Raw genomic sequence first — 54603 nt, 5'->3', positions numbered from 1 at the left:
AATAAATCTGAACAAAAAAACGACCAAGTAAAAGTTACCTTTTCTCTTGATCGCTTCTCGTAATACGTTTTATTGAATTACTTTTTCAGTGTCCTCGAGTAAATCGGGCAGGCTTTTTTGTTATAAAATATTTACTTATTATTTCAAATATTCGCCAGTTCATTGCTATGAAGAACAAAGCAATTCCCGATATGCTAATCGAATTGATGATTATTTACGGGAAGTAACTGTAACTATTTAGCGACTATCACATCAAAAGAGGGATCAATAATTTGCTATCTTCAACAAAAAACAAAACCACATGGGATTATTCAGCGCCGACGAACCTAAACGTTACGAAATTGATGGCAAACAACTTGCTTGTATATTTTGCAAAGGTGAAACATTTCATACCCGGACAGAGCAGCTACACTCGCCCGGCCGAACTTTTTTAAACCTTGAGTGGACAGATAGTACTGCTAGTTGTTTTGTGTGTAGCAGTTGTGGTTTTATGCATTGGTTTATGCGGTAAGCGTTGCTATAAACGTGCCATTGCTTGGTACGAAGCAACCGCACGTTGCTTGGTTTAGACTTTTCTCTGTGCGATTGCCACGCTACCCTCGGATGAAAAAAGGTTAGAGTAAATAGCTCACGCCTTTTTCAGGTATCGTAACCGGGTATCCATCAGCTGTTAAAGCATCGCTTAATGGCTGCATGCTGCTTTCTTCCCCATGCACAAGGTACACACCTTTAAGGGTTGCCTTATTTTGTGTTTTAATGGTGTTTACAAGGTCATCGTGGTCGCCATGGGCGCTCAGTACGTCTGTTTGCTTAATGGTGGCGTAAACGGCCAGATCGCGATCTTTAATATGAACTATTGAATCCCCGCGGAGCAAGCGGTTCCCAAGCGTTCCTTTGGCACAGTAGCCAATGAAAAGGATCGTGCAATAATAATTCTGGATGTTATAAAACAGGTGATCCTGAATCCGTCCGCCCTCTAACATGCCTGCTGATGATATGATAATACAAGGCTCGTAGTAGTTTGAAATTTGGCGGCTATCCTGCAGGGTCTCTACATACGTCAGGTTGTCAAACTCAAATTCATCGCCTAGCGAGTTATAAAAGTCTTGTGCCTCTTTATTTAACAGGTTATGATATTTACGGAAAACTCTTGTCGCCCTGCTGGCCATAGGGCTATCAACAAAAACCTTTACGGGTGGCAATAAGCCGCTGCTAAATATTTTATTTAACGTAAATACCAGCGATTGTGTGCGTCCAATACTAAAAGCGGGGATAATCAAACGCCCTTGTTCTTTCACGCAGCACTTATCAATTACATCAACCAATGTTTCTTCAACAGATTTGCCTTTGCTATGTGTACGTCCACCATAGGTTGATTCTGTTACCACAAAATCTACCGGTGGTAACGGTTGCGGGTCATCAAGTACCGGGTAGTTTTTACGGCCAATATCGCCGGTAAAAGCTATTGATTTTTCGGTACCGTTATCATTGATCTTAAATACGGCTGCCGCAGCCCCCAATAAATGCCCAACGGGGATAAAAGTAACCTCCACATCGCCGCTAATACGAAACGGTTTATTAAAGGCTATGGTTATAAAGCGCTCCATGGCATCCATAACATGCTTTTGCAGATAAAGCGGCTGCACGTTAGTGTTATACTTCCCTTTGCCATGCTTGCGGCTTTTGCCGGCTTTGTTCATAAAAATATTTACCGAGTCGAGCAGCAAAAGCTCCGTGAGGTCGGCAGTAGGCGGCGTACACAATATTTGCCCGTTAAAACCCAAACGTACCAGGGTGGGTATGTTGCCCGAATGATCAATATGCGCGTGGGTAAGTACCACTACATCAATATCGCGCGGATCAAACGGAAAGTTTTCGTTGGATTGTACGCTACGGTCTTTTTCGTAATCAAGGCCGCAGTCTATCAGTATTCTATATTGCCCAATTTCAAGCAGGTGCATGCTGCCCGTAACTTGCCGCGCTGCCCCATGTATCGTTAATTTCATCAAGATCTTTCTTTACGGCGTAACTGCAAACTTAGCAGAACTAAAATGATCAACACCAGTACGCCAAGGCTGATCTTAAAATTCATCGAGGATTTGTCGCTTTGTACCTGGAGTTCTTCCTGTTGTTGTTTTACTTTTTCAAGTTGTTTTTGAAGCCGGGCGATGGTATACATAGATTCCAGCGACTCGCCCTCGGCTTGTTTAGACCTATCTGCGGCTTGCTTTTGTTGAAACACGCGATAGTCTAACAGTATTTTTAGTTGTGCATAGATGTCATTGTCTGCTTTAACAATGTCCATCAATATTTCATTACTACGCTTAATGTCTTTCTTGGTTTGCAGGCCAAATATGCCGGTGCGCTCGGTAAGGCTTTGATCGTAGCGGCTAAACTTTTGGCTCCGCACATCCAGCATGCTGTTTATACGCTCGCGCTGGCGTTCATAGGTGGCCGAGTCGATATCTTTTTCTGCAAAAACATTGGCGCTCAACAAAACCAGTATAATGGGTAAAAATATTAGTTTCCTCATCGTTGGTAATCAAAATCTATAATTACGCTATCGCCTAAATTCAATCCCAATAGTCCGCTTGCGTTGCCCTTGTTTATAGCTATCTCCAAATGGTCGCTAATGCCAAATAAGCAGAGTTTTTCGCCCTCAGGCACCTCGCTATAGTGCCAGCTTAAGTGATTAATAGTTTCATTACGTTTAAAATACAACGTAAACTGGCGGCCCTGTTGTACCTTATTAAAAAACTCTTTAGTAATATTCGTAATTACGTTTTGAAACGAATCGATATAAATTACGGATCCTTTTATAACGTTCCTTTCTATCACCGGTTGCAAAGTCATGCGTTGCTCAATACCGGCCACCGGGATGCCAATTTCGGCAAGCTCACCGCCGTTGGCCAGGTGACAGGCCGCTTTAACAAAGATATCCGCAAGCGGAAAATGCAGAAATTTAAGGTCCTGCATAATGTTGATCTCCACTATCTCATCAGGTTCCTGGTCAAACATCAACGAAAAGATGCCATTGTCTGATCCTACAAAGTAATGATTTTGGTAACGCAGTGCCAGGTATCGGGTGTTGTCGCTATATACTGTATCAATGCCAATAAGGTGCACCGTATCGTCAGGGAAATAATAAAAACTATTTTTTAAAATGAAGGCGGCTTGCTGTACATTGTAGGCTTGAACGCAGTTGGTAACATCAACAATGTTAACCGATGGCAGCAACTTTAATATACTGCCTTTAAGCGCCGCAAGGTATATATCCTTGTCGCCCAAATCAGTAGTTAAAGTTATTATTGCCATTATTTTTTTAAATATTTATTGCTAATCTTGTACAAGCGTAATATGCTGCAAATATTCAATTTTTAATTCATAAAAATCGACCACAAAATAATCAATTTACCATTGAACGAGCTTAAAATATCAATTGAGAATATAAACCCGGCAGTTTTATGGGGCCCAAATAATGATCATTTTGAGATCATTAAAAAACAGTATCCTAAGCTTAAGATCGTTGCGCGCGGGAGTGAGGTTAAAGTGTTGGGTGATGAGCGCGAGCTGGTAATTTTTGAAGAAAAATTTAACTACCTGGTACAACACGTAGAGAAGTACGAAAGCATCAGCCTTTCTGACCTGGAAAGAATATTGGGCTCAAAGATAGACACCTCTGCCTCTGCCGACCCTGCTGCTGATAAATTTGCCAGCGGCGAGGTGATTGTATTTGGCCCTAACGGTGTTATGGTTAAGGCCCGCACGGCCAACCAGCGCAAAATGGTTGATGCCATTAACCAAAGTGATATTTTGTTTGCTATTGGCCCCGCAGGTACCGGTAAAACGTATACGGCGGTTGCTTTGGCGGTACGCGCACTTAAAAACAAAGAGATCAAACGTATTATACTTACCCGCCCTGCGGTTGAGGCTGGTGAGAACCTTGGTTTTTTACCAGGTGATTTGAAAGAAAAGATTGACCCATACTTGCGCCCCCTATATGACGCTTTGGATGATATGATCCCGGCGGAAAAATTGAAACTTTACCTGGAAAACCGCACCATAGAGATTGCCCCATTGGCCTTTATGCGCGGCCGTACTTTAGATAACTGTTTTGTGATATTGGACGAAGCCCAAAATGCTACCGATATGCAGCTAAAGATGTTTTTAACCCGTATGGGTCCATCTGCAAAGTTTATTGTCACCGGCGATGTTACCCAGATAGATTTACCTAAAAAACAACAATCAGGCCTGCACAACGCGTTGCGCATATTAACTGATATTAAAGGAATTGACATTGTTTACCTAAGCGGCGAAGACGTGGTACGCCACAAATTAGTACGTAAGATACTAGCCGCTTACGGGGATATACAATAATAGATAGGAGATGTTAGATGTGAGATAGGAGACAGGGATTGTAAAATCCGGATCTCATATCTCGCATCTCAAATCTACACCCACAGATGAACGCAATAAAAGAAACTCAATTTAACTTCCCAAAACAAACCAGCTTTTATAAGGGTAAGGTTAGGGATGTATATACTATAGATAACAAATATCTGGTAATGGTGGTTAGCGACCGGATCTCTGCATTTGATGTGGTTCTGCCGGAGCCTATTCCTTACAAAGGACAGGTTTTGAACCAGATTGCCGCTAAGTTTTTAGCTGCTACCGCCGATATTGTGCCTAACTGGGTTGTTAATGTACCCGATCCCAGCGTGACCATAGGCCGCATTTGCGAGCCGTTTAAAGTAGAGATGGTTATTCGCGGCTATTTGGCGGGCCATGCCGCACGAGAATATGCTGCCGGCAAACGCACGGTTTGTGGTGTTAGCCTGCCCGAAGGTTTAAAAGAGAACGATAAACTGCCCGAGCCTATCATTACCCCAACTACTAAAGCTGCGGTAGGGCATGACGAGGATATCTCCAGAGAAGATATTTTGGCTAAAGGCATTGTATCACCAGAGGACTACGAACAATTAGAAAAATATACCCGCGCGCTGTTTGCACGCGGTACCGAAATAGCAGCCACACAGGGACTGATTTTGGTAGACACAAAGTACGAGTTTGGTAAAGTGGGCGAAGAGATTTTCCTGATAGACGAGATCCATACACCAGATTCTTCGCGCTATTTTTATACTGAGGGTTACGCAGAAAGGCAAGCCAGCGGCGAGCCGCAAAAACAACTGTCAAAGGAGTTTGTGCGTCGGTGGTTAATAGAGAATGGTTTTCAGGGTAAAGACGGCCAGTTAGTGCCCGAGATGACGCCGGATAAGGTTGAATCAATATCAGAACGCTATATTGAGCTATACGAACAGATAACCGGCGAAGCTTTTGTAAAGCCTGAAGGCACTGATGTTTTGCGTAGGGTAGAGGATGCTATTAATAAAGCGCTTGTCGCTTTATAATTTTAATTTGTAAATAATATTTATATTAGCACTTAAATTATTTAAAAAGACAAGATGAAGTTTACTGTTGATAAACACGAGAAATATATTTTGCTGAAGCTCAATGAATCAAAACTGAACTCGTTGATCACTCCGCAATTAAAATCTGAGTTGATATTAATCAACACAGAAGGCCAGAGAAATATCATCCTTGATCTGTCTCAGGTAAAATTTGCAGATTCGTCTGGCTTGAGCAGCCTGTTGGTTGGCCATCGTTTATGCAAAAGTGCTGAAGGTTCTTTTATCCTTACGGGATTGAATGACGCGGTATCCCGTTTAATTACTATCTCACAGCTAGAAACTGTTCTAACTATCGTCCCTACAGCAGAAGAAGGTATCGACGTTATTTTTATGGAAGAGATAGAAAAAGAATTAAAAAAAGAAGCAAGATAGCACTTACATTGTTTACCTGATATGAGATTTGAGGTAACGATACTTGGAAGTAGTTCTGCAACACCCATTTACAATAGAAACCCTACATCGCAGGTGCTCAACATCAATGAGCGCCTGTATTTGGTTGACTGCGGCGAAGGCACGCAGCAACAAATGCTCCGCTTTGATGTAAGGGCCAGCCGCATAGATCATATTTTTATCAGTCATCTGCATGGCGACCATTACCTGGGGCTGGTAGGGCTGCTATCGTCTTTGCACTTAAACGGCCGTAAAAAAACGCTCAAGCTTTTTGGGCCGCCGCAATTGCTTGAGATCATTGATCTGCAGTTTAAATACTCGGAAACCGTTTTACAATACCAGATAGACTTTATACCGACTAACCCTTTAGCCGCCGAAACCATTTTGGTTAACGAGGATGTAAGTGTAGAGACTATTCCGCTTAATCATCGCATATCATGTACGGGCTTTTTGTTCAGAGAAAAGAAACGATTGCGCAAACTTTATAAAGAAAAACTGGAACGCCTGGCGGTACCGGTTGAACACTTTACCGCCCTAAAAAAAGGTGCCGATTACGTTGACCTGAAAGGCAGGGTTTATAAGAACGACGAGTTAACTTCCGACTCAGACAATCCGCGCAGCTTTGCTTATTGCTCAGACACCATGTTTGATGAAAGGTATTTTGAACAAATAAAAGGCGCTGATATGCTTTACCACGAAGCTACCTTTTTACACGCCATGCTTGATCGCGCTAACGACACGCATCACACCACCGCTTTGCAGGCAGCACAAATTGCCAATATTACCGGCGCAAAAAAACTACTGATAGGCCATTTCTCGGCCCGTTATAAAACCCTTGACGAGTTGCTGGAGGAAGCACAAAGCGAGTTTCCTAATACTGCTTTGGCTATTGAGGGAAAGACGTTTTTTATATAGCCCCTTGGATGTATTCAACATAATGTTATTGCGAGCGATAGCGTGTCAAACGCACGGAGAACAGGCCCAAACTTTGAATACGTGCGATTGCTCGTCCTCGCAACAACAAAAATGCCTACTTCCCTATTTCTGTATCAATTAACGCATACAGTTCATTACCCGCAGATGGGCGTTTAAAGTTATTGGTGATCTTTCCGGCTTTAGTAATAAACAAGTAGTGGGGGATTCCCGTTATGCCAAATGCATTTTTGTAGTTGCCGTATTGTTCTTTACTTAAAAAGAAATGGTTAGCCTTAAAATTTAGATTGTTTAATACAGCTTTATAAGCGTTTTCTTCAGACGCACCACATAAAAACACAAAGGTTACTTTGTCTTTATATTTTTCCATTACCTGTGGGTAATACGGAAATTCGGCCCGGCAGGGCCCACACCAGGTAGCCCACAGATCAACATACAGGTTTTGCCCCGGGAATTTTTTGGTCAGCATTTTTACGACATCAGCTTCTGTTGATTTAGTATAGGTAATGTTTTTATTCAATTTATTCTCAGTCAACACTTCGGCTATGATGTAATCCTGCATTTGCGGACTGATGCCTTCAAAGATCTTCGGCTTAACCTGGTTAAAAAAGCTAGTCAAATGATATTCGGTAATTAAATTACCGTTCTTAATATCTGCTATTACCGGTGGTAAGTTTTTAGTGTAGTAATTGTTGGCCAAAACGCAGTAAATAGAATCAGACGATGCTATAGCTTTTGGGTTAACTTTAAATTGTTCCTGAATGCCATGAGCTTTCACGCTATCGGCCCCCAGGGCTGCCCCGGAAAATATTTTGTCAAGCAGGGCTATATCATCCGTTGTTAAAACCATGTTAGGGTTGCCGATAACAGCAGTACGCCTAAACTGGTTTTCTACGCTTAGCGGTATATCAACATAACTAACCATACTAAAAAAGCGGCTGTTTTGTGCAGTGCTTTTAGGGTAATTTATTTTTGAATAATCTATTTCAACGCGTTTTTCCTGGCTAAGCGCCAGAAGGTTTAGAATATGTTCGCTGGCTATTAAATTGGTAAGCCATTCTGTAGTGATCGAATCGGCCGCGCCAAGTTGCGTTTTTACAATGCCCGGTATTTGCGCTAATTTGATATTCAATAAACCAACGTCTCCGGCAACGATAGTCGGGTCGGGCTTAAGTAGGCCAAGGCCGCTGGCTTTCATGTAAGTACCGAAAAAACTGCTGTATCGGTTAGCATTAGGTCCCGAAAACGCGTCCTTAAAATCTGTACGATAATGTATGTTGGGGTAATGCTGCGAGGCTTGGTCTATCTTATAGTACCGTACAACCATGTGTAGTGTTTCGTTAGGCGCAACAAGCGTCAAAACATAATCGCCCACGCCCGATTGTATGATCACATCCTGTGGGTTTAGCAAGTGTAAAGATAGTTTAAACTTGCCCTGTTTGTCGTACTTGCAGGTTACCCGTTTGGTTTCACCAAACGGATCAACATACTCAACCGAGATGCTGTTGTCTAAATAAACAGTTTTATCAAGGGTGGCGAAGTTTTCTACATAGCCGTCAATAATGATGTTGTCTTTAATTTTGGCAAACGTATTGCTGCCCACCAGGAGCAATAGTAATATCACCTTGTAAACGTTAGAGATAGCTATAGATGTTCGCTTGGTTTGCATAATAAGTTGTAATAAGTGTAGATTGTCTTAGCATCTAAGATATAGAAATATTAATGATTGCTACAACTGAATTGGTAAAGCGGCGTAATAACTCGGTAATCGCAGTAAAATCATCGGTAAACAAAAAAGGCTTCCAACCGGAAGCCTTTAAATATCCTAATGATAAACTTACTTTTAATCATCTTTTTTACCCCCGCCAAATACAGAGAAGTGGACATAACGTTTTGGGTTTTCTTTCAAATCTAAAAACAATAAATTTAGGTTTGCAGACGATGCTTCAAGGTTTTTGTACAATTTATCATCGTTCATTAATAAACCTAAAGACCCTTTATTGTTATTAAGGTTGTTCATTACAGCTTGTAAATCGGCCACTGCTTTATTAGCGTTATCTAAAGTTTGTTTGATATTACCATTAGCTAAATCGCCGCTAAACCGCTGGAAATTTGCAGTAACGTTATTTAAACCGGCTGTAGTAGTTCTTAAATTGGCCGATACGGCTTCTGAATTGCTTAAAATGCCATTGATGTGGCCGCTCTGTGCAGCAACTAAATTATCTACTTTTTTGGTTGTGCCCTCTAAGGTTTGTAAAGAATTAGCTATGCTGTTAAAGCTACGGTCTACATTGCGCTGAAAACCCGGGTTTAATATCCTATTGACAGCCGCTAACGACGAATCTAACCTGTTCATTAAATTTTCGGCTTTAGTTTGTATGGGCTGTAAGCTTTCAGCCAGGCTGCCTTGTACGTCGGCACGCAGGGTGTCTTTATTCTCGGCCAATTGTTTGCTGTCGCCCAATAAAAACACGATAGCCTTGCTGCCCAAAAGGTCAGTACTAACCAATTTGGCTAAGGTGTTTGTGGGTACCTCATATTCGTTTTTAATTTTTAACTCAACGGTAGTGCGTCCATCGGCGCCAAGCTCCATTTTAGAGATATGGCCAATTTGGAAACCGTTAACCAAAACCGGTTTTGATACGGTCAGTCCGTCAACACTGCCGTAAATTGCGTAAAATTTGTTTGATCCGGAGAATACGTCATTGCCGCGCAAAAAACTATAACCTAATATAAGTACAGTAATAGCTAAGGTAGTTAATGCGCCTATTTTAGTTTCGTTAGAAATTTTCATATTATAATATAGATGTTGTGATATTAGGTATTTTGCAGATTAAGCCTGACGTTTAATTATTTTAATAGATGCATGCAGTTTAAATCTGCAAAAGCACGTCCATATAACCAATTATCGGGCCACTTGTTCTACTTTGTCTTTATAGGATTGTATGGAGCGTACAATAGAATTTACAATTTGCTCCTGTCCTTCTTCAGAGTTTAAATATTCTTCTTCTTCGGGGTTGTTAATGTACCCTATTTCAATTAATACCGACGGCATAGCGGCGTGGCATAGCACATAAAGGCTTTGTTCGCGTATACCTTCCAATCTACGGGCATCAACATCAACAAACTCGGTGGCTAAAATATTAGCCATGCTTATACTACGTACCCTAAATTTACGAATATACTCATTGGTTAATATAATCGTCAGCGGGTCATTCGGATCAAGCGCCCCGCCGTCCATATCCTCTTCAATAGTATTACTTTTAATTTCGTTTTGCTGCTCGCGGGTACGTTTTAAACCGTATACCAGCATTAACACCCCCTTGCCAGATCTGTTAGGCACGCGTATAGTACTATAAACCGCCTTGCCTCTTTTTGTACCCACTCTCTCTCTTACCGTTCTATCGGCCAGGGCATTACAGTGGATAGATATAAACAGGTCTCCCTTGTTCTCGTTGGCAATTTCGGCCCTTCTTTCAAACGACACATCCTCCGGAGTTTTGCGGGTAAGCACAGCGTTTACGCCGTTGATATTTTTTTCTATCGCTTTTTGCAATTTAGTTGCTACAGATAGCGTTACTTGTCTTTCGGTAGATATGGAGCCGGATGCTCCAAAAGAAAAGTGCCCCGGGCCGGTGGTTTTATCGCCATGCCCGGCATCAACAATCACGGTTTTTAGTTTAAAACCGCTGTTGGTAATGGTATCTGTTTTTACCGGAGAAATTGTTGTGAAAGAAAATAAAGAAAAGCACAGGGCTATTGCCAGTATTCCAAAAATCAATCGTTTCAATGCTATATTTTTCATTATTTTTGAACGCTGTTAATTATATCTGCAAAAATACTATTCATACTCAATTTTGAAATTCGTTAGCCTATTATTTCTATTTGCACTTATTTTAATGGTAAATATAAAGGCTACTGCCTATAAACGTATATTTTCTGTTAATCGACATATCGCGGACACAATAATTCAGCTCGACTCGAATAGAAAACTGCCTAAATCCCCTAAAGATAAAAAATCTGCTGTAAATACCAGCAAAGATGCGCCCCGGATTAACAACCTTGACCTTCGCCGCAGCACCGTACTCAAAGATACCATCCGCGATACCACCAAAAGGCCGATCAAGATTCTAAACGATACCAACCGGGTTAGATCGACAGTAATTGACACCACGAAAAGCGGGTCAGACCTTGATACGGAAATAAAGGACATTGCCGACTCTGTTTTTAATGATCTGAAAACGGGCATGAGCTACCGCATAGGCAATGCCAGGGTAAGTTACGGCGATTTTGAATTGGATGCCGAATACATCCGCATAGATCGAAAAAAGAAGCTGATATATGCCAGCGGCCGGCGCGACCCGCGTACGGGGCGTTACATAGGCAGGCCAATATCAAAACAGGGTAAAGACGAGCCAATAGTATCCGACTCGTTATTATTTAACTACGAAACTAAAAGAGGTCATATCTGGAATATATCTACCCAGCAAGATGGTAACTTTATATCAAAAGGGCAGGCTAAAAAACTTAATGAAGACGAGGTAGCGCTTGCTAACGTTATTTTTAGCGCCTGCGACAAGCCCACAAGGGGAGAAGACCCTGATTATGGTATTGTGATTACCAGGGGTATTGCAGAACCAAAGCGTATCATATCGGGCCCGGCTTATTTAATGATAGAGGGGATACCTTTGCCAATTGGCGTCCCTTTTGGCTTTTTCCCTAAAACAAACAGCCGTACGTCGGGTGTGTTATTGCCAACGTTTGGCGAGGACGCCACCTTAGGTTTCTTTTTGCGCGATTTTGGTTATTATATTGGTTTAAGCGATTATGCTGATTTAACCAACATGGGTACTTATTACTCAAACGGATCATACGAAGTAAGCAGCGCGCTTGATTACATGAAACGGTATAAATATAGCGGCGGTTTAAAACTAAGTTACGGCTCTCATAACTACGCTTTACCGGGCGACCCGCCATCCCGTGACTTCCACATTGATTGGCGTCATCAGCAAAATCCGTCTGCCAGCCCGGGTAGTACGTTTAGCGCGTCAGTAAACGCCGGTACATCAAGCTATTATCAAAACAACCCCGCGTCAAATAATTATAATTTACAGACGCTTACGCAAAATTCGCTTGCTTCAAGTATCGCCTATTCCAGGACCTGGGCAGGTACACCGTTTAACTTAACAACTAGTCTTTCGCACAGCCAGGATCTGGTGCGTAAAACCGTTTCGTTAACGTTGCCTGACATTAACTTCAGCATGACCAGTATAAACCCGTTTGATAAAAAAGACAGGGTTGATGAGCAAAAATGGTATCAAAAAATAACCATGGCTTATACTATGCAGGCCTCAAATAGTATACGCAGTGTACCGGAGTCGCAATTGTTTAAGAGTGAGACATTCACCAAGAGATTACAGAATGGTATACAGCATAACGTCCCTATCGGCGTAAACTTTAACTTGTTTGATTATTTTCAGTTCAGCGGTAGCATGAATTATACTGACCGCTGGTATTTTCAGTCGGTAAGACAACGCTTTGCCCGCGCCGACTCATTAGTAACGGATACCGTGCCTGGCTTTACCCGTGTAGGTAACTATAGCTTAAACGCAAGCTTATCTACCCGCTTATATGGCTTGTTAAACTTTAAAAACAGCAAGTTAATGGCCATACGGCACGTTATTACACCCAATATCGGCTTTAGCTATACACCGGATTACTCTGGCCTTAATCGTCCCTACAACCGTTTAATTGTAAGTAACGCTACTGTGCCATACCCTGTTATATATCAACGTTACTCTATTTATCAATCGTCGTTATATGGAGGCCCTTCAGGGGGTAAGCAGGCGGGTATCAGTTTTAGTGTTGATAATAATCTGGAAGCTAAATTAAGACCTAAAAGTACAGATACTGTACAGCAGAATCGTAAAATCAACTTGATTCAAAGTTTGTCATTCTCTACTTTTTATAATTTTGCGGCCGACTCATTTAATCTATCGCCAATTTCGGCATCGGGCCACTTAGGTTTATTTAAGGATAAGATAAATGTTTCTTTTTCGGGTATTTTTGATCCATATGTTAATAGGGTATATGATTCAATCACCAACGGGCAGGTTATTCCGTATAGACGTACTATTAATCGTTATACTTGGCAGGAAGGCAAGCTGCCTAAGCTGGTATCATTTAGCTTCGCGGTTAGTGGTAGCTTAAACCCGGCGGTTTTTCACCCGTCGCCAAATGCCAATGCGGCTGCTAATGGCCTTACCCTGGCCACAGCTAACCCACAGCAACGACAAAATTTAGCTATGTTAAACAGTGACCCGGCTGCTTACATGGATTTTAATATCCCGTGGAACTTAGTGCTAAATTACAATTTCAGCTACTCCAATCAGTACATAAGCAGCCAGCGCGCCAATACCATTATGTTGAGCGGAGATTTAAGTTTGACCAAGGCCTGGAAAATACAATTTAATACAAACTATGATTTTGCGGTCGGTCAGCTAAGCAGCGCGACATCATTTGCCATATACAGAGACCTGCATTGTTGGGATCTGTCAATACAATGGTTGCCTTTTGGTTATTACAAATCCTACAATGTTACGCTAAGGGTTAAATCGCAAATTTTGCAGGCACTAAAATTGAGTAAACGTAGCGATTACACCAATAACGTAAACTTTAATCAGTAGCCGTATGCTCGCAGAAATTATCACCATTGGCGACGAAATATTAATAGGGCAGATTATAGACAGTAACTCCGCCTGGATGGGGCAGCAACTTAATAAAGCGGGCATCAGGGTTAAGCAAATCACCTCTGTGTCCGACGATAAACAACATATCCTTTCGGCATTGGCAGATGCCGCCATCCGTGCTGATATTATATTAATAACCGGCGGTTTAGGCCCCACTAAAGACGATATCACTAAAAGCACCCTTGCCGAATATTTTGGCGTAGGAATGATAGAGAGCCAACCGGCATTAGAAAACGTTGAACGCATTTTTGCCAAGTATAACCGCCCGCTTTTAAATATTAACCGCTTACAGGCCCAGGTACCGTCAAATTGCGAGGTTGTAGAAAATAAAAATGGCACTGCCCCCGGTATGTGGTTCAATGCCGGTGGCAAGATCTATGTCTCGATGCCCGGCGTGCCGTTCGAGATGATGTATATGATGGAGGAGCAGGTCATCCCAAAACTTAAAGCTTCGTTTAAACTGCCCTATATTATTCATAAAACTACACTTACAGTAGGCGAGGGTGAATCTTTTTTAGCCGAGCGTATTGCCGATATTGAAGATGCTTTGCCTGCACACATAAAACTGGCTTATTTACCCAAGCTGGGCCAGGTGCGTTTGCGCTTAAGCGGATCTGGTGATGACGAAAATATTTTGGCCGCTGAGATTGCGGAGTACGCTGCTAAGATAGTTGAGCGCGTAGGTGCTTTTGTGGTAGCTACAGATGATGTGCCGCTTGAAAAAGCTATAATGGATTACATGGCCGCGCGTGGGCTAACCTTATCCGTAGCTGAAAGCTGCACCGGTGGTTATATCTCGCACCTGTTTACACAGCATGCCGGCTCATCTAAAGTCTTTTTGGGTGGGGCTGTAAGTTATTCAAACCAAATAAAAGAAGATGCGTTAGGGGTACAGCACGCAACGCTGGAGCAATATGGTGCGGTTAGCGAAGAAACCGTGACGGAAATGGTGGAAGGGGCACTGCGTAATTTCAAATCAGATTTCGCAATAGCTGTCACCGGCATTGCGGGGCCCGACGGCGGTACGCCCGATAAACCGGTGGGTACAGTTTGGATAGCCGCCGCCTGTGGTACAAAAACTGTGAAAAAGAAATTCACATTTGGTAACAAAAGGCAGCAAAACATTGAAAGGAGCGCTACAAGCGCATTATTTATGTTGAATACTTTACTCAAAGATGTTGAGAAGTAAGCGACAGATTTTCTAATTTTGACCAAAGAACTATACATATCTTATGGCTAAGTATCAGCTATTATTGCCAAAAATGGGGGAAAGCGTTGCTGAGGCAACTATAATCAAGTGGTTAAAAAAACCAGGCGATTATATAGACGCGGACGATGCAGTAATGGAAATTGCTACAGATAAGGTAGATTCTGAAGTGCCATCGCCCGTTTCCGGACGATTGGTTGAACAAAAATGTAAAGAAGAAGAGGTAGTTCAGGTAGGTGCCGTAATCGCTATTATAGAAACCGACGAACCGGCCCAGGCCGAGTCTGAACCGCAAGCAGCGGCTGCGCCTGCTCCTGTTGCGGCGCCACCCGTGCCTGTAGCTGCTGCAGCGCCAAAACCGGTGGTATTTACACCGCCTACGGTACCTACGCCTGTACCAACTCAAGCCCAAAACATACCCGGAACACAACAACTTGAGCAAAGAACTGCAGCGCCACAGCCGCAAGCAGTTTCCGAGGGAAGATTTTACTCGCCCCTGGTTAAACACATTGCGCAACAAGAAAATATAAGTAGCGCCGAACTGGACAGCATACCCGGCACCGGCGCCGAAGGCCGCCTAACAAAAGATGACCTGTTAGCCTACGTGCGTAACAGAAGCAAAGCGCCGGCACCTGCCGTTCAAAATACCGTACCTGCACCGCAAGCAGAGCAGGCAAAACCGGAAGTTAAAACTGCTAACGTTACGCTGACTCCGCCACCTGCCAGGACAGAAGCGCCAACACAACAGCAAGCGCCAAAAACAGCAGAAGCTTCAAAAGCTGAATCGACTAAGCCCGGCATAACCGCCAGCGGTGCAGACGAGATCATAGAGATGGACCGTATGCGCCGCCTGATTGCCGACCATATGGTGATGAGCAAGCACACGTCGCCTCACGTAACTTCATTTGTTGAGGCCGACGTGACCGGCTTGGTATTATGGCGCGAAAAAATAAAGAACAGCTTTGAAAAACGCGAGGGTGAAAAGATAACCTTTACGCCGATATTTATGGAAGCTGTGGTGAAGGCTATTAAAGACTTTCCACTAGTGAACGTGAGCGTTAATGGTACACAGATCATAAAAAAAGCAGCTATCAACTTAAGTATGGCTACAGCCTTACCAAACGGTAACCTGATAGTACCTGTAATAAAAAATGCTGACGAACTTAACCTCCTTGGTTTAACCAAAGCGGTAAACGGCCTGGCCAAAAAGGCCCGCACCGGCAAACTGCTGCCTGATGATGTTAAGGAGGGTACATTTACCATCACAAACGTGGGCACCTTTGGTAATATAATGGGTACACCTATCATCAACCAACCGCAGGTAGCTATACTGGCTATAGGCGCCATTAAAAAGAAACCTGCTGTAATAGAGACTAAAGAGGGTGACGTAATTGCCATAAGGCATATGATGTTCCTGTCCTTGTCTTATGACCACAGGGTGGTTGATGGCTCACTGGGCGGCACGTTTCTAAGCCGTATAGCGCATTATCTTGAAAACTGGGATGCCAATAAAGAGGTGTAATCAGTCCGAAAAATCTTTCCTAACATCCAAAACAACCTTGCAGGTTTATTGGTTTAAATAAACAAAGGGCCCTTTTTAAGGGCCCTGTTACTTAAACGAAAAAGCCATGGAAAATTATGAAACTTTAGTGGATGCCACTAATGATTTGATGAAAAGAGGATATACTGCCAACCTAAGCATGGAAGGCGACACGATAGACGATAAATCCCAGGATATACACATGACGGCTGACGAGTTTTCTATAGACGAGTTTTACCGTTTTGAGGGTCAGAGCAACCCGTCGGATATGTCAATTGTTTATGCCATCAGCGCACCCAAATACAATTTGAAAGGTATTATAGTAAATGCGTACGGTACTTATGCAGACGACAGCTCATCTGCCATACAAGCTAAGCTGCACCATTTTATGATAAGCCATAACCTGCACAGCAGCGACAGGCCGACCGCATAAGCCGCACCCAACCCTCCCCGGTGGGGAGGGCTTTAAATAAAATTAAAAATCTCCCCCGGAAGGGGGAGATTTAGAGGGGCCCAAGATCTTTCAATAGCTTCTTCCCTTTGCTCTGTATAGCAGCGCTACCATTGCGCATTAAAAACTGTAGCTGGTTGGCCAGTTCTTCAGTAATCCAATCATAGCGGTGGCGAAGGTTGAATAGTGCTTCGGCAGCAAAGGCTTTTACAGCAATTTTATTTTTGGGGTCAATCAGCCAATCAAACAGCTGCTCAATCACCGGTTCAAAATCAATGTCTTGTATTCCATTCTTTATAAGCTGTGGAGCATTGCGCTCTGTTAAATGCATTACAATTTTGGCGTAATGCCTTTTGCTACCCGGTGCGATTACCAACAGCATTTGCGATAACAGGTATCCTAGTTCAGGCAAATAAGTTTCAGGGTGTTGCAAAAATATATTCTCCAGCAACCAGGTAGCTCTAAAAGCAACCTCCGGCTCGGGATGTAGCGTAATGGTAATCAGGTCTCGTAAATTAAAACCTTGCTCGTGAAGTTTATTACCAAGCGCTACTATCTTTATTTTGCCAATATTGGTGTCAATTTCCTTAATAAGTTGAGCTTGGTCCATTAACGAAAATAAAAATAAACTTTAAGCTGCCTTATACAATATGTCTAAAATCATACATTTGCTCACTACTATTATAACGAATAACTTAATACATGGTTAAATTCAACCGTTTTACACTGAGCAATGGCCTGCGGGTAATTGTTCACGAAGATAATACCACCCCAATGGCTGTAGTCAACATTTTGTATGATGTTGGCAGCCGAGATGAAAGCCCTGAACAAACGGGTTTTGCACATTTATTTGAGCACCTGATGTTTGGCGGATCTGTTAATGTACCCGTATATGACGCCCCCCTGCAAAAGGTGGGCGGCGAGAATAATGCCTTTACCAGCAATGATATAACCAACTATTACATCACCCTGCCATCTGCCAACTTAGAGACAGCTTTTTGGTTAGAGAGCGACCGCATGCTAAGCCTTGCTTTTAGCGAAAAGAGCCTTGAGGTGCAGCGCGCCGTGGTAATAGAGGAGTTTAAGCAACGCTATTTAAACCAACCCTACGGCGATGTTTGGTTGCGTTTGCGCCCTATGGTTTATAAACATCACCCTTACCGTTGGGATACCATTGGTAAAACCATTGAGCATATTGCCGATGCTAAAATTGAGGACGTTAAGGCATTTTTTAAAAAGCATTATAACCCGCAAAATGCCATTATGGTAGTTGGTGGAGATGTGAAATTGGAGCAGGTAAAAGAGCTGGCCGAAAAGTGGTTTGCACCTATCCCGCCAGGCGAAAAATATAACCGCGACCTGCCGCAAGAGCCATCGCAGCAAGACGAACGCCGTGATACAGTTACCGCTAAAGTGCCGGTTAACGATATCTATATAGCCATGCAAATGCCGGGGAGGAGGGAGCCGCAATTTTATGCGGTCGAGCTGATGGCTGATATTTTGTCGCGCGGTCATTCATCGCGTTTGTACCGTACACTGGTAAAAGACAAACAGTTGTTTAGCGAGGTACATGCCTTTGCTTTTGGCAGCCTGGATAAAGGCATGTTTGTGCTGGAGGGTAAACCAACAGCAGGCGTAAGTATCGAAGAAGCGGAAGCTGCACTATGGGCTGAAGTTGAAAAGCTGAAAGTAGAAGAAGTGCCCGCGGACGAACTGACCAAGGTGCAAAACAAAACGGAGTCTACCATGATTTTCTCGGAGATGTCATTGCTTGACAAGGCCATGAACCTGGCTTATTATGAATTGTTAGGTGGGGCCGAATTGCTGAACACAGAAACTGAAAAGTTTTTAGCAGTAACCGCAGCAGAGATAAAGGCAGAAGCTAATAAGCTTTTCAGAAAAAACAATTCATCCACCCTTATATACTTGGCTGAACAATGATTTTAGATAGAGAATTGGCCCCCGAATTTAAGGGCATAGACAATATTAATTTTTTAAGGCCCGAAGAGCTAAAACTCGCCAACGGCGCTAAATTGTTCAGCTTCAATTCGGGCGACCAGGAGTTGGTGCGGATTGAGTGGGTTTTTAACAACCTGCGTTTTGATCCCGCTAAGCCGCTGTCAAACATGGCAACTAATGCTATGCTTACAGATGGTACCACCACCTTATCAGCTGCTGAGATTGCCGACAAGATTGATTTTTACGGTGCGTTTTTATCTGTTGATTATGGCTATGAGCAATCGCTGGTTACCCTGTACTCCTTAACCAAACACCTGGATAAAACTTTGCCCGTGGTAAAGGATGTTTTGACCAATTCGGTTTTCCCGCAAAAGGAATTGGAAACGTTTATTCGTAACCATCAGCAAAAACTACAAGTAGGCCTTAAAAAGAATGACGTGGTTGCACGCCGCACTTTTAATAAAGCTTTATATGGCGATACTATTTACGGCGTAACTGCCGAGTTAGAGACCTATGATACAGTTAAGCGCGATGACTTGCTGGCGCATTTTAAAGAAATGTATCAGCCCGTAAATTGTACCATTATTATTGCGGGCAAGGTTACCGGCAAATCGCTTGATCTATTATCAGGTATATTTGGTGCCGACTGGACAACGCTGTTAGCAGCACCCGATACCAGCCAGCCTGAGGTTGTTTACGGTACCGAGCAATTTCATTTTATTGAACGTCCGGACGCGCTCCAGTCAGCCATACGAATGGGGTTACCGTTTATAAACCGCAAACATGCAGATTTCCCTGCCGTGCAAGTGTTAAATACGCTGCTTGGTGGATACTTTGGCTCAAGGTTGATGAATAACATTCGCGAGGATAAAGGCTACACCTATGGCATTGGCTCCGGCCTTACCTCATTCCAACATAACGGCACGCTGTTTATAGCTACCGAAGTAGGGACGGACGTGTGCAAAGCGGCTATTACCGAGATAGAAAAAGAAATAGGCCTGTTAAAAACTCAATTAGTGCCTGACGATGAATTGGAATTGGTGCGCAATTACATGATGGGTTCATTGCTAGGCAGTTTAGAGAATGTATTCTCGCATGCCGATAAGTTTAAAAACCTGCATTTCTCCGGCATGGGTTATGATTATTATGACCGGTACATCAACATCGTAAAAAATATTAAAGCTCATGAAATATTGCGTTTAGCCAATCAGTATTTGGATTTGGACAAATTTTATAGGGTGGTTGTAGGCAAATATTAAAATTACTAATCTAGCGATGGGTTTCAAACCCATCGCTAGATGGTATAGGCTAGGGTCTGCTCAATTCAAATCATTTTAGAATTGAATTGTAATCCCTAAATCAATTAATTTAAAAAATCATGGGTCAGATAACTATTTCTAAGCCCGGCGTTCTAAATCCGAAATATTTTTATAGCTTTGCCCGGCAAATAATACCTCCAAATAATTATTTGCTATGCAGTCAGACCCATCAAAATTTGTTGCCGAAGGTTTAACCTACGATGACGTATTACTACTCCCGGCTTATTCAGAAATTTTACCGCGCGACGTTAATACCAGCTCATTTTTAACCCGTAATATCCGCTTAAACGTGCCATTGGTATCAGCTGCTATGGATACGGTTACAGAGGCGCAATTAGCTATTGCCATGGCGCAGGCCGGTGGTTTGGGTATGCTGCACAAAAACATGAGCATTGAAAAGCAAGCTGCCGAAGTACGTAAAGTAAAACGGTCCGAAAGCGGTATGATCCAGGAGCCTGTTACCCTGCACGAAGCATCAACCGTTGGCGACGCGGTTAAAATGATGCGCGAATTTAAAATTGGTGGTATCCCGGTGGTTGACGAGAACAACAAGCTGAAAGGCATCATTACCAACCGCGATCTGCGTTTCCAAAAAGATCTTACCAAACCTGTAGAGGGCGTAATGACCAAAACAGGTTTGATTACCGCTGCGGCAGGTACAACCTTACAGCAAGCCGAAGAAATACTGCAACAACATAAAATTGAAAAACTACCGGTAGTTGATGCCGGTGGCATCCTGATCGGTCTGATCACTTTTAAGGATATCCAAAAATTTAAAAACAACCCTAACGCTTGTAAAGACGAGCATGGCCGCTTACGTGTTGGTGCTGCCGTTGGCGTTACTGCCGATACTATGGAGCGTGTTGATGCACTTGTTAAAGCCGGTGTAGACGTTATTGCTATTGATACCGCGCACGGCCACTCAAAAGGTGTTATTGATAAACTGAAAGAAGTTAAAGCCAAATATCCTGAATTACAAGTTATAGCCGGTAACGTTGCCACAGGCGATGGAGCACGTGCCCTGGCTGATGCCGGTGCTGATGCTGTTAAAGTTGGTATAGGCCCAGGTTCTATCTGTACTACCCGTATTATAGCAGGTGTGGGCGTCCCACAACTTTATGCAGTATATGAGTGCGCTCAGGCCCTTAAAGGTACGGGCGTACCCGTTATAGCCGATGGAGGTATTAAACACACTGGTGACATTGCTAAGGCTATAGCAGCAGGTGCAGGTACTATCATGGCAGGCTCACTGTTTGCAGGTGTTGAAGAATCACCGGGCGAGAGTATTATTTACGAAGGTCGTCGCTTTAAATCATACCGCGGTATGGGGTCTATAGAGGCTATGGAACAAGGATCAAAAGATCGTTATTTCCAGGATGTTGAAGACGATATCAAGAAATTGGTTCCCGAAGGTATTGTTGGCCGTGTACCTTATAAAGGTACGTTGTCAGAGGTGATATACCAGTTTGTTGGTGGTTTACGTGCCAGCATGGGTTACTGTGGCGCTAAGGACATTGACGCCTTACAGCAAGCAAAATTTGTACGTATCACCGCTTCAGGTATCCGCGAGTCTCACCCGCATGATATTACTATTACTAAAGAAGCGCCGAATTATACCCGCTAATAATGTATGGTAACGAAAACAGAAAGGCTAAGCAATTCATTTGCTTAGCCCTTTCTGTTTTCGTTACTTTATAAGCGTTGCCCTTACTTTCCGGTCGACCCGGCTTTTGGCAACAAGCTCTCTGCTGTAATGATCTTTAAGGCTTGATCCTCCGTAAAACCTTCTTCAACCAGGGCTTCAAAATACGCCCTGTTTAGTTTTGCAATTTCCTGTACTTTACCCGGTTGCTTAAAATACTTCAGCTGGGCATCCATCATTGATTTTGTCATGTTGCCTACCATAGGTGCTAAGGCGTCAAACGCGGTGGCGAAATCTTTACCTCCCAGGCTCTCCGGTGTTGTTGCAGTGTAAGTTACATTAGTATTATTAGATGTTATTTGAGTAACATAATCACCCTGTGGTTGTGTAAGGCTTACATTATAATAGTTAAAGTAATTAGAAGTGCCATTATTTCCCTCCGCGTTTTCAATAACATCAATGCTTTTTGTGCCTTTCGGTATTCTCTTAAAATATGCTTTAAAGATAAAGCTCTCGCCCGCGTTTTCACTTACATGTTTTTCGGGTGCTATAGTAATATTTTCAGCTTTAATAAAACCATACCTCTTTCCGTCTTTCGTCTTAATAAAAATATCATCATTTAGCTGCACCCATGAGTTATCACTTGGGGCAGTGTAGTCAAAACTTACAATGGTGTACTTATCTGTAGTTTCAATTTTACTGATAACGCAATTGGCGTCGTCAGCACGTTCAACGCGCGGTTTAGTGATGTTTTGGGCAAAAGCCGATACGCCGGCAATAAAGCATAAGCAAGCAAGGAATAAGGTTTTTTTCATGATATGGTTGTTTTGTTATGCTCAAATATATAATTGAATCACCTGATATTGGCATTCCTTAACAAAAATTAACAAAAATTATATCTTTGTAACATGAAGTCTATCTGCGTATTCTGTGGTGCTAATTACAATGGCGATCCGGTCCTGAAAACCGCTGTCGACCTACTTGCCGAGGTTATGGTAAGCAAAGATATTACCCTGGTTTTTGGTGGCGGCAAAGTAGGCGTAATGGGTATGATAGCCGACGCTATACTGGCACGTGGCGGCAAAGCTGTTGGCGTTATCCCCCGTTTTTTGATGGATAAAGAGGTTGGCCACACGGGCCTGACTGAGCTGCACATAGTTGAAAACATGCATCAGCGTAAGAAAATGATGAATGATTTGTGCGATGGTATTATTATGCTGCCCGGCGGCTTTGGTACACTTGAGGAATTTTTTGAGGTACTAACCTGGCTGCAATTGGGTTTGCACCGCCACCCGGTGGGCGTGCTAAACGCTAACGGTTTTTACGATAATTTGCTGTTACAAATGGATGTAATGGTTGAGCAGCGCTATTTAAAACCGGCAAACCGCCAGTTGGTTATTACTTCGGCAGATGCCATTGAACTGGTAAACTTAATGGAGAATATAAAAATTGAACCTGACGAAGTTTGGTTCAAGGATAGAAACCTTACTTAGCACATCCTAATTTCTGGCCAGGGCGAAGCAAGTGTTCAAAGTAACCGCCGGCACTTGGGTAACTAATACCAGGCCGTAAACACGTGGTAATACGTTAAACCGTCTGCATAAATACGCTATAGTCAAAATGATCATAATCAGGGGCGTTTAATTATTAGTTATACGACTTAACGCTGCGAAGGTTGCGCTTGTTGCCTGTCTGGTTATATAAATTTCTCCATCGCTTTAAACTTACTTAAATCTTCACGGTAACACCTTTTTATTACTAAATTGTAGTGATTAGTATAAACCCGCCTATGGACCTGGATTTTAATAAAAACGAAGACATTAACAAGCAGTTGATGTACGACGTTAATACCCGCCTTAAAAAGATACACCAGGGCGGCGGCGAAAAAGCTGCTGCCAAACAAAAAGAAAAAGGAAAAATGCTGGCACGCGAGCGCGTAAAGTATTTGATTGATCCTGATTCGCGATGGCTGGAGATAGGAGCTTTTGCAGGCGATGGAATGTACGCCGAGCATGGGGGCTGCCCATCCGGCGGGGTTATTACGGGGATAGGTTACGTGTCGGGCAGGCAATGCGTTATCGTAGCTAACGATGCCACAGTTAAAGCCGGCGCATGGTTCCCGATAACGGCCAAGAAAAACCTGCGTGCGCAAGAGATTTCAATGGAGAACCGCTTACCTATTATCTATTTGGTTGATTCGGCTGGGGTTTATTTACCCTTGCAGGATGAAATCTTCCCGGATAAAGAGCACTTTGGCCGCATTTTTAGGAACAACGCTCAAATGAGCAGCATGGGGATCATCCAGATCTCAGCGATCATGGGTTCTTGCGTGGCAGGCGGGGCTTACCTGCCTATTATGAGCGATGAGGCAATGATTGTTGAGGGTACGGGCTCTGTTTTCCTGGCGGGATCATTCCTGGTTAAGTCAGCCATAGGCGAGGATATCGACAATGAAACTTTAGGCGGCGCGACGACGCATTGCGAGATCTCTGGAGTGACAGATTATAAGCACCCGGATGATAAGACCTGTTTGGATTCAATCCGCAAGATTATGAGTATGACGGGCGATTACGTCAAAGCCGGATTTGATCGCATAAAACCGGCAGAACCGAGCAAAAATACCGCAGATATCTATGGGATTTTGCCCGATAACCGCGAAAAAGCGTATGACATGCGCGAAATTATACTACGATTGCTTGACGGGTCAGAATTTGAAGAATATAAAGAAGGTTACGGCCAAACCATCATTTGCGGATTAGGCAGGGTTGACGGCTGGGCTGTCGGCATAGTCGCTAACCAGCGCAAAGTCATCAAATCAAAAAAAGGCGAGATGCAGTTTGGAGGGGTGATCTATTCAGATTCGGCGGATAAGGCTACCCGTTTTATTATGAATTGCAACCAAAAAAAGATTCCCCTAGTGTTTTTGCAAGACGTTACCGGCTTTATGGTTGGCAGCCGGTCAGAGCAGGGGGGGATTATTAAAGACGGCGCCAAAATGGTAAATGCGGTAGCTAATTCGGTTGTTCCCAAGTTTACCTTTGTTATTGGCAACTCTTACGGTGCGGGCAACTACGCCATGTGCGGCAAGGCTTATGATCCGCGACTGATATACGCCTGGCCCAGCGCTAAAATTGCCGTGATGGGGGGTGTGCAGGCCGCCAAAACCCTTATACAAATGCAGGCAGCAAGTGCAAAGGCAAGGGGAGAAGATCTGACCGAAGCCCAGGAAGCCGATCTGCTTAAACAAACCACTGATAGGTATAACGCTCAAACCACGCCATACTATGCCGCCGCAAGGCTTTGGGTTGATGGGATCATTGATCCTTTAGATACCCGCAAGGTTATATCCGTGGGCATCGAGGCTGCCAACCATGCGCCTGTCGAAAAGCAGTTTAATGTAGGTATTATACAAACATAAGCTGTTAATAATTGTCGTTTGAGATAGACTGCTTTTAGTTAGCTTTGAAACTCATTTAAATCACAACCTTTTATGAAAAAAATTATCCTTACTATCGCAATTTGCTTTGCTACTATTTATGCGTCGGACGCGCAGATTATTCCGAGCTTTCAGTTTGGTGTAAAGGGCGGCATGAATTTAACCAGCGTTTCAAAATCAGGCACGTTTGCTACAAATAACAACGCCGGCTACTTAGGTGGTGTTTGGGCACGCTTCGGCGCTTTAGGCTTAAACTTTCAGCCGGAGCTTTATATGACCGGCAAAAATGTGGAGATAGACGGTATCAAACGTAAATTTACCAGCCTTGATGTGCCTTTATTAGTTGGTGCCAAAGTTGGCGCCTTTGGTTTTGGTGCAAGGTTTTACACCGGTCCGGTAGTTTCATTTGCTATCAATAAAGATCAAAGCTTTAGCAGCGCTGCAGGTAGCGCCACCAACCTTGAATATAAAAATCAAAACTTTGCGTGGCAGGTGGGTACCGGCGTTGATATCCGCAGCCTGTCTGTTGATTTACGTTACGAGGCTGGTTTGAGCAAACAAAATTACGGCACGGGTTCAACCAAAATCAATTTGTTTAACCTGTCGTTAGGCTACAAACTGTTTTAAACCAGTGCAGTAATAGCCAGTAAAACAACTATACAAAAGCTAAACGTTAAAAAATACATGGTGCCTGCGCCGAATATTTTTGAGATAGTGCGCCAACGGCTGCGTTGGTAAAACACTCTTAAAGCCCGGTACAGGTACCATATTATACCGATAAAGCCAATAAAATCCAGCCAGTCATCTAAACCCCACCCATTTGGCGTGATCATTTGCAGCAGCATGATAATGGCCAGAAACAAAAATATAAAGCAGTGCAGGTGAAAAGTAAATATCAAATGCTCTACATAGTATTTCTTATTGCGCCAAAAAGCTATTTTGAATATCAGGGCGCATAAGGGCAACAATAAAAACATCATTTTTGGGATACCGTGTTTTACATCCTCAAAAAACATTTCCCTGGCTTTTTCACCGTATTTGTTCTGGTATATATACGATTTTTCGTTATAATTTCTCATTAGCCAACCATCCTTTTTGTCGGCAGGCAACTTAGCCTGATTACTCAGGTAACCCTCATAAGTACTATCGCGGGACGTTCCGGGCAGTTTCTTTGCTCTTTTTGTATCTTTCTCCTCACCAAAGTCAAATACATCTTCCCGACTGGCTTTGCTGCCGTTTTTTAACCGCTCATCATTCTTTTTCTTTTCGCGTTCTATTATTGGTTTAACAATAGCGGGTACGTCATTGCTTTTTAAGGCGCTGTCTAGGTTTTTATTGGCGGCAACCAAATCCTTCTTAGTCTGCTGTTTGTTGTTATTATGATTAGCTTTTTGCTCATTATGGCCGGATTTAAACAGGAGCAGAAAATACACTAAACTTATAAAAATGTACATTTTAACCGGGTGCAAATATTGCACGCGCCTGCCGGCCATATATTCTATAGTGAGTTTACCCGGTTGCGAAACTAAAGGACGGATAGTATGAAAAAACTGATGATCGAAGTGAAAGTAGTCGCTAATGGCGTGGGTCATCATGTGGCCAAAGTTTTCCTTTAGCTCCAGGTTTTCCTGTCCGCAGGTATGGCAAAATTTCCCCTTTAATTCAGCACCACAATTTGCGCAATCGTCTTCTTTACGGTAATGTTTTTTCATCAGTTAATAAGGGTGGCAGATAGATGTATATCGTATATTAATACAATATTAATGTTGTACGTTTTGGATGGCACGCTCTAAAGCGGCGTTATGTTTGTACCTAAACACAAACGGAAATACCACGGCAATTGCTAAGGCATAAAGGGCGAAGCAAAGCCAGATGCCCTGCCAGTCTTTACTGCCATTGGCCATGGTGTAAAATTTGTCTATGATAACACCACTGGCAAAGCTGCCAAATAGCGCGCCAAAGCCGTTTACCATCATCATAAATAAACCCTGCGCGCTGCCGCGAATCTCGGGTGTGGTTTGCGTTTCTACAAATAACGAGCCTGATATGTTAAAGAAATCAAAGGCCATACCGTAAACAATGCATGATAGTACAATCATCCAAAGGCCATCTGCAGGGTTGCCGAAAGCAAATAAACCAAAGCGCAATACCCAAGCCAGCATGCTAAACAGCATAACGTACTTGATACCGAACTTACGCAGAAAGAAAGGTATAGCCAGAATAAACAGTGTCTCAGAGATCTGCGATATAGACATTATGATAGCCGGATACCTTACCGCGATAGTGTCTGAGTAGGCCGCTATATTTCTAAAATCATGGATGTAAGTATCGCCATAGGCATTGGTTAACTGTAATGCTGCACCCAACAAAAGCGAGAAGGCAAAAAATATGGCAAACTTAGGTGTTTTAAATAAAGCGAATGCGTTTAAGCCTAAAGAGCTTGCAAATGTTTTGGTAGTAGTATTATTTAAAAGAGGCGGGCATTTAGGTAATGAAAACGAGTAAACACCTAACACTAGCGACACCGCCGAAGCAATGTAAAATTGATTAGCCGATGTTTCGTTATGGGTTAGGCTTACCGCCCATAAAGCTACGATGAAGCCAATAGTGCCCCAAATGCGGATAGGGGGATACTCTTTTACAATATCGATGTTGTTTTTCTTCAAAGCCGAATACGCAACGGTGATGGACAACGACAGGGTTGGCATGTAAAACGCCATGTTGAGAAGCATCACCCAAAAAAATGTAGTTGGGTTTGTCACCAACGGCAGGCAAAACAGTACTGCCGATGCCAGGATATGCATAATGCCGTAAAGCTTCTCGGCATTGATGAATTTGTCTGATATGATGCCGGTGATGGCGGGCATAAATATGGCCGATATACCCATGGTTGAAAAGATAACGCCAAACTGCGCACCCGACCATTGCTTGTTCTGAAACCAATATGCACCAATAGTAAGCAGCCACGCTCCCCATATAAAAAACTGCATAAAATTCATCAGTATTAAGCGAAACTTAATATTCATATACCGTTGGGTTTTGAGCGTATGTAACCAGTTAATTTAAAAACGGGAAAGTAGTGATTTTATAGGAGAGTTTAAAGGGGGATTTAAGATTAAATGATCCTCTGCCATACATCGCCAACAGATATTCAGCCCTCGTCACAGTCGAACGCCAACAAGTTGAAGATTGCTGATTTGTAGCAAAAGAAAAGTAAATAACTATCTCCAACCACCAATCCTTAGCTACGACGCCTTCCGTTTATTCAACTCATCCCTGATCTTAGCCGCTTTTTCGTAAGATTCTTCAGCGAGCGCTTCCTGTAATTTAGCTTTAAGCTCGTCCTCACTTAATGCAGTAAACCCAGTGGCCGATGATGGGGTGGGCGTAATCTCCTCGGGTGTTTCGCCGATGTTTTCAAGGTAAACAAAGTCGTTACCTTCAATTACAATGCCTGCGCTTGACAGGATAAACTCGTAAGTATATATCGGGCACGCAAACCTCACGGCAATAGCGATAGCGTCTGATGTACGGGCGTCTATCTCCATCACTTTTTTACCATCGGTACAGATCAGTTTAGAGAAAAATATACCATCTACCAGGTTATAAACAATCACTTCTTGTATCATGATATGATACGCATCGGCGAAGGTTTTAAACAAGTCATGCGTTAATGGCCTGCTTGGGGTCATTTTTTCTATTTCTATAGCAATAGCTTGTGCCTCAAAACTGCCTATAATGATAGGTAGTCTGCGCCTGCCGCCCACTTCGCCCAATACCAAAGCGTATGCACCCGATTGTGTCTGACTGTAAGACAAGCCGACAATATCAAGCTTAATTTTTTTCATATTATTACCCATCACTTATCCTTAAACCAAGGCTTTATGTTCTTTAATAGCTGCTATCAATTTTGGTACCACTTCAAAGGCATCGCCAACTATCCCATAGTCGGCAACCTTAAAAATTGGTGCTTCGGGATCTTTGTTTATGGCTACAATAACCTTTGACGAACTGATGCCTGCCAGGTGCTGTATAGCCCCCGAAATTCCCACCGCAATATACAAATTTGGACTGACAGCAATACCTGTTTGTCCAACGTGTTCGCTATGCGGCCGCCATCCCGCGTCTGACACCGGTTTTGAGCAAGCCGTAGCAGCGCCAAGCAATGTTGCCAGCTCTTCTATCATCCCCCAATTTTCGGGTCCTTTTAATCCTCGACCGGCCGATACAACGATCTCGGCGTCAGGTAGTGATACTTTATCGGCAGATCGTACAATCTCTTTCAATATCGTTTTAAGATCAGACGCTTTAACTTCAGCATCAAAAACTTCAATTTGCGCAGCTCTGGCTGCCTCAACTACTTTATAAGCGTTTGGCGTAAGCGATATTACTTTATTGGTGGATGTTAACTCAACAATGGCGAAGGCCTTGCCAGAAAATGCTGTTTTTTTAACGGTGAATTTGCCGTCGTTTTGCTCGGGTAGGGCAGTAGCGCCATCAACAACCCCGGCATCAAGTTTAACACCCAAACGTGGTGCTAATCCGCTGCCCGAAAACGAGTTGGATAGCACCACAATATCAGCGCCCTCCTTTTTAGCAGCTTCTGCAATAACGGAAGCATAGGCTTGGTTGACAAAGTTTTTTAGCTGAGCGTTAGCTATGTTCAAAATTTTATCTGCGCCATATTTAGCCAGGTTATTCAACTCGTCATTACTTACATCGCCAATTGATACTGCTGTAAGTTGGGCGCCATTTTGGTCGGCAATGGCTCGCGCATAGCTAACAGCCTCAAAAGTTGATTTTTTGAATCTGCCTTCGGCATTTTCTGCATATATTAAAACTGACATAGTAGGTAGTGTTAAATTATATAACCCTGGCTTCGGTGTGTAGCAGGTCAATTAGCTTCGCGGCCTCATCGGCAGCCACCAGGGTAACTTGTCCACGTGGCGCTGGTGTCTCAAAGCTGATGATCTCTGAATTTGTTTTCACCCCGACAGCTTCAATAATGGCTAATGGCTTAGTACGTGCCGACATGATACCACGCATGTTCGGTATTTTAGGTTCGGCAACGCCCTCGGCTGTGCCAATTACTACAGGCAGGGCGACAGTCAGTACTTCTTTACCGCCTTCAATTTCGCGCTCAACCACAGCCTTATCGCCATCTATTTCTATTTTTTTTGCAATGGATACGGATGGCAGGTCGAGCAATTCGCCCAACATGGCAGCTACTTTTGATCCGTTATAGTCGATAGACTCACGACCGGTGAGTATCAGATCAAATGAGTTTTGCTTGCAGTATTGCGCTATCTGATATGCTACAAACCATGCATCGTGTGGCGTTGCGTTAATACGCACTGCATCGGCAGCCCCAATAGCTAAAGCTTTGCGTATAGTTGGTTCGGTTGTGGCATCGCCCACATTTATTACGGTTACCCCGCTTTCGCCGGCCAGTTCAATGGCGCGGGCAAGGGCAATCTCATCGTACGGATTTAAGATGAACTGTACGCCGTTTGTATTAAATTGCGTGTTGTTATCGGTAAAAGTTATTTTTGTAGTGGTATCGGGCACATTACTTATACACACAAGTATCTTCATGGTAGTATCGGTTTATTGTAATGAAGCCATCAGGAGCCAAAATTGTTTTATTTCCTGATGATATCATCGAAATAGGTTAGACAAATTTAGATAAAAATACACGCTTTAAAAATGGAGACGAGCAGATTAGACAAACTACTGGAGTTTATAAAAGATGAGCCAAACGACGAGTTTTTAAAGTATGCGTTAGCAACAGAATATTTGCGTTTAAACCAAGCCGGCAAGGCGCTCGAGTATTATGAAGACCTTACCGCCAACCATCCCAATTACGTTGGTACTTATTACCATTTAGGCAAATTGTATGAAGCCCTTAACCGCAAAGACGACGCAGTAAAAACTTACGAGAAAGGTATGGAAATAGCGAAAGCCAAACGCGACAACCACGCTTTTTCGGAGTTGAATGGTGTATATAGGGAGTTGGTTGGGGATGATGATGACGATGATTATTGAACCCCACCCAACCCTCCCCGGTAGGGAGGGCTATGAAATCGTGAAACACTTAAAAAGTCTGCCCTCCCGGGGGAGGTTTATAGAGGGCGTATGAAAAACCGCAAACTCCTTTTTTTAAGCGATGCATTGCTATATACGCTAACCGCGTTTGGCGGTCCGCAGGGGCATGTGGCGGTAATGCTGCGCGAGTTTGTTCAGAAACGCGGTTATATTACCGAGGAAGAGTTGATGGAACTAAACGCGCTAGCGCAAGTATTGCCCGGTCCGTCATCAACGCAAACCCTGGTAGGTATTGCCTGGAAAGTCGGCGGCACCTGGTTAGCTATTTTAACATTTTTTATCTGGATACTGCCATCGGCGACTGTAATGTGCCTGGCGGCTGTGAGCTACAAAATGTTAGCAGATCATGGTTGGGTTGCCGATATTCTGCAATTTATACACCCTATGGCGGTGGGTATTGTAGCGTATGCTACGTACACTTTTGCCAACAGGTTTTTGCATACGCGGGTGAGCACCATGTTAGCGACAGGATCATTAATAGCGACATTGATATTGCAAAATGCTTATGCTTTCCCTTTGTTAATTTTGATAGGCGGTATTGTATCATCGGCACTTGAAAGTTCGCCGAACGAGAGCGAATTGCGCGTACGATTATTTGCTAAAGTAAACCCTAACAAAGCAGCCTATTTTATAGGCGTTTTACTGGCGTTTGCGGCTTTGGGCGCCCTGGTAAACAAAACATCGCCGTTTAGTTTACCTATCCGTTTGTTCGAGAATTTTTACCGTAACGGCATATTGATACACGGTGGCGGGCAGGTGCTGGTGCCTTTGATGTATACCGAGTTTGTAGAAGTAAAGCGTTATTTGAGCAGTTCAGAGTTTCTGTCGGGATATGCTTTGCAGCAGGCATTGCCGGGGCCAACTTTTTCCTTTACATCTTTCTTAGGTGGTATTACATTGGGCAACAAGGGTTATGGACTGGGCGGCCAAATACTTGGCAGTGTAATAGCGGTTATCGGCGTCAACTCGCCGGGTATTATATTGATCCTTTTTATTGTTCCATTTTGGGATGATTTGAAGAAAATTACCCGCATAAAAAACTCCTTGAGCGGTATCAACGCTGTCTCCGTAGGGTTTATGGCGACGGCATTTATATTGCTTGTGCAACCCTTTGGCGGCAACTGGATGGCTTACGGGGTAATGATAGCTACGTTTTTGCTACTGCAGTTTACTAAGGTAAAAACGCCGGTGGTAATATTGATAGGGGTAGTGTTGGGCCTGGCGTTTTAAACCCGGATGATGGGTACCCATGTTAGTTGTTAAATTAATACAATGGCTTCGTGTAGATACTTATCGTTTCAACCGTTTTTTACTAGCTATTTACTGCCTATTTGCTGTTGATTTGCTGCGGGATTGCTGCTCAAATGCATAGTCTTCACCCTGAAAACGGCCTTAGAACAATGAGTTTAACCCCGATATTTATTGAAGAGTGAACGCGTAGCGCGAGGTGATCCAAATGACCGATTGCAACATCTTGGTTTTAAGGTATTTACGATTATTTTACCTATAAATTCCTTAACGTATAAGTTGATTCAAGATGATCCAACTTAAACCATTGAATTTTATTAAATTCATGATAATTAGTTAGTTGCAGCATACTAGTGATTCAAATGATCCAACTGATACATGCGCGCCAGTTGGATCACTTTCTTTAAAACGGTGGCTCGTCTTCCATATCATCCATCCTTGATGGGCGGATGATAAAGTTGCTTGGTTTATCAAAATCCTGCGATGGATTTAGGGCCGCGAACGGTGCTCCCGGCGCCGGGAAATTGTTGCCGCCATCAAGGTCAGTAAACTTAACAAACTTACCAACAAATTTAAGGCGGACGATACCCGTCTCTCCGTTACGGTGTTTGGCTATAATAATCTCGCCGACGCCCTTGGTAGGGTTGTTGTCTTCGTCTACCTCCATGCCGTAATACTCAGGGCGGTAAAGGAATAACACCATATCCGCGTCCTGCTCAATAGAGCCGGATTCACGTAAATCTGAAAGCATTGGTCTTTTTGAAGCACCCGGTCGGCTCTCCACCGCACGGCTTAACTGCGATAGCGCAATAACCGGCACATTTAGTTCTTTAGCTACCGATTTTAATGCGCGAGAGATACTACCGATCTCCTGTTCACGGTTACCACCACCCTTACCATCCGCCGACTTACCATGCATTAGCTGCAAGTAGTCAATAATGATCAGCTGTATATCGTACTGCGATTTTAAACGGCGGCATTTGGCTCTGAACTCAAATATATTAAGGGCCGGGGTATCGTCAATAATCAGCGGGGCTTGCTCAAGCCTGCCTATCTTCGAGTGAATCTGCTGCCATTCCCATTCCTCTAGTGTACCCTTACGGATCTTCTCTTGCTCTATCTCTGTCTCGCCCGATATCAAACGATTAACTAACTGAACCGACGACATCTCTAACGAGAACACAACAACCGGCTTGTCAAAGTCAACAGCCGCGTTACGTGCGCAAGTCAATACAAAAGCGGTTTTACCCATCGCCGGGCGGGCCGCAATGATCACAAGATCAGACTTTTGCCAGCCCGATGTCATACGGTCGAGATCCGTAAAGCCTGACGGTACGCCGGTAAGGCCATCCTTTTTGTCTTTAAGCTTCTCAATCTCATTCAGCGTCTCGCGAAGGATGTCGTCCATCTTACGCGAGTCGCGGCGAAGGTTATTTTGAGCAATATCAAACAGGTTTTTTTCTGCTTTGTCCAGCAAATCCAATACATCGGTAGTATCCTCATAAGCACTGGTGATGATCTCCGTAGATATACGGATCAGTTCGCGCTGGATGAATTTTTGAATAATGATACGGGCGTGGTACTCAATGTTGGCTGCTGATGCCACACGATTGGTCAGATCGGTGATGTAATATGCACCGCCTACCATTTCCAGCTCGCCCTGGCTCCGTAATTGAGCCGTAACGGTTAGGATATCAACCGGTGATGTTTTCTCGAATAAAATGTAGATAGCTTTAAAAATTCGTTGGTGGCTATCCAGGTAAAAAACCTCGGGTTTTAATATGTCTATAACGGACGATAGCGCATCTTTCTCAAGCATTAACGCGCCCAAAACAGCCTGTTCAAGGTCAGTAGCCTGTGGGGGCAATTTTCCTAAACCGGTGTAGGGTGATGGGTTGATAATCCGGCTACGTTTATCATTGGTATTCGGCTTAAAGTTGGGGGCGTCGTTCTCAAAAATCATTGCTCAAAATTATGTAAAAACGCGTCTTGTTGATGCGTGAATACTTAACATTCTGAATTGGGATGATAACCCAAAGATTTACAATCAGATAATTTTTAACATTTATAACGAAGAATTGATGTTAACAATTTAAAGTAATCAACAGCCAATTGTGAATAACGTGTTAATATCGAAAAATAGATTCTGATACAGAGTGTTTTAATACTATGTTAATAAAGATTTCAAATGTTAGTTATATCAAGCCCAGTCCAAATGGCACAGGAGTTCAATAAGTGCCAAATCAATTAAATATAGCTATTTTTGTTGCTTCAAATTTTAAATGCAGTATGTATAATAATAACAGGGAGCCCCGCGAAAGTAACCAGGTAGTTTTTGGTATCCGCGCGGTTATAGAGGCCATAAAGGCAGGGAAAGAGATTGAATCGTTATACATACAACGGGGCATAGGCGGCGAGCTGCTTAACGAGCTTAGAGCCTTGCTTAACGAGTATCAAATTATTGCCCAACAGGTACCGGTTGAAAAACTGAACCGCATCACCATGAAGAACCATCAGGGTGTGATCGCTTTTATATCACCTATTGTTTATCAAAAAATAGAAGATATTATCCCGCAGATATTTGAAAAGGGGGAGGTGCCGCTAATCCTGGTACTCGATTCGATTACCGACGTGCGCAATATGGGCGCCATAGCCCGTACAGCAGAGTGTAGCGGGGTGCATGCTATTGTAGTGCCTGCAAAAGGTTCCGCGCAGATCAACCCCGATGCTATTAAAACTTCGGCAGGTGCATTATACAAGATCCCGGTTTGCCGTCATGATAATTTTATGCAAACCGTTAGATTTTTGCAGGAGTCGGGCTTACAACTGGTGTGTTGCACCGAAAAAACGCAGGAGTTTATCTATAAACCTGACTACACGGCACCAACAGCCATCATCATGGGATCAGAAGAAGACGGCGTACGCAGCGATATCATTCGTATCGCCGATCATCTGGCTAAAATACCTATGTATGGTGAGATTGAATCTTTAAACGTATCGGTAGCTACAGGGGTAATCTTATATGAGGCAATTAGGCAGCGTTTAAGTTAATAAGCCAGAACTGCAACTATTCAGATGCATCCTATCAAAGAACTCGATCACTTCTATCTCCAACAACCTGAACCTGTACAGGGCTGTTATTTAGCGTTGCGAGACATTATTTTAGCTCAGGATACTTTGATAACTGCAGAGTGGAAATACAAGTTGCCTTTCTTTTATTACAAAGGTAAACCGCTTTGCTACCTATGGACGGATAAGAAAACCAATCATCCCTATTTGGCCATGATGGAAGGCAAGCACATCTATCACCGTGACCTGCATTGTGGAGACAGGGTGAGGATAAAATCTATATCCTTTAATCCAGATCAGAATTTACCTTTAGAAATCATTGTAGGGATACTTCAGCAAGGTTTAGAAGTTTTCAGAACCGGGGTAGTCAAAATTAAGTAACTCGTTATCAGAAATTACAGAATGCCAATGAAGGTTTTCCTATTATCTCCAGCGAACCCGCCAATAAAAAAGCGCCTTGAAACTCAAGGCGCTTTCTAACTTTAAATACCCCTTTAGGGCTTATATGTATTTAGTGCCGAATCGCGCTTTCACATCGCCAACAACTTTTTTGACGTTTTGCTCCTGATCGCGCGGGCAGATCAAAAGGGTATTGTTTGATTCAACTACAATGAAATCATGCAGCCCTTGCAAAATTACCAGCTTATCTTCGGGCACATTAACCATACAGTTCGAGGAATCGTACATGATCACTTTCTCTGATGGGATAACAGCATTACCAACATAATCTTTATCAGCCAACTCATAGATAGATGCCCAGGTACCCAGGTCAGACCATCCAAATTCTGACGGGAGTACGTACACATTGTCGGCCTTCTCCATAATACCGTAGTCGATAGAGATATTGGTGCATTGTAAAAACGCCTGGTTAACATGCGCCTTTTCGTTCTCGGTATTATAATGCGGGCGTGCGTCGGCAAATATCTCGTTCATGTCAGGCAAGTGCTGCTCAAATGCTTTAACAATTGCAGCTGCCGACCATACAAAGATACCCGCGTTCCAAAGGAAATCGCCGCTTTGTATAAAGGTCTTAGCTATCTCGAGCGTAGGTTTTTCTGTAAAGGTTTTTACTTTATGAAAATCACCATCAATGATGTTATCTGTATACTGTATGTAGCCGTAGCCTGTATCAGGGCGAGACGGTTTAATACCCAGGGTTACCAGGCACTGGTGTTGAGTTGCTGTAGCTAACGATTTTTCGATGGTGGCAACAAAGCCCGGCTCATCTAATATCAAGTGATCAGAAGGCGCTACAACAATTGCAGCGTCCGGGTTAATGCTTTGTATCTTGAAACAGCCGTAAGCCACGCAGGGTGCCGTATTGCGCATTACAGGCTCGGTAAGTATTTGGTTAGCGGCCATATCCGGCAGTTGCTCATTAACCAAGCCGGTATATATTTCGTTAGTGACTACAAAAATATTCTCTTTAGGGCATACCTTTAAAAAGCGATCATAGGTTTGCTGAATAAGCGTTTTACCAGTGCCTAATATGTCAATAAACTGTTTCGGGTGCGATGTTCTGCTTATTGGCCAAAAACGGCTTCCGATACCGCCTGCCATTATTATGGCATAATAGTTTTTATTCATGATTAAATAAAGAATTAAGTTGGATATTATCCTTAACAAATGTGGACATAAACCATCAAATATTTGCTATATCAAGCTAATTTTAAAATGTTAAATAACCGCTGCTTATAAAAGAATAATTAAACAAATTGTTTTAACTCCCTCAAATTGTTTTTTGGGCCAAAAAGTTTTTTTAGAATAATCATTTGAGTATAAAATTTTTAAGAAAATCTGTCGTTTATTCATTAATTTTTGTTACTTTAAACTTTTAAACAATTACCACTACCCATAATGATAGAGACTAAAAAGTCGCTTTTTGATAACCTTCAAAATTTTTTCGGATTCGATAATTTCAAGGGAGAGCAAGAAGCGATCATCACCAACATACTGGCAGGTAATGATACTTTTGTTATTATGCCTACAGGTGGTGGTAAATCAATGTGTTACCAATTGCCGGCCTTAATGAGTGAGGGTACTGCCATAGTGATCTCCCCGCTTATTGCTTTAATGAAAAATCAGGTAGACCAATTGCGTGCATTTGGTGGATCTGATAGTATAGCCCATTTTTTGAATTCATCGTTAACAAAAGCCGATACGGTGAGGGTTAAGGATGACGTGTTGAGCGGAAAAACGAAATTGCTTTATGTGGCGCCAGAATCGCTTACCAAACAAGAGAATGTTGATTTTTTACGCTTAAATAATGTTTCGTTTGTTGCGGTTGATGAAGCGCACTGTATATCAGAGTGGGGACACGATTTCAGGCCCGAGTATCGTAAGATCCGCCAGGTGATCAGCAATATTGGAGACAACATTCCTATCATAGCGCTAACAGCTACAGCTACTCCAAAAGTACAGCAAGACATACAGAAAAACCTGCAGATGAATAATGCCATTGTGTATAAATCATCATTTAACAGGGGGAATTTGTTTTATGAGGTGCGTGCCAAGCGCAACGTAATTAAAGAAATCGTAAAATACGTCAAACAAAATCAGGGTAAATCCGGCATTATATATTGCCTTAGCCGTAAAAAGGTTGAAGAAGTTGCCGGAGCACTGGCGCTAAATGGGGTTAAAGCATTGCCATATCATGCGGGGCTTGATCCAAAGGTAAGGGCTGATACGCAGGATAAGTTCCTGATGGAAGATGTTGATGTAATTGTTGCTACCATAGCCTTCGGTATGGGGATTGACAAGCCCGATGTGCGTTACGTGATACACCATGATGTGCCTAAAAGCATGGAAGGCTACTATCAGGAAACCGGCCGTGCCGGTAGGGACGGCGGCGAGGGTGTTTGTGTGGCTTTTTACTCGCAAAAGGATGTAGATAAACTGCAGAAGTTTATGAAAGATAAGCCTGTTGCCGAGCGCGAAATTGGTACCCAGATATTAAAAGAAGTTATTGATTATGCCGAGTCGTCTGTTTGTCGCCGTAAACAATTGCTGCATTATTTTGGCGAGAACTTTAACGAGGCAGGTTGTAATAACATGTGCGATAACTGTTGCGGCTCTAAAACGCATTTCGATGCCGAGGAGCAACTGCATAAAGCGCTTAATTTGATTAAACAAATTGGCGAAAAGTTTGACGATCATTATATCATCAACATATTGATGGGTGTTGAGACACAACAGATCCATAATTACGAGCATCACTTACTGCCGCTTTATGGCACCGGTAAAGACGATGGCGAAATTTTGTGGAACTCGTTACTACGCCAGGCTTTATTAAACAATTATCTATCAAAGGATATAGATCAATATGGCTTATTAAGGCTTACCAAGCTGGGTCACTCTTTCCTTGATAATCCGCATAGCATTCGCTTCATTTTAAATAAAATTATAGAGGTTGCTGATGATGATGACGACACCGACGGCCCTAAACAATCCGGAGGGGCTTTAGACACGCAGCTATTGCAGATGCTTAAAGATCTGCGCAAAAAAATAGCCAAGCAAAAAGGCTTACCGCCATTTGTGTTGTTTCAAGATCCGTCGTTAGAGGAAATGTGTACGCATTACCCTATAACGCAGGAAGAACTGAGACAGATATCGGGTGTAGGTGCGGGTAAGGCTATGAAATTTGGCGCGCCGTTTCTCGATTTGATTACTAAATATGTTGAGGATAATGATATTGACCGCCCGATTGATATGGTGATAAAAAGTGCTGCTAATAAATCGGCTCTTAAAGTTTTCATTATTCAAAATATAGACAGGCACCTTAACCTGGATGATATTGCAGCCTCTAAGGGTTTAAGCTATGAGGAAATATTAAAAGAGGTTGAAACGATAGTAAACTCGGGCACCAAGCTTAACCTTAATTATTACATTGATGAGGTTATTGATGAGGACAAGCAGGAAGAAGTGTTTGACTATTTCCGCACGGCCGAGATAGACTCGATAGATGACGCGCTGGTCGAATTAGGCGCTGATGATTATACCCGCGAGGAAGTGCAACTGATGCGGATAAAATTTATGTCTGAAGTAGGAAACTGACGAATAAGGGAGGATTTAAAATTCTCCCTTTTTTATTGATACTGTTGCCTGTATCTTTATTCATAAACCTTTTCGTTAACCTTCATGAAAACACAAGTCTCGGCCTATAATCTAAAACTGCTTGTTGCTTTTCTATTCTTGCTCTTTTTTTCTGCCGAGGTTATCGCGCAGCAAACAAATACCGAAAAAGATATAATCAGTACTCTTCAACTCAATCGCCTACGAAACGAATCTCCGATACTCTTTATTCATTTCGACAAAAACATATACATACATAACGATCAGGTTTGGTTTACAGGTTATCTCTTTAAATCTGTAGATCTGGAGGTTTATAAAACCCTGTCAATCGCATTAGTAAAAAATGATAGCCGACAGGTAGTTTTAGACAATAAGTACGTAATGAGCAATGGCATAGTACTGGGTAGCACCACCATACCAGACACGCTTACGGCAGGCGAGTACAGCTTCATTGCCTATACTAACAGGCTGTTAAACGGGTTACCTAATGTCCTTTTTACACAAAGGGTGACTATAAAATCTACCACTACAGGCACCTACACTGCTTCCTTAAATCCGTTAGATACATCTGCCACCGCAAGCAAACAAAAGGTGATGTTACTGGTCAATTTTTTGGAGGCTGATAAGCAACCTAACACCATACAGGTAAGCTACTATGTAGGCGATACCAAAAAACCACTGCTTAAAGGCGATTTGAAAACCGAGTTTGGTAAACACATTTTTGAAATACCATCAAGCATATTAACAGCAGGCAATAACAAACTGCATGTTACGGTTAAGCATGAGAAAGAGTTTAAAGAGCTTATTATGGAATTGCCGATAGTGCGCAAGCCAGCCATAGTAAAGTTTTACCCCGAAGGCGGCACGCTGGTGAACAACCTGGAGAGCAATATCGGTTGGGAGGTAACCGATTATAAAGGAAACCCTTTAAAAGCCAGCGCAGTGCTTTTTCAGGATAAAAAGGCCATAGCCAATATAGCTACCAATAGTTATGGTATCAGCAGGTTTTTGTTAAAACCTACGGCTAGCCACAAATATTCGATAAAATTGGTAGGCATTAATAGGAAGGACACAGCTTATGTATTACCTGAAGCAATAAACGAGGGGCCGGTAATTACAATAGCCAATGCCATTGTTAATGATACTTTGATTGCCGTTGTCAAAAGCAACAAGCCTGAACAGCTATATGTTATTGGGCACGACTACAAAGAGATTTATTTTGCCAGCCCGGTAAAGTTAGATACGCTACAAAAACGTATTAAGATCATCTTAAATGATTTGCCAAAGGGCCTTACTCAAATAACTGTTATTGACAGCTTGGGCCGCCCATTTGCTGAGCGACTGATTTTTGCGCATTATAACAGGAGGAGCAAACTTGAGATAAAAACTGATTCGACCAGCTATGGGCAGCGTCAAAAAGTTAGTTTAAAGATAAAGCTAAGTGATATAGGTAAAATGGACAGCGGCCTGGTATCTATCGCTGTGGTAGAACAAAAAAGGCTTGATATTAAAAATCAAAAGGACATTGAAAGCTATTTTTACCTGCATGCCAACCTGGATAATTTGCCGCTTAAAGAAAACTACCTGGGCGAACAGAAATTTGACAAGCAATTTTTAGAGGATATACTATTAGTTAAAGGCTGGAGCAAATATAAATGGCTGGATATGCTAAACCCGTCGCAGGCCGATACGGCGAAATTTGATGATGTGTTTTTTAGGGGAAACGTTACACGTAAGAAAAAGCCCGTGTCAAAATCCCTTCCGTTGATGAGCTTTGGCAATACAAAACGGCCACTTAGTACCGATGATCACGGAGCGTTTGACTTAACATACGCAGACTTGTTAACCCCACCCGATATGATGGTTAGCTACGTTGTTAAAGGCGCGCTGGAGTATGAGTACGAAGTTAATTTAGCCGACCCTTACAAACTACTCAATCAAAAAATTGCCGATAGTATAGAAATAAACAAGCTCAATATAGTAGAGCAGCCAAGTACCCGCGAGACACAGCTGAAGGGTTTAGAACATAGCATCAAGATCAAAGAAGTTCAGATAAAAGCATCTGCTATCAGGAAAGTGCAAGCCAACGCCTGCGGCGATTACATTTGCAGGTTTAATATTTTTAATTGCCCTAACCATCGTTACGAGTCGGATAATAAGTTGCCCGTGGTAGGGCGGAGCTACATGCGGTCGGGCATGAGCACAGTTTACTTAGGGTGCGGCGCTACTGATAACAAATTAGCGCTTAAAGGGATATACCTGCCTAAAAGGTTTTATGTAGAGGATGTTTCTAAGTGGTCGGCTGCCGAACCGCTTTACCTGTCAACTTTATTTTGGAAACATTTGGCCAGGGTACGGTCAGACGAGTATGCAGAGGTGTCATTTTATACCACAGACATTTCTGGCGATTTTAAGATCATTGTGCAGGGCGTAGCAGGTAATGATGTTACCTATGGCGAAAAGACCTTTAAAGTCAGACCGGGTAAATACAAAGCGATACAGTAATCTGTAAAGCCTATTTAGCCATGATCTTGAATTCGGTGCGGCGGTTGCGGGCGCGGTCTTCATCGCTTGTATTTGGCGCAATGGGCTGAGTTTTCCCATAGCCTGCAAAAACCATACGGGCGGGTGGTATTTTACCGGCCAGCAGAAAGTCGTAGACAGACTTTGCCCTGTTTTCTGATAGTTTTTGGTTAAGCTCATCATTACCCACATCATCAGTATGGCCTGATATTTCAATAAACACTGTTGGGTTCTGTCCCAAAAATTCCAGTAGTTTTTGCAGCTCGGCTCGCGACTCAGGCTGCAGATTATATTTGTTGGTATCAAAAAATACGTTCTTCAATATTACCTTATTACCCACCTCAATAGGTTGTAGTAATACGTTTATGTTAAACGGCTTTTTAGAGGTATAATTAATGAGCGAAAAATTCTCAGAGTAAAACAAATATCCTGATCGGGATATGTTTAGACCATAGTTTTTACCGGCGGCCAGTGTCGCCAAAAAGTCCCCTTTATCCGGCGAACTGTAATTCTGGTAAACTGTGCGGTTGCGTTCAAGCGCGATGATTTCTACAGCCGATTCTAACGGTAGTTTTGTTTTTGCGTCGCTTACAAAACCTTTAACATAAGTAACCAGGCGTGGTCTTAGCTCGGCCGGCATTTCAAAGGTGTAAATATCAAAGCCGCCGTAGCCGTCTAATTTATTTGACGAGAAGAAAGCAAAATCACCATTGGCGGTCAGGCTTAGTCCGCTTTCATCGCCATTGGTATTAATAGGCGCCCCCAGGTTTTTAGGCGCTTGCCATTTATTATCGTCAGCTAAGCGGCTAACAAAAAGGTCCTGTCCGCCCATGCCAGGCCACCCATTCGAACAAAAATATAGTGTCCCATCGTCTGGATGTATAAAAGGAGATTGTTCGTTATACGCTGTATTCACGTTAGGTCCAAGGTTTTCTGGCGCGCCCCAGCCTTTTGAACTCAGGGCTGATTTCCATATATCATAACCACCATAACCACCCGCCCGGTTACTAACAAAGTACAGCGTTCGCCCATCAGCACTGATAGAGGGTTGCGACTCCCAGCCACTGGTATTAACCGGCGGACTTAAACTGAAAGGCTTGCCCCAGTCGTCCCCTTTTTTCTGCGTTACGTATATATCGCAGCGCCCGCGACCATCAGGGCGGTTGCAGCCGGTGAAAAACAAAAACTTACCGTCTTGAGATACCGACTCAGAGCCTTCGTTAAAATTAGGTGTGTTGATCTTCTCGCTTAAATAAACAGACTTTTGCCAACCCGCATCGGTCTTGCCGGCTTGATAAAAGTCCTCGTTCTGTTCAATCTGACGGGTGTAAATAATGGTCGTGTTATCAGCTGTTGAAACCGGCGAATATTCGTCAGCCGCGGTGTTAATATTTGGCCCCATGTTAATTGGCTTAAAAGGTACCGGGTGTTGCAAAGCATCAATGGCAAACATGCAATCCTTAATCAATTTTTGGGCGTGTGCCTTGTTAGCTTCAGTAATACCGGTTGTGCTAACGTATTTCTGCAAATGGCCAAGCGCATCGCTGTACATAGCTTCAGCTATCTCCATGCCAGCCACCTTTAGATATATGGCATGGCTGTAACCAGGGTTTATGGCAATTACTTTATGATATTCGTCTACGGCAGCTTTGATGTTTTTTCGCTGCTGAAAAATGTCACCCAACATGGCATGTGCTTCCAGGAATTTAGCATCGGCATCTATCGCTTTTTTAAGGTATGTTATCGCTTCGTCAGGCAAACGGTCATCAAATTTTTGGTTAGCTAGCGCGAAGTTTTTGATAGCGTCTTTGTTATTGGTGCTATAAGGGCTTTGTTGCGCAAATAATTGGCAAACACTAATAATAAATAAAAATAGTAAGACAGCACGCTTCATCCGCATAGGTATAATTGTAGTTCTAATTTACAACTATTACGGGATATTCAGGTATTTGTGTGTCTGCAGCGAAATTTCCCATTTAGGGTTATTCATTACATATTCCACAATAAGCGGTATCATTTCTTTTGATTTCGACCACTCAGGTTGTAAGTACAGTTTGCAGCCTTCGGGCACCAGCGTAGCGTGATGCTCGGCAAATTCAAAGTCTGATTTGTTAAAGATGATGACTTTTAATTCGTGCGCTTTTTGAGCTACCTGCTGCGTAGGGCTCTTAAATTTTTTGGGCGACAGGCATATCCAGTCCCAATGACCAGACAGGGGATAGGCGCCTGATGTTTCTATAAAAGTTTTAATGCCTTTTGCTTGTAGTTGCGCAGTAAGGTAATCAAGATTGTATATCAATGGCTCTCCACCGGTAACAACAACTGCCTTGCCGGGGTATTTTAAAGCATTTTCAGCAATTATATCAGCAGGGGTAAGTGGGTGCAACTCGGCGTCCCAACTTTCTTTAACATCGCACCAATGGCAGCCAACATCGCAGCCGCCAAGGCGAATGAAGTACGCGGCTTTACCGGTATTATATCCTTCTCCCTGTATCGTATAAAACTCTTCCATTAAAGGAAGCAATGTGCCGTCTTCCGGAACCTGGTGTGCCATAATAGGGCGCAAAGGTACGTTTTTGAACGGAAAGGTTAAAGCTGAAAGGGAAACATGAGATTTAAGTGATTTAAACACACTGAATGCGAACGAATAAAAAGCTTTCTCTTTTAGCTTTCGCCTTTAACCTTAATCAACTACATTTGATATACATGAAGAAACTTTACCCATTTGTAATATTCGTTCTACTTACTTGCCTCACCTCCTGTGTTGACATCGTGGAGCAGTATGATTTTAAAGCAGATGGGTCATGCACGGTGGTTTACGATTTTAACATGGGAAGGGCGGTATCGGTTTTTAAAAACCTGGTGTCTGATTCGCTGAAGCAAACGCAGCAGTTTAACATGGTAATGGACACTAGCCTGAGCTTTTTAGCGGTGATGCCGGATAGCGTGAAAAATAAATTGACTGCAGCTGATTTGGCTATGGCCAGCGGAACAGACCTTTCCGTTAAAATGGATCTGAACAAAAGCCTGATGAAAATGAGCGTAACGCACACGGCTCCTACGGCAGAAAAGTTGCAGAGCTATCTTGAAAACCTTTCAAAAATATCGTTAGACCGCGAGTTTGACGCTGTGGTTAAGAATAGTAGGCCTGCCGGCAGTTTCGATGCGCAGCAGCTGGTTGCCGGCCAGGATTATTATGATTTTGAGATCACTCCTAACAAATTTTATCGCGTAGTTAATAAAAGCAAGTTCAACACCTTTTTAAAAAAGACCCAAAGCACGCTTGCAATGGCTAAGGCCATGCTGATAGATATGCCTTACAAGGTTGTACTCAATTTTGCAAAGCCGGTTAAAAAAGTAAACAATGCCAAAGCCGTCGTGTCTGCCGACAGGCGCAGGGTTACGCTCATTACGACGATGGATGAAGCCATCAAAGATCCATCCATCATGAACCTCAAAATAGACTTCTGATGACCTGGTATAAAGTGCCTGACCTGGAATACACCGCCGAGCCGTTTATCAAAAAAGTAAAAGTTAACGGCAAAGACATTGTACTCGTGGGTGCCGATGGCAAGATCAACGCGTTATCATCCACCTGCCCGCATGCCGGTGGCGAATTAAGCGGCGGTTGGTGCAAAGACGGCAAACTTATATGTCCTATTCATCGTTATGCTTACGACATCAACACAGGAAGAGGCAATCCCGGTCAGAACGATTATGTAGATGTTTACCCTGTAGAGATACGGGATGGCGAGATTAACGTTTGGATGATCTCATTTCTTGAAAAACTTAAGCAAGCATTTAAATGAGCATTATAGCAATAGATATTTTAACCAAAGAGTTTTACGACACCATAAGCTTCCGCGACGGCGTTTCGCCAGATTCGACTACTTTATATGACATCTTTCATGGCGATGGTTTACTGATTAATAACAGCAGTGAAACTGCCCTGTTATACACTGCCTTATCGTACGTGCAGAACCTCGAATCGCTGGTAGCAGTAGGAGAAACCAAACAATATATTAGCCTGGAAATAGCTTCAAAAACTGAAATATTTGGAAAGGCCGCCCAGCGAGCAAGTATTTATGAATATACTTTTGCTGACTACGAACCCGAGGTTATGTCACGTGGCATCAACTTTATTCAGTACGTGCAAATTGGCGAAAATTGGTATATCACTTCTATGGTTTGGCATGACGAGAACGAAGATCATCAGATACCCGCAGCGTATTTAAGAAGTAGGGTTTAGCGCCAAGAGACAAGAATTAAAAGAGCCTGGATTAAATATCTCGGCTCTTGTTGCTATAATCTATTGATATACTTCTTTTTTGGCAGAAGCTAAAGTATTCTTTAATAACCCAATGATGGTCATTAATCCGACACCACCCGGTACCGGAGTAATGTATGATGATTTAGGAGCGACACCTTCAAAATCAACATCACCATATAATTTAAAGCCTGACTTGGTAGTGGTTGATGTTTCGCGGTTCATGCCGACATCAATTACAACTACGCCGTCTTTAACCATATCAGCAGTAATGAAGTTCTTTTTACCGATGGCTACAATAAGGATGTCAGCATCAAGCGTGAACTTTTTGATGTCTGGTGTGCGGCTATGGCAAATGGTTACAGTACAGTTACCCGGAGTAGTGTTACGCGCCATTAAAATGCTCATTGGCGAGCCAACAATATTACTGCGACCAACCACCACGCAATGTTTACCCGTGGTGTCTACGCCATACTCCTTCAACATCAAAGTAATACCATAAGGCGTAGCCGGTATAAACGATGGTAAATTCCGCTGCATACGGCCCAGATTGATAGGGTGGAAGCCGTCTACATCTTTACGATGATCAATACGCTCGGTTACCTTTTCCGGGTCGATATGTTTTGGTAAGGGTAACTGAACGATAATGCCATCTATGTCTGCATCAGCATTAAGTTCTTCTACTTTTTTAAGTAATTCTTCCTCGCTAACCGTAGCATCGTAACGCACTAGTGTCGATTTAAAGCCAACGGTCTCGCAGTTTTTAATTTTGCTGGCAACATAGGTTTCGCTGCCCCCATCATTGCCAACTAATACCGCAACCAAATGTGGTTTACGGCCGGTGTCGGCTAGTATCTTGGCGGCTTCGCCAGTTATTTCAACCTTAAGTTTTTCTGATACGTATTTTCCGTCTAAAAGCTGCATTATAGTATGTTTTTTACCCATTGCTCAGGTAAGGGTGGCAATTCAATATCTATGGTTTCTATTTTGTTGATTAATAATGAGTAAATGGAAAACTCTAAGTTTATTGTTTTAATAGATAAGTTTATCTGTTCGTTGCTATTGATCTTTGATATTATGCTTTCGATAGTTTCGTTTCTTTGATTTATCAATCTATTGATCAATATAGCGGACCTCAAACTAGTATTTAAATTAATATGATAAGTCGGCTTTAAATTATCATACACGATCCACTCTCCTCCCGAATACTCCCCTAAATCAATTACTTTCTTAATACCTCTTAAGGTGTAGTAGCTAACTTGGTCGTATTTCATAACTGTTGTTAGTCTAATTTCAGCACCGCCATAAACGCGCTTTGCGGAATCTCCACATTGCCTACCTGGCGCATCCGTTTTTTACCGGCTTTTTGTTTCTCTAATAGCTTACGTTTACGCGATATATCGCCACCGTAACATTTGGCGGTAACATCTTTACGCATAGCTTTTACTGTTTCGCGGGCAATGATCTTGGCACCGATAGATGCCTGTATAATGATCTCAAATTGCTGGCGCGGCAAAAGTTCTTTCAGCTTCTCGCAGATCTTTTTACCAAAGTCATAAGAGTTGCCACGGAAGATCAAAGATGACAGTGCATCTACAGGCTCGGCGTTCAGCTTAATATCTAAACGCACCAGGTCACTTGTGCGGTAGCCTATCTGGTGATAGTCAAACGACGCGTAACCTTTTGATATGGTTTTTAGCTTATCGTAAAAATCAAATACAATCTCGCCCATTGGCATCTCGAAAACCAACTCTACCCGGTCAGACGTCAAGTAAGATTGGTTTTTTATAAAACCACGTTTCTGGATACAAAGCGACATTACCGGCCCAACAAATTCAGACTTGGTAATAATGGTTGCTTTAATGTATGGTTCTTCCACACGGTCAATTTTGCTTGGATCAGGCAAATCAGACGGGTTGTTTACAACAATCTCGTCGCCTTTGGTCGAGTAAGCCAGGTACGATACGTTGGGTACGGTGGTAATCACCGTCATGTTAAACTCGCGCTCTAAGCGCTCCTGGATAATCTCCATGTGCAGCATCCCCAGGAAACCGCAACGGAAACCAAAGCCTAAAGCCGCTGATGACTCCGGTTCAAAAACTAGCGAAGCATCGTTCAACTGTAACTTAGCCATCGACTCGCGCAGCTCTTCGTAATCCTCGGTTTCAACAGGGTAGATGCCCGCAAAAACCATGGGCTTAACCTCTTCAAAACCTTGTATACCCGTGGCGCAAGGGCGGTTAATGGTGGTAATAGTATCACCCACTTTAACCTCGCGGGATTCTTTAATGCCTGATATGATATAACCTACGTCGCCGGTTTTAATGACGTCTTTAGGTAACTGTTTTAATTTAAGCGTACCCACTTCCTCTGCAATGTACTGCTTTTCGGTAGCGAAGAATTTTACTTTGTCGCCTTTGCGGATCTCGCCGTTGGTAACCTTAAAATAAGCTACAATACCACGGAAAGAGTTGTAAACCGAGTCAAATATTAATGCCTGTAAAGGCGCGTCCGGGTCGCCAACAGGGGCTGGTACACGAGCAACAATGGCACGTAAAATATCATGCACGCCCATACCCGTTTTGCCCGATGCGGCTAAAATATCTTCGCGTTTGCAGCCTATCAGTTCTACAATCTGGTCCTTAACCTCTTCTGGCATTGCGCCGGGTAAGTCCATTTTATTCAACACCGGGATGATCTCCAGGTCATTCTCTAAAGCCAGGTAAAGGTTTGATATGGTTTGCGCTTGTATACCTTGTGCAGCATCAACAATAAGCAACGCCCCCTCGCAGGCCGCAATAGAGCGCGACACTTCGTACGAGAAATCCACGTGTCCGGGCGTGTCTATCAGGTTCAGCGTATATTTCTGACCGTCAAGCTCGTAATCCATTTGTATGGCGTGGCTTTTAATGGTGATACCACGTTCGCGCTCAAGGTCCATATCGTCAAGCAATTGGGCCTGGCTTTCGCGCTGGGTAATGGTGTTGGTATATTCTAACAATCGGTCGGCAAGGGTACTCTTACCGTGGTCGATATGCGCTATAATACAAAAGTTACGTATGTGCTTCATTCAGCCGCAAAAATAGGTTTTTTGGGCGATAAATTAGTAAGGTTTAATGGATTTAGCTAACTTGGGTGATAATTCTAAACCTTAGGTTTACCAGCCATGAAAATATTGTTTACCATAGCCATTTTATTGAGCGCTGTTAAAGCTATGGCTTGTATGTGTTCTCCGTTACCCGAATTTAAAACCACGGAAGATCTTAAAATATATGACTTTATTGCTTTAGTTGATATTAAGGAATTAGCACCAATGGCTAATTTTGGTTTGCGTGCTGATGGTGATATCAAGATCAATGTTATTGAATTAGTGAAAGGAAAAGCAACTAATCTGGCGGTAGACCCATCATTTAACTCAAGCTGTGCTTTGTCTTTTAAAGAGGCAGAGCAATGGTTATTTTTTGGCGTGTTGCGTAACAACCGGATTGAAGTTAGTATGTGTACTTATACCATGCGATACAGGCAAGTAAGCGGATTAAGAGAATGGTGGCATTTTAATGGTTTAAAAGAGCTTGACGTGCTAAGGTCAATTTTTAATACGAAGGTCTTGACAGGCAATCGCGCTAAGGTGCTATACCCTAACGGGAAAGTAGAGATCGAACAATCTTTTAAAAACGGCAAACTGAACGGGCTTCGTAAAATATATATGCCCGATGGTAATTTATATATAACTGAGCAATTTAAGAACGGTAAGCGTGTAGGCGAACGTAAAAGCTTTTTTGCGTCGGGCCAATTAAGTCAAGAGACGGTTTATAAAGATGATTGGATATTTAAAAACATCCGCTACCAGTTTGTAAACGATGGTAAGCCAAAAGAATCGGGTATGCACGATATTGAATTGATCGTAAATCCTGAAAAATATCCGGACGAAATAAGAAGATGGACCGATTCGTTGCGCAGTGTAGCCACAAGTATCGCCTTTGAGCAGGTGTTTGCTAACGATGGGAGAAGCTATTCAATAAACCAATACTTTCCTAACAAAAAGATTGCCGGGCAAATCAGCCTTGACTGGAACAAACAAATTTATGAAAGCACAGGTTTTAACGAGGAGGGGAAGGTCGTAATCCACACGATAAGAGATAAAAATGCTGATCAGGAAAAAGAGCAAGAGACCAGACCCGATGGCACGCTTCGAGAATTGAATAATAAATGCCACTTGTGCAGAATTTATTTTGATGCCAGCCGTTTACCAGAAGCAACTCCAGAAAAGATCATAATCCAATAATTTACCAATCATGAAAAAAATATTATTAATAATCGTCCTGCTTACCCCGCTGTTAACCAAAGCACAAGGCTTCTTCGGTACAGCAGTTACAGAATACAAGGCATCAAACGGCGTAACCTATAAATTAGGTGATACAGTGAAGTTAGGCCGTGGAACTAAACCTGACGGTACCTTTTTGTATGTAGAAGACCGGGGTATCATCCCTAATCCGCGGAGTGTGCGTAACCTGCCTAAGGAGTTTGCCAACGTTGGGGCTACGTTAAAAGGCATCCGTAAAATAAAGGTGAATGGCGTTGAAAAATACGTCTTCAGCATAAACCCTGGTGGGCCAATGCGTTACAGTGTTTTTATAGATGACGCTATTGAAGCCTGCGAGGTGAAGCCATGCAAAGCTGCCGATGCTGTACAAACCGTGCCAAGTGCGGCGGGCTCTGTTGCCGACGAGATAAAGAAATTAAAGGCCCTGCTAGATTCGGGCGCGATAACGCAAGCTGAATACGATGCGCAGAAGAAGAAATTGTTAGGTAATTAATAGGATCAGCGCGCGTATTTCTTGCGGTCTGCTTCTGTGAATTTCAGCGGAATCGTCCAAGATGTGGGCAAGAATTCGCCATGTATATAAATACCAGGAAACGGCATTAAACTAAGCACATGCCTAATTTCCTCTTTTGATTGATCATCCAGTATATTGCCGTAAAACCTTATTTCTACAGGTTTGCCAGACAAGCTGGTTGTAAGTCCTACCACGGCTTCCATTTCTGAATTAGGCATTACTTGGATCTTATTCCAGTTAATACTTGAAAAGAGATAGGAAGGTATAGAATCACGCCGCTTGCGGTTTGCAGCCTTTTTGTTGTTAGGATAGTCAAATCGTTTAGTGGTAATAAGCCTGCCATTAACAAAGGTTAGAAGTTTTTCGCCCTCATAAAGTACATTCATAATATCCAGATAGCCAACTCCTCGGCCTATCGGCAACCAAAGCTTTTGCGTTACCCAGTTTGCTTTAACCATTCCATTGGTAACATTAAACAGCTTATTGATATCTGCCGTCGGTTTTCCCTTGGCGCCGTACTCGCTGTAAATGTTAGTGAGGTATAAATTGTTATCAATTATTTTCCATTCAGCATCAAACCCTTGTATATGACAATCAAAACAATTGCCTTCAGCCGCAAATCCAACCAGTTTTGTTAACAAATTAGAAAAGTTTGAGTAAGATTTCAACGGGCTATTATCCCAAATTCTAACCGTATCACCATCAATTACAAATCGATCAGCCCTGACATCAAGCACCGAAAGTAGCATTACAATAAGTGACAAGGTTAACAGCTTCTTCATCGTACCATAAAGTTAGCATAAAACCAAAAGACTTCCAAAGTATAACCCTGAAAGTCTTTTTAGTTTTATGATTACCGGTAGAAGCTATTCGCCTCGTTTCAAGCCGTATTTCTCAATCTTGCTGTAAAGGTGACTACGTTGTATGTCAATGTCGTCGGCAGTTTTTGATACGTTCCAGTTGTTCTTTTCGAGCTTGAATTTAATGTACTCGCGCTCTGCCCAGTCTTTATAATCCTGGAAGTTTTTGAACTGGTTAAAGTCGGTTTGCTGAACGACCGGTGCCGCTGCAGCTCCGGCAGCGCCGCTTGCCGTTGCTGTCGGGTTGGCAAATGACCGCACATCATCCTCGGTAATAGTTTTGTCGCTTAATATGATTAAACGCTCCACCATGTTACGCAGCTCGCGGATGTTACCCGTCCACGGCTGGGCTTTAAGGGCTTCTAAAGCACCGTCTGATATCCTTTTAGCCGGCATGCCGTAGTCGCTGCATATCTCGTCTAAAAAGCTTTGGGTAAGCAGGGCAATATCGTCTTTACGCTCGCTAAGCGATGGTACATGTATCAGTATTACGCTTAAGCGGTGGTAAAGGTCCATACGGAAGTTACCGGCCTCAATCTCTTTAAGCAGGTCTTTGTTGGTTGCCGCTACTACGCGTACATCAACATCAATCTCCTTCTCGCCGCCTACGCGGGTTATCTTGCTCTCCTGTAGTGCGCGCAGCACTTTGGCTTGTGCCGACAGGCTCATGTCGCCTATCTCATCCATAAACAGGGTGCCGCCATTGGCCGACTCAAACTTGCCGATACGCTGCTTTATAGCCGACGTAAATGACCCTTTCTCGTGTCCAAATAGTTCACTTTCAATTAACTCTGACGGGATAGCCGCGCAGTTAACCTCTATAATAGGGCCGTTAGCGCGGTTAGATTTTTCGTGCAGCCAGCGTGCTACCAGCTCTTTACCTGCACCATTGGCACCGGTAACCAGTACCCGCGCGTCGGTTGGAGCAACGCGGTCGATCGTCTCTTTGATCTTTAGGATGCTTTGCGACTCGCCCAGTATCGGCCTGACTTTGGATACTTTGCGTTTAAGTACTTTGGTTTCAACAACCAGGCTACCACGGTCTAACGCGTTACGTACGGTTATCAGCAGGCGGTTAAGATCGGGTGGTTTTGATATAAAGTCGAACGCGCCTTTCTTGCTGGCTTCAACAGCGGTTTCTACCGTGCCGTGGCCCGATATCATGATGAAAGGCAGGTCGGGCTTAATGATAAGGCCCTCTGTAAGCACTTCCATACCATCCATGCGGCTCATTTTAATGTCGCACAGTACCAGGTCGTAGTCGTTTTTACGTATCAGTTCAAGGCCGTCAATGCCGTTGTCAACGTCGTCAACCTCGTAGTCCTCGTATTCCAATATCTCTCGTAGCGTACTGCGGATTGCCCGCTCGTCGTCAATTATCAGGATTTTAGCCATCAGTTAGTTCTATGCTGTATTGTAAGTGTACTAATATAGGATTTGTATAGGAAACTAAACACTTTTTTAAGGTAGATGTTTTGAGTTGGCGTGATTTTTATTTAAAAGATTAGAGAATGAAGTTTAAGCATGCAAGTAATAAAGATCTAAGCAACTGGCGCTGGCGCATACACCAAAGCGTAACCCTGCCAAACCCGTTACCCGTAACAACTTGCAGGATAGCAAAGTGCTCATCAAATTGCGATGGCGCCTTTGCCATTGGCGAAAGCCATACCGACCCGGGCCTGCGTTATTTTAAACAGATCATGCAACGCAGCGGACAGCAAGTACAGGGTGCCAACAATGTTGCCCAGGGCCGTACAATAAAGCCCTACGACTTTTTACTTTGATGCTGAAGGGCGCGGCCTGGAAGCCGACCACTTGCTCCATGATAATAAACAGCAACGCAAACTCACCAGGGAGCGCGTAGCCCGCCTGTACAAAAACAGCTAAAGACTGCGCGGCATCGTTGTCGAACTCGAGATGACTTTCGGTACGTGCAAAGGGTGGTGATCAATTTGGAGTTTGTTGTAAAGTAAAAGTTATCAAATTTACTTGAACCTGATACTTGCGTAGCATAACGCTGTACTCAATGTAACAAGCACCTGCTTGCTTTTAATAAGTAATTAAGCTGAAAGCTAACACAATTTAGGTCGATTTACGCCATGCTTCGACCAGTTTTAATGCTATAGCGGAAAGAGTTAATGTAATACTCAAAATGGAGTTATTAAAGGATAAATACGACAACATTATTGTCGCACCTCAAAGCGTTAAACAAGCATAAATACCTACAACAACTTAAGGCCACACAGTAGAGTTAAAGTGTAAAGAAATCCCAGTATTAACGGCCAATAGTGTAAACTTCTTCAGGACGGGTCACGGATCAAATAAAGCGCCTTTCTAAATACTACTGATTCACTTTGAGTGATTCACTTTATGATTTTCGAACTGTCTATAAAGTTGTAAAGTGCTAAAATGCAACAGGTTTAACTGCTAATGACTTGTCCTGAAATAGGTTTACACATTAAAGTGTAAACGATGAACAAAATTAAAGAAGAAAAGATCATTGAGGATCATTTAAGCGAAGGCATAAG

The 54603-nt window shown here is 43.0% G+C and carries 48 protein-coding genes; 27 read left to right on the top strand and 21 right to left on the bottom strand.

Annotation, left to right across the window (positions count from 1 at the left end; genetic code table 11):
• Positions 1-301: 301 nt before the first annotated feature.
• Entirely contained in the window at positions 302-511 is a 210-nt protein-coding gene (locus tag ACFSYC_RS17755) for a hypothetical protein (protein WP_377130189.1), read from the top strand.
• A gap of 103 nt (positions 512-614) precedes the next feature.
• Here the strand turns inward: ACFSYC_RS17755 and ACFSYC_RS17750 are convergent, their stop codons facing one another.
• Genes ACFSYC_RS17750 through ACFSYC_RS17740 form a run of 3 tightly spaced genes read right to left on the bottom strand, consistent with a single transcriptional unit; the run spans position 615 to position 3315 of the window.
• Positions 615-2006, bottom strand: a complete 1392-nt coding sequence (locus tag ACFSYC_RS17750; RefSeq protein ID WP_377130188.1) for an MBL fold metallo-hydrolase — start codon at positions 2004-2006, stop codon at positions 615-617.
• On the bottom strand, positions 2006-2533 hold the full coding sequence (locus ACFSYC_RS17745; protein ID WP_377130187.1) for a hypothetical protein: 528 nt from the start codon (positions 2531-2533) through the stop codon (positions 2006-2008). Before ACFSYC_RS17745 ends, ACFSYC_RS17750 begins: the two co-directional genes overlap by 1 nt.
• Positions 2530-3315, bottom strand: a complete 786-nt coding sequence (locus ACFSYC_RS17740) for an SAM hydrolase/SAM-dependent halogenase family protein (protein ID WP_377130186.1) — start codon at positions 3313-3315, stop codon at positions 2530-2532. Before ACFSYC_RS17740 ends, ACFSYC_RS17745 begins: the two co-directional genes overlap by 4 nt.
• Before the next feature lie 102 nt (positions 3316-3417).
• Here ACFSYC_RS17740 and ACFSYC_RS17735 point away from each other — a divergent pair, with 102 nt between their 5' ends.
• The 4 genes from ACFSYC_RS17735 (at position 3418) to ACFSYC_RS17720 (ending at position 6773) form a co-directional block, all read left to right on the top strand.
• Complete coding sequence (locus ACFSYC_RS17735; RefSeq protein WP_377130185.1) at positions 3418-4377, top strand: PhoH family protein; 960 nt, start codon at positions 3418-3420, stop codon at positions 4375-4377.
• 86 nt (positions 4378-4463) lie between these two features.
• Positions 4464-5408 (top strand): phosphoribosylaminoimidazolesuccinocarboxamide synthase, encoded by a 945-nt coding sequence (locus tag ACFSYC_RS17730; protein WP_377130184.1) that lies wholly within the window; start codon positions 4464-4466, stop codon positions 5406-5408.
• Between the two features lie 54 nt (positions 5409-5462).
• Entirely contained in the window at positions 5463-5840 is a 378-nt protein-coding gene (locus tag ACFSYC_RS17725; RefSeq protein WP_377130183.1) for an STAS domain-containing protein, read from the top strand.
• Between the two features lie 21 nt (positions 5841-5861).
• Positions 5862-6773, top strand: coding sequence for a ribonuclease Z (locus ACFSYC_RS17720; RefSeq protein WP_377130182.1), 912 nt, complete (start codon positions 5862-5864; stop codon positions 6771-6773).
• Positions 6774-6888: 115 nt separating this feature from the next.
• Here the strand turns inward: ACFSYC_RS17720 and ACFSYC_RS17715 are convergent, their stop codons facing one another.
• The 3 genes from ACFSYC_RS17715 to ACFSYC_RS17705 form a co-directional block, all read right to left on the bottom strand.
• Positions 6889-8460: a TlpA family protein disulfide reductase gene (locus ACFSYC_RS17715; protein WP_377130181.1), complete on the bottom strand. Its 1572-nt coding sequence runs from the start codon at positions 8458-8460 to the stop codon at positions 6889-6891.
• Positions 8461-8634: 174 nt separating this feature from the next.
• On the bottom strand, positions 8635-9585 hold the full coding sequence (locus ACFSYC_RS17710) for an MlaD family protein (RefSeq protein WP_377130180.1): 951 nt from the start codon (positions 9583-9585) through the stop codon (positions 8635-8637).
• A 111-nt stretch (positions 9586-9696) separates the two neighbouring features.
• Positions 9697-10596, bottom strand: coding sequence for an N-acetylmuramoyl-L-alanine amidase family protein (locus tag ACFSYC_RS17705; protein WP_377130179.1), 900 nt, complete (start codon positions 10594-10596; stop codon positions 9697-9699).
• A gap of 94 nt (positions 10597-10690) precedes the next feature.
• On the opposite strand from ACFSYC_RS17705, the gene ACFSYC_RS17700 reads away from it, so the two are divergent.
• From ACFSYC_RS17700 to ACFSYC_RS17685, 4 genes are all read left to right on the top strand, one after another.
• Positions 10691-13477: a putative LPS assembly protein LptD gene (locus ACFSYC_RS17700; protein WP_377130178.1), complete on the top strand. Its 2787-nt coding sequence runs from the start codon at positions 10691-10693 to the stop codon at positions 13475-13477.
• A 4-nt stretch (positions 13478-13481) separates the two neighbouring features.
• Positions 13482-14729 (top strand): competence/damage-inducible protein A, encoded by a 1248-nt coding sequence (locus ACFSYC_RS17695; RefSeq protein ID WP_377130177.1) that lies wholly within the window; start codon positions 13482-13484, stop codon positions 14727-14729.
• A 43-nt stretch (positions 14730-14772) separates the two neighbouring features.
• On the top strand, positions 14773-16269 hold the full coding sequence (locus ACFSYC_RS17690) for a dihydrolipoamide acetyltransferase family protein (protein WP_377130176.1): 1497 nt from the start codon (positions 14773-14775) through the stop codon (positions 16267-16269).
• 106 nt (positions 16270-16375) lie between these two features.
• Positions 16376-16720, top strand: a complete 345-nt coding sequence (locus tag ACFSYC_RS17685; protein WP_377130175.1) for a phosphoribosylpyrophosphate synthetase — start codon at positions 16376-16378, stop codon at positions 16718-16720.
• A gap of 70 nt (positions 16721-16790) precedes the next feature.
• On the opposite strand, the gene ACFSYC_RS17680 is transcribed toward ACFSYC_RS17685, so the two are convergent.
• On the bottom strand, positions 16791-17348 hold the full coding sequence (locus ACFSYC_RS17680; protein ID WP_377130174.1) for a hypothetical protein: 558 nt from the start codon (positions 17346-17348) through the stop codon (positions 16791-16793).
• 92 nt (positions 17349-17440) lie between these two features.
• On the opposite strand from ACFSYC_RS17680, the gene ACFSYC_RS17675 reads away from it, so the two are divergent.
• The 3 genes from ACFSYC_RS17675 to guaB all read left to right on the top strand — a co-directional run bounded on the left by ACFSYC_RS17675 (position 17441) and on the right by guaB (position 21640).
• Positions 17441-18679 carry a M16 family metallopeptidase gene (locus ACFSYC_RS17675; RefSeq protein ID WP_377130173.1) on the top strand — a complete coding sequence of 413 codons (1239 nt, stop codon included), beginning with the start codon at positions 17441-17443 and terminating at the stop codon, positions 18677-18679.
• Positions 18676-19956, top strand: coding sequence for a M16 family metallopeptidase (locus ACFSYC_RS17670; protein WP_377130172.1), 1281 nt, complete (start codon positions 18676-18678; stop codon positions 19954-19956). Before ACFSYC_RS17675 ends, ACFSYC_RS17670 begins: the two co-directional genes overlap by 4 nt.
• A gap of 214 nt (positions 19957-20170) precedes the next feature.
• Positions 20171-21640 (top strand): IMP dehydrogenase, encoded by a 1470-nt coding sequence (guaB, locus tag ACFSYC_RS17665; protein WP_377130171.1) that lies wholly within the window; start codon positions 20171-20173, stop codon positions 21638-21640.
• A gap of 83 nt (positions 21641-21723) precedes the next feature.
• Here guaB and ACFSYC_RS17660 read toward each other — a convergent pair whose 3' ends face one another.
• Positions 21724-22473 carry a hypothetical protein gene (locus ACFSYC_RS17660; RefSeq protein WP_377130170.1) on the bottom strand — a complete coding sequence of 250 codons (750 nt, stop codon included), beginning with the start codon at positions 22471-22473 and terminating at the stop codon, positions 21724-21726.
• A 93-nt stretch (positions 22474-22566) separates the two neighbouring features.
• Between ACFSYC_RS17660 and ACFSYC_RS17655 the strand changes: the two genes are divergently transcribed.
• From ACFSYC_RS17655 to ACFSYC_RS17645, 3 genes are all read left to right on the top strand, one after another.
• On the top strand, positions 22567-23151 hold the full coding sequence (locus tag ACFSYC_RS17655; RefSeq protein WP_377130169.1) for an LOG family protein: 585 nt from the start codon (positions 22567-22569) through the stop codon (positions 23149-23151).
• A 296-nt stretch (positions 23152-23447) separates the two neighbouring features.
• Positions 23448-25076 carry an acyl-CoA carboxylase subunit beta gene (locus ACFSYC_RS17650; RefSeq protein ID WP_377130168.1) on the top strand — a complete coding sequence of 543 codons (1629 nt, stop codon included), beginning with the start codon at positions 23448-23450 and terminating at the stop codon, positions 25074-25076.
• A gap of 72 nt (positions 25077-25148) precedes the next feature.
• On the top strand, positions 25149-25721 hold the full coding sequence (locus tag ACFSYC_RS17645; protein WP_377130167.1) for a porin family protein: 573 nt from the start codon (positions 25149-25151) through the stop codon (positions 25719-25721).
• Here ACFSYC_RS17645 and ACFSYC_RS17640 read toward each other — a convergent pair.
• The 5 genes from ACFSYC_RS17640 to ACFSYC_RS17620 form a co-directional block, all read right to left on the bottom strand.
• Positions 25718-26806, bottom strand: a complete 1089-nt coding sequence (locus ACFSYC_RS17640; RefSeq protein WP_377130166.1) for a DUF3667 domain-containing protein — start codon at positions 26804-26806, stop codon at positions 25718-25720. The two genes, ACFSYC_RS17645 and ACFSYC_RS17640, sit on opposite strands and share 4 nt — an antisense overlap.
• A 48-nt stretch (positions 26807-26854) precedes the next feature.
• Positions 26855-28120 carry a nucleoside permease gene (locus ACFSYC_RS17635; RefSeq protein WP_377130165.1) on the bottom strand — a complete coding sequence of 422 codons (1266 nt, stop codon included), beginning with the start codon at positions 28118-28120 and terminating at the stop codon, positions 26855-26857.
• 219 nt (positions 28121-28339) lie between these two features.
• Complete coding sequence (locus tag ACFSYC_RS17630; RefSeq protein WP_377130164.1) at positions 28340-28942, bottom strand: bifunctional nuclease domain-containing protein; 603 nt, start codon at positions 28940-28942, stop codon at positions 28340-28342.
• A 21-nt stretch (positions 28943-28963) separates the two neighbouring features.
• Positions 28964-29941 (bottom strand): electron transfer flavoprotein subunit alpha/FixB family protein, encoded by a 978-nt coding sequence (locus ACFSYC_RS17625; RefSeq protein ID WP_377130163.1) that lies wholly within the window; start codon positions 29939-29941, stop codon positions 28964-28966.
• A 16-nt stretch (positions 29942-29957) separates the two neighbouring features.
• Complete coding sequence (locus ACFSYC_RS17620; protein ID WP_377130162.1) at positions 29958-30689, bottom strand: electron transfer flavoprotein subunit beta/FixA family protein; 732 nt, start codon at positions 30687-30689, stop codon at positions 29958-29960.
• Positions 30690-30800: 111 nt separating this feature from the next.
• On the opposite strand from ACFSYC_RS17620, the gene ACFSYC_RS17615 reads away from it, so the two are divergent.
• The gene (locus tag ACFSYC_RS17615) at positions 30801-31139 is read left to right on the top strand and encodes a tetratricopeptide repeat protein (protein WP_377130161.1); all 339 of its coding nucleotides are present in this window, start codon (positions 30801-30803) and stop codon (positions 31137-31139) included.
• A 90-nt stretch (positions 31140-31229) separates the two neighbouring features.
• The gene (chrA, locus tag ACFSYC_RS17610; RefSeq protein ID WP_377130160.1) at positions 31230-32429 is read left to right on the top strand and encodes a chromate efflux transporter; all 1200 of its coding nucleotides are present in this window, start codon (positions 31230-31232) and stop codon (positions 32427-32429) included.
• A 421-nt stretch (positions 32430-32850) separates the two neighbouring features.
• On the opposite strand, the gene dnaB is transcribed toward chrA, so the two are convergent.
• Positions 32851-34410, bottom strand: a complete 1560-nt coding sequence (gene dnaB / locus ACFSYC_RS17605; protein WP_377130159.1) for a replicative DNA helicase — start codon at positions 34408-34410, stop codon at positions 32851-32853.
• A gap of 326 nt (positions 34411-34736) precedes the next feature.
• On the opposite strand from dnaB, the gene rlmB reads away from it, so the two are divergent.
• Both rlmB and ACFSYC_RS17595 read left to right on the top strand, forming a co-directional pair.
• Entirely contained in the window at positions 34737-35498 is a 762-nt protein-coding gene (gene rlmB, locus ACFSYC_RS17600) for a 23S rRNA (guanosine(2251)-2'-O)-methyltransferase RlmB (RefSeq protein WP_377130158.1), read from the top strand.
• Between the two features lie 24 nt (positions 35499-35522).
• A complete protein-coding gene (locus ACFSYC_RS17595) occupies positions 35523-35897 on the top strand; it encodes a DUF1801 domain-containing protein (RefSeq protein ID WP_377130157.1) in 375 nt (124 codons plus the stop codon).
• A gap of 120 nt (positions 35898-36017) precedes the next feature.
• On the opposite strand, the gene ACFSYC_RS17590 is transcribed toward ACFSYC_RS17595, so the two are convergent.
• A complete protein-coding gene (locus ACFSYC_RS17590) occupies positions 36018-37103 on the bottom strand; it encodes a mannose-1-phosphate guanylyltransferase (protein ID WP_377130156.1) in 1086 nt (361 codons plus the stop codon).
• 273 nt (positions 37104-37376) lie between these two features.
• Here ACFSYC_RS17590 and recQ point away from each other — a divergent pair, with 273 nt between their 5' ends.
• Complete coding sequence (gene recQ / locus ACFSYC_RS17585; RefSeq protein WP_377130191.1) at positions 37377-39569, top strand: DNA helicase RecQ; 2193 nt, start codon at positions 37377-37379, stop codon at positions 39567-39569.
• Positions 39570-39653: 84 nt separating this feature from the next.
• Positions 39654-42092, top strand: coding sequence for a hypothetical protein (locus ACFSYC_RS17580; RefSeq protein WP_377130155.1), 2439 nt, complete (start codon positions 39654-39656; stop codon positions 42090-42092).
• 10 nt (positions 42093-42102) lie between these two features.
• Here the strand turns inward: ACFSYC_RS17580 and ACFSYC_RS17575 are convergent, their stop codons facing one another.
• The gene (locus tag ACFSYC_RS17575; RefSeq protein ID WP_377130154.1) at positions 42103-44004 is read right to left on the bottom strand and encodes an OmpA family protein; all 1902 of its coding nucleotides are present in this window, start codon (positions 44002-44004) and stop codon (positions 42103-42105) included.
• Between the two features lie 36 nt (positions 44005-44040).
• Positions 44041-44664 carry a 7-carboxy-7-deazaguanine synthase QueE gene (locus ACFSYC_RS17570; protein WP_377130153.1) on the bottom strand — a complete coding sequence of 208 codons (624 nt, stop codon included), beginning with the start codon at positions 44662-44664 and terminating at the stop codon, positions 44041-44043.
• A gap of 152 nt (positions 44665-44816) precedes the next feature.
• Here ACFSYC_RS17570 and ACFSYC_RS17565 point away from each other — a divergent pair, with 152 nt between their 5' ends.
• The 3 genes from ACFSYC_RS17565 to ACFSYC_RS17555 are packed head-to-tail and all read left to right on the top strand — an operon-like array spanning position 44817 to position 46359.
• Complete coding sequence (locus tag ACFSYC_RS17565) at positions 44817-45581, top strand: hypothetical protein (protein WP_377130152.1); 765 nt, start codon at positions 44817-44819, stop codon at positions 45579-45581.
• Positions 45581-45919 (top strand): Rieske (2Fe-2S) protein, encoded by a 339-nt coding sequence (locus ACFSYC_RS17560; RefSeq protein ID WP_377130151.1) that lies wholly within the window; start codon positions 45581-45583, stop codon positions 45917-45919. Before ACFSYC_RS17565 ends, ACFSYC_RS17560 begins: the two co-directional genes overlap by 1 nt.
• Positions 45916-46359, top strand: a complete 444-nt coding sequence (locus ACFSYC_RS17555) for a hypothetical protein (RefSeq protein ID WP_377130150.1) — start codon at positions 45916-45918, stop codon at positions 46357-46359. Before ACFSYC_RS17560 ends, ACFSYC_RS17555 begins: the two co-directional genes overlap by 4 nt.
• A gap of 60 nt (positions 46360-46419) precedes the next feature.
• Here ACFSYC_RS17555 and ACFSYC_RS17550 read toward each other — a convergent pair whose 3' ends face one another.
• On the bottom strand, positions 46420-47301 hold the full coding sequence (locus ACFSYC_RS17550) for a bifunctional 5,10-methylenetetrahydrofolate dehydrogenase/5,10-methenyltetrahydrofolate cyclohydrolase (RefSeq protein ID WP_377130190.1): 882 nt from the start codon (positions 47299-47301) through the stop codon (positions 46420-46422).
• Between the two features lie 358 nt (positions 47302-47659).
• Positions 47660-49447, bottom strand: a complete 1788-nt coding sequence (gene lepA / locus ACFSYC_RS17545) for a translation elongation factor 4 (RefSeq protein WP_377130149.1) — start codon at positions 49445-49447, stop codon at positions 47660-47662.
• Positions 49448-49543: 96 nt separating this feature from the next.
• Between lepA and ACFSYC_RS17540 the strand changes: the two genes are divergently transcribed.
• Both ACFSYC_RS17540 and ACFSYC_RS17535 read left to right on the top strand, forming a co-directional pair.
• Positions 49544-50662 carry a hypothetical protein gene (locus ACFSYC_RS17540; RefSeq protein WP_377130148.1) on the top strand — a complete coding sequence of 373 codons (1119 nt, stop codon included), beginning with the start codon at positions 49544-49546 and terminating at the stop codon, positions 50660-50662.
• Between the two features lie 10 nt (positions 50663-50672).
• Positions 50673-51194, top strand: coding sequence for an SHOCT domain-containing protein (locus ACFSYC_RS17535; RefSeq protein ID WP_377130147.1), 522 nt, complete (start codon positions 50673-50675; stop codon positions 51192-51194).
• 5 nt (positions 51195-51199) lie between these two features.
• Here the strand turns inward: ACFSYC_RS17535 and ACFSYC_RS17530 are convergent, their stop codons facing one another.
• Entirely contained in the window at positions 51200-51997 is a 798-nt protein-coding gene (locus ACFSYC_RS17530; RefSeq protein WP_377130146.1) for a hypothetical protein, read from the bottom strand.
• Positions 51998-52081: 84 nt separating this feature from the next.
• Entirely contained in the window at positions 52082-53470 is a 1389-nt protein-coding gene (locus ACFSYC_RS17525; RefSeq protein ID WP_377130145.1) for a sigma-54-dependent transcriptional regulator, read from the bottom strand.
• A 116-nt stretch (positions 53471-53586) separates the two neighbouring features.
• Here ACFSYC_RS17525 and ACFSYC_RS17520 point away from each other — a divergent pair, with 116 nt between their 5' ends.
• Positions 53587-53859, top strand: a complete 273-nt coding sequence (locus ACFSYC_RS17520) for a hypothetical protein (protein WP_377130144.1) — start codon at positions 53587-53589, stop codon at positions 53857-53859.
• Positions 53860-54603 lie beyond the last annotated feature (744 nt).

The sequence above is a fragment of the Mucilaginibacter antarcticus genome, assembly GCF_042686155.1.
Classification (GTDB): Bacteria; Bacteroidota; Bacteroidia; order Sphingobacteriales; family Sphingobacteriaceae; genus Mucilaginibacter; species Mucilaginibacter antarcticus.
The sequence above is the reverse complement of the archived record's forward strand: the minus strand, read 5'-3'. Positions and strand labels throughout refer to the sequence as shown.

What these genes read in the sequence shown, in the direction of transcription:
- ACFSYC_RS17675 (WP_377130173.1), top strand. Translation starts at nt 17,441, where the DNA reads ATGGTTAAATTCAACCGTTTTACACTGAGCAATGGCCTGCGGGTAATT.
- ACFSYC_RS17700 (WP_377130178.1), top strand. Translation starts at nt 10,691, where the DNA reads ATGGTAAATATAAAGGCTACTGCCTATAAACGTATATTTTCTGTTAAT.
- ACFSYC_RS17755 (WP_377130189.1), top strand. Translation starts at nt 302, where the DNA reads ATGGGATTATTCAGCGCCGACGAACCTAAACGTTACGAAATTGATGGC.
- ACFSYC_RS17720 (WP_377130182.1), top strand. Translation starts at nt 5,862, where the DNA reads ATGAGATTTGAGGTAACGATACTTGGAAGTAGTTCTGCAACACCCATT.
- ACFSYC_RS17645 (WP_377130167.1), top strand. Translation starts at nt 25,149, where the DNA reads ATGAAAAAAATTATCCTTACTATCGCAATTTGCTTTGCTACTATTTAT.
- ACFSYC_RS17540 (WP_377130148.1), top strand. Translation starts at nt 49,544, where the DNA reads ATGAAAATATTGTTTACCATAGCCATTTTATTGAGCGCTGTTAAAGCT.
- ACFSYC_RS17525 (WP_377130145.1), bottom strand. Translation starts at nt 53,470, where the DNA reads ATGGCTAAAATCCTGATAATTGACGACGAGCGGGCAATCCGCAGTACG.
- ACFSYC_RS17615 (WP_377130161.1), top strand. Translation starts at nt 30,801, where the DNA reads ATGGAGACGAGCAGATTAGACAAACTACTGGAGTTTATAAAAGATGAG.
- ACFSYC_RS17535 (WP_377130147.1), top strand. Translation starts at nt 50,673, where the DNA reads ATGAAAAAAATATTATTAATAATCGTCCTGCTTACCCCGCTGTTAACC.
- ACFSYC_RS17640 (WP_377130166.1), bottom strand. Translation starts at nt 26,806, where the DNA reads ATGAAAAAACATTACCGTAAAGAAGACGATTGCGCAAATTGTGGTGCT.
- ACFSYC_RS17555 (WP_377130150.1), top strand. Translation starts at nt 45,916, where the DNA reads ATGAGCATTATAGCAATAGATATTTTAACCAAAGAGTTTTACGACACC.
- ACFSYC_RS17680 (WP_377130174.1), bottom strand. Translation starts at nt 17,348, where the DNA reads ATGGACCAAGCTCAACTTATTAAGGAAATTGACACCAATATTGGCAAA.
- dnaB (WP_377130159.1), bottom strand. Translation starts at nt 34,410, where the DNA reads ATGATTTTTGAGAACGACGCCCCCAACTTTAAGCCGAATACCAATGAT.
- chrA (WP_377130160.1), top strand. Translation starts at nt 31,230, where the DNA reads ATGAAAAACCGCAAACTCCTTTTTTTAAGCGATGCATTGCTATATACG.
- ACFSYC_RS17685 (WP_377130175.1), top strand. Translation starts at nt 16,376, where the DNA reads ATGGAAAATTATGAAACTTTAGTGGATGCCACTAATGATTTGATGAAA.
- ACFSYC_RS17740 (WP_377130186.1), bottom strand. Translation starts at nt 3,315, where the DNA reads ATGGCAATAATAACTTTAACTACTGATTTGGGCGACAAGGATATATAC.
- ACFSYC_RS17630 (WP_377130164.1), bottom strand. Translation starts at nt 28,942, where the DNA reads ATGAAAAAAATTAAGCTTGATATTGTCGGCTTGTCTTACAGTCAGACA.
- ACFSYC_RS17580 (WP_377130155.1), top strand. Translation starts at nt 39,654, where the DNA reads ATGAAAACACAAGTCTCGGCCTATAATCTAAAACTGCTTGTTGCTTTT.
- ACFSYC_RS17595 (WP_377130157.1), top strand. Translation starts at nt 35,523, where the DNA reads ATGCATCCTATCAAAGAACTCGATCACTTCTATCTCCAACAACCTGAA.
- ACFSYC_RS17575 (WP_377130154.1), bottom strand. Translation starts at nt 44,004, where the DNA reads ATGAAGCGTGCTGTCTTACTATTTTTATTTATTATTAGTGTTTGCCAA.
- ACFSYC_RS17530 (WP_377130146.1), bottom strand. Translation starts at nt 51,997, where the DNA reads ATGAAGAAGCTGTTAACCTTGTCACTTATTGTAATGCTACTTTCGGTG.
- ACFSYC_RS17560 (WP_377130151.1), top strand. Translation starts at nt 45,581, where the DNA reads ATGACCTGGTATAAAGTGCCTGACCTGGAATACACCGCCGAGCCGTTT.
- ACFSYC_RS17635 (WP_377130165.1), bottom strand. Translation starts at nt 28,120, where the DNA reads ATGAATATTAAGTTTCGCTTAATACTGATGAATTTTATGCAGTTTTTT.
- ACFSYC_RS17730 (WP_377130184.1), top strand. Translation starts at nt 4,464, where the DNA reads ATGAACGCAATAAAAGAAACTCAATTTAACTTCCCAAAACAAACCAGC.
- ACFSYC_RS17650 (WP_377130168.1), top strand. Translation starts at nt 23,448, where the DNA reads ATGGACCTGGATTTTAATAAAAACGAAGACATTAACAAGCAGTTGATG.
- ACFSYC_RS17670 (WP_377130172.1), top strand. Translation starts at nt 18,676, where the DNA reads ATGATTTTAGATAGAGAATTGGCCCCCGAATTTAAGGGCATAGACAAT.
- lepA (WP_377130149.1), bottom strand. Translation starts at nt 49,447, where the DNA reads ATGAAGCACATACGTAACTTTTGTATTATAGCGCATATCGACCACGGT.
- ACFSYC_RS17655 (WP_377130169.1), top strand. Translation starts at nt 22,567, where the DNA reads ATGAAGTCTATCTGCGTATTCTGTGGTGCTAATTACAATGGCGATCCG.
- ACFSYC_RS17750 (WP_377130188.1), bottom strand. Translation starts at nt 2,006, where the DNA reads ATGAAATTAACGATACATGGGGCAGCGCGGCAAGTTACGGGCAGCATG.
- ACFSYC_RS17660 (WP_377130170.1), bottom strand. Translation starts at nt 22,473, where the DNA reads ATGAAAAAAACCTTATTCCTTGCTTGCTTATGCTTTATTGCCGGCGTA.
- ACFSYC_RS17725 (WP_377130183.1), top strand. Translation starts at nt 5,463, where the DNA reads ATGAAGTTTACTGTTGATAAACACGAGAAATATATTTTGCTGAAGCTC.
- ACFSYC_RS17715 (WP_377130181.1), bottom strand. Translation starts at nt 8,460, where the DNA reads ATGCAAACCAAGCGAACATCTATAGCTATCTCTAACGTTTACAAGGTG.
- rlmB (WP_377130158.1), top strand. Translation starts at nt 34,737, where the DNA reads ATGTATAATAATAACAGGGAGCCCCGCGAAAGTAACCAGGTAGTTTTT.
- ACFSYC_RS17620 (WP_377130162.1), bottom strand. Translation starts at nt 30,689, where the DNA reads ATGAAGATACTTGTGTGTATAAGTAATGTGCCCGATACCACTACAAAA.
- guaB (WP_377130171.1), top strand. Translation starts at nt 20,171, where the DNA reads ATGCAGTCAGACCCATCAAAATTTGTTGCCGAAGGTTTAACCTACGAT.
- ACFSYC_RS17625 (WP_377130163.1), bottom strand. Translation starts at nt 29,941, where the DNA reads ATGTCAGTTTTAATATATGCAGAAAATGCCGAAGGCAGATTCAAAAAA.
- ACFSYC_RS17710 (WP_377130180.1), bottom strand. Translation starts at nt 9,585, where the DNA reads ATGAAAATTTCTAACGAAACTAAAATAGGCGCATTAACTACCTTAGCT.
- ACFSYC_RS17695 (WP_377130177.1), top strand. Translation starts at nt 13,482, where the DNA reads ATGCTCGCAGAAATTATCACCATTGGCGACGAAATATTAATAGGGCAG.
- ACFSYC_RS17550 (WP_377130190.1), bottom strand. Translation starts at nt 47,301, where the DNA reads ATGCAGCTTTTAGACGGAAAATACGTATCAGAAAAACTTAAGGTTGAA.
- ACFSYC_RS17745 (WP_377130187.1), bottom strand. Translation starts at nt 2,533, where the DNA reads ATGAGGAAACTAATATTTTTACCCATTATACTGGTTTTGTTGAGCGCC.
- ACFSYC_RS17570 (WP_377130153.1), bottom strand. Translation starts at nt 44,664, where the DNA reads ATGGCACACCAGGTTCCGGAAGACGGCACATTGCTTCCTTTAATGGAA.
- ACFSYC_RS17520 (WP_377130144.1), top strand. Translation starts at nt 53,587, where the DNA reads ATGAAGTTTAAGCATGCAAGTAATAAAGATCTAAGCAACTGGCGCTGG.
- ACFSYC_RS17705 (WP_377130179.1), bottom strand. Translation starts at nt 10,596, where the DNA reads ATGAAAAATATAGCATTGAAACGATTGATTTTTGGAATACTGGCAATA.
- ACFSYC_RS17590 (WP_377130156.1), bottom strand. Translation starts at nt 37,103, where the DNA reads ATGAATAAAAACTATTATGCCATAATAATGGCAGGCGGTATCGGAAGC.
- ACFSYC_RS17565 (WP_377130152.1), top strand. Translation starts at nt 44,817, where the DNA reads ATGAAGAAACTTTACCCATTTGTAATATTCGTTCTACTTACTTGCCTC.
- ACFSYC_RS17690 (WP_377130176.1), top strand. Translation starts at nt 14,773, where the DNA reads ATGGCTAAGTATCAGCTATTATTGCCAAAAATGGGGGAAAGCGTTGCT.